Raw genomic sequence first — 57,671 nt, forward strand, 5'->3', positions numbered from 1 at the left:
CCCGGCGATCAAGGAGAAGGGCTCGTACGTCGCCGCCCTCGACTCCCTCGGCATCGCGCACGCCGGTGAGCTCATGAACTTCATCGTGCTGACCTCGGTGCTGTCCTGTCTCAACTCCGGCCTCTACACCGCCTCCCGCATGGCGTTCTCGCTCGGTCTCCGTGGCGACGCGCCCAAGGCGTTCGCGCGGACCACGTCCCGCGGGGTGCCGATGGCGGCGATCCTCTCCTCCGTGCTGTTCGGCTTCGTCGCCGTGTTCTTCAACTACCGGTTCCCGGACTCGGTCTTCCTCTTCCTGGTCAACTCCAGCGGCGCGGTCGCCCTGTTCGTGTGGCTGGTCATCTGCTTCTCGCAGTTGCGGATGCGCCGGATCATCCAGCGCGAGGCGCCGGAGAAGCTGGTCGTGAAGATGTGGCTGTACCCGTATCTGACCTGGGCCACGGCCGCGCTGATCGTGTTCGTCCTCGGTTACATGCTCACCGACACGAAGGGGGAGAGCAGCGGCCGTACGACCGTGCTGCTGTCGCTGCTCGTCGCCGCGGCGGTGATCGCGGTCGCCCTGGTGAAGGAGAAGGTGCGGGGCGGACGTCCGGGCCCGGCGGACGTGGAGCCCGGCGCGCGGGACGAGGTCCCGGTCGGCTGACCGGACACGTCCTTCGGGCGGCCGGACGAGACGGCCGAACGGACGAAGGGGCCCGCCGGGTGAACTCCCGGCGGGCCCCTTCGTCCGTGGACCGCGGTGTCAGCGCCTGCCGACGAGCTTCCACGCCGTCGGCAGCAGACCCATCGCGAGGGCGGCCTTGAGGGCGTCGCCGATCAGGAACGGGGTGAGGCCGGCCGCGATCGCGGCGGAGGCGGAGAGATGGGCGGCGACGGCCAGGTACGGCACGCCGATCGCGTAGACGACCGCCTCGCCGAGCACCATCGTGCCGGCGGTGCGCAGGACGGAGCGGTCGGCACCGCGGCGGGCGAGGGCGCCCACGAGGGCCGAGGCGAGCACCAGGCCGAGGACGTAGCCGAAGGAGGGGGCCGCCGCGCCGGAGGTGCCCTGTGCGAACCACGGCACACCGGCGACGCCCGCGATCGCGTACAGCGCGAGGGAGAGGAAGCCGCGGCGGGCGCCGAGCGCGGTGCCGACGAGCAGCGCGGCGAAGGTCTGGCCGGTCACCGGCACCGGGGAGCCGGGCACGGGGACGGAGAGCTGGGCCGCGAGACCGGTCAGCGCGGCCCCGCCGAGCACGAGGGCGACGTCGCGCACCCGCGAGGCGGGCAGGAGGTCGGCGAGGACATGGCCGGGGCGTACCGCGGCGGCGGTGGCGGTGCTCATGGGGACTCCGCGGGTGAGGGCAGATCGGGACACCGTGACGCTATCCCAGCCGCCCGCGGCCGATCACCGTCAGCGCCCGACAAAGGGGGGAACGGCGGCTTGGTGGGCTCCGTACAAAAGATGCCGTCCACACCCGGGCCGGGGTGACGCCGGTCACTGAGGCGGGGGCGGATGTCTCACATCGGGGCGTGCGGGAGCGGCTGTGGGGTTCCACCAATCGGCCCGCCGGGCGTAAAAAGGGCCCGGCCCCACGAGGTCAAGACTCGCGGGGCCGGGCCTGTCGCGGGGCCGGCTCAGAGGTTGCTGAAGTCCGGGCCCTTGGTGCGGGTGCGCTTGATCTCGTAGAAGCCGGGGACCGAGGCGACGGCGAGGGTGCCGTCCCACAGGCGGGCGGCCTGCTCGCCCTTGGGGGCGGGGGTCACGACCGGGCCGAAGAAGGCGAGCTGTTCGCCGTCGGCGCCGGGCACCGCGATGACCGGGGTGCCGACCTCCTGGCCCACCTTGTCGATGCCCTCCTTGTGGGAGGCGCGCAGCTCGCTCTCGAACTCGAAGTCCTCCTGGTCGGCGTAGTCGATCAGGTCGGCGGGCAGGCCCACGTCCGCGAGGGCGCCGGCGATCGCCTCGACGCTCGGGCCCTCCTCGTTGTTGTGGATGCGGGTGCCGAGCGCGGTGTAGAGCGGGCCGAGGACGTCGGCGCCGTGCTTCTGCCAGGCGGCGGTCACCACGCGCACCGGCTTCCACGCCTTGGTGGCGAGCATGTCCCGGTACTCCTCGGGCAGCTGGTCGATCTTGTCCTCGTTGAGGACGGCCAGGCTCATGATGTGCCAGCGCACCTCGATGTCCCGGACCTTCTCCACTTCCAGCACCCAGCGGGAGGTCATCCACGCCCAGGGACACAGCGGGTCGAACCAGAAGTCGACGGGGGTCTTGCCGGAAGCGGTCGCGGTGGACTCGGACATGGCTCTCCTCGGAACGGGCAGACTTTCCAGCGCCAACGCCGGACCCGGGCGTCCCATTCCCGGCTGACCGCCATCGGGGCCGCGTGGGAGGATCGGTCCTGATCAGCCCTGATCCGCGACCATGAGGGAGTGCCGCCCGTGCCCGGTGAGAATCTGTCCCGCGACGAGGCCCGCGAGCGGGCCGCCCTGCTGTCCGTCGACGGGTACGACGTGTCCCTCGACCTGCGGTCCGCCGTCGGCGACGGGCAGGGCGAGCCGCGCACGTTCCGCTCGGTGACCACCGTCAGGTTCCGCTGCAACGAGCCGGGCGCGGCCAGTTTCGCCGATCTGATCGCGCCGAGCGTCACCGCCGTGTCGCTCAACGGCAAGGACCTCGACCCGGGCGAGGTCTTCGACGGCTCGCGGATCGCGCTGGAGGACCTGGCCGCCGAGAACGAGCTGGTCGTCGACGCCCAGTGCGCCTACTCCCGCACCGGCGAGGGCATGCACCGCTTCGTCGACCCCGAGGACGGCGAGGTCTACCTCTACACCCAGTACGAGCCGGCCGACTCCCGGCGCGTCTTCGCCACCTTCGAGCAGCCCGACCTCAAGGCCCCGTTCCGCTTCGAGGTGCGGGCGCCGGAGGGCTGGACGGTGTGGAGCAACGGGGCCGGTGAACTCGCCGACGGCGTCTGGCGGTTCGCGGAGACCAAGCCGATCTCGACGTACATCACCTGTGTGGTGGCGGGGCCCTACCACTATGTGACGGACACCTACGAGCGGGTCCTGGAGGACGGCACCCGGCTGGAGATCCCGCTCGGCGCGATATGCCGCAAGGGCCTCGCCCCCCACTTCGACCCCGACGACGTCTTCCTGATCACCAAGCAGGGCCTGGACTTCTTCCACGACCACTTCGACTACCCGTACCCGTTCGGGAAGTACGACCAGGCGTTCGTGCCGGAGTACAACCTCGGCGCGATGGAGAACCCGGGCCTGGTGACCTTCCGCGAGGAGTACGTGTTCCGCGGCAAGGTGACCCGCGCCTCGTACGAGGGCCGGGCCAACGTCGTCCTGCACGAGATGGCGCACATGTGGTTCGGCGACCTCGTGACCATGGAGTGGTGGGACGACCTGTGGCTCAAGGAGTCCTTCGCGGACTTCATGGGCGCGTTCGCGCTGGTCGGCGCCACCCGCTTCGAGGACGGCTGGATCACCTTCGCCAACCGCCGCAAGGCGTGGGCCTATCGCGCGGACCAGCTGCCCTCCACCCACCCGATCACGGCCGACATCCGCGACCTCCAGGACGCCAAGCTCAACTTCGACGGCATCACGTACGCCAAGGGCGCCTCGGTGCTCAAGCAGCTCGTCGCGTACGCCGGGCAGGACGCCTTCCTGGAGGGCGCCCGCCGCTACTTCAAGCGCCACGCGTACGGCAACACCCGGCTGGGTGACCTGCTGTCGGTCCTGGAGGAGACCAGCGGGCGGGACATGGCGGCCTGGGCGGGCTCCTGGCTCCAGACGGCCGGGGTGAACTCGCTGACCCCGCAGGTGCTGCTGGACGCCGAGGGCCGGGTGGCCGAGCTGGCCGTGCTCCAGGAGGCACCCGAGTCCCACCCGCGGCTGCGCCCGCACCGGGTGGCGGTCGGTCTGTACCGCCGCGGCGGGTCCGGCGAGCTGACGCGGTACGCCCGTGTGGAGGCCGACGTCGACGGGCCGCGCACCCTGGTGCCCGAGCTGGCCGGCGCCGAGGCGCCCGAACTGGTCCTGGTCAACGACGACGACCTCACGTACTGCAAGACCCGCCTCGACGAGACCTCGCTGGCCACCCTGCGCGAGCACCTGGGCGCGGTGACCGACCCGCTGGCCCGCGCCCTGTGCTGGTCCGCGCTGTGGAACCTGACCCGGGACGCGCTGCTGCCCGCGCGGGACTTCATCGACCTGGTGCTGCGCCACTCGGGCCGCGAGTCGGACATCGGCGTGCTCCAGATGCTGCACGCCTGGGCCGGCTCGGCGCTGGTGCACTACGCGGCCCCCGAGTGGCGGCCGACCGGTGAGCCGCTGCTCGCGCGGGGCGCGCTGGACGAGCTGCGGCGGGCCGAGCCGGGCGGCGAACACCAGCTCGCATGGGCCCGGTTCTTCGCGGTGGTGGCGTCGGACGAGTCCGACTTCCGGCTGCTGAAGGGGCTGCTGGAGGGCACGGAGAAGATCGACGGGCTGGACGTGGACCAGGAGCTGCGCTGGGCGTTCCTGGAGCCGCTGGCCGCGCACGGCATGGCGGACGAGGCGGACCTCGCGGCGGAGCTGGCCCGCGACGACACCGCCTCCGGCCGGCGCCACCAGGTCCGCTGTCTGGCCGCCCGGCCCTCCGCGGCGGTCAAGGCGCAGGCGTGGGCGCAGGTGGTGGAGTCCGACACGCTGTCGAACGCGCTGGTGGAGGCGACCATCGCGGGCTTCGACCAGCCCTCGCAGCGGGAGCTGACGGCGCCGTACACGGAGAAGTACTTCGCGGTGATCGAGCGGGTGTGGGCCGGGCGTTCCATCCAGATCGGCATGGACGTGGTGCGCGGGCTGTTCCCGGTGCACCAGGACAGCCCGGCGACGCTGGACGCGGCGGACGCCTGGCTCACGGCGCACGAGGGGGCCGCACCGGCGCTGCGCCGGCTGGTCCTGGAGGCGCGGGACGATCTGGCGCGGGCGCTGCGGGCGCAGGAGTGCGACGCCACCTCTGGCCAATGATCGGCCGCTCCGCGACCGTTACGGAATACGCGCATTAGGAGCCGTGACCCCTGGTCCGCACCCGAGGGGACCAGGGGTTTTCGCTGCCCGCTCGGCATCCGAACACCCGTCCTTTAGTACCGTCCTGTCCGCATTCGTCGACGAGCGTGTAACAGCGGTTAACGGGCCGATCCGGGGCGGGAATCTGGAGGCCATGAACCACAACACCCCGCTCTCCCCCCGCCCCTCGCACGCCCTCGCCGACGCCTGCCGCCGGGTTCTGACCACGGGCCAGCTGCGCTCCCACGGTGTCTCGACGGCCGAGCTGAACGAACGGTGCCGCCCCGGCGGGCCCTGGCAGCAGATCCTCCCCCACGTGATCCTGCTGCACCCCGGCCCGCCGACCGGCGAGGAGCGGCTGCACGCGGCGCTGCTGTACGCGGTGCGCGAGCCGGGGCCCGCCGTGCCCACCCAGTCACGGCCGCAGGGCCCGCCCCCGCCGGCGTACTCCGAGGCGATGGTCACCGGTCTGGCCGCGCTGGCCCTGCACGGCTTCGCCGCGGCGCCGCCGCTGCCCGCGCTGGACCGGATCGACGTGCTGGTCCCCCGGCCGCGGCGGCTGCGCTCGGCGAGTTCCGTGCGCGTCGTCCGCACCCCGGACCTGCCGGCCCCGCGCCTGATCGCGGGCGTTCCGGTGGCCCCGGTGCCGCGCGCCCTGGCCGACGCGGTGGCGGAGCTGACGGACGCGGTCGCCGTACGCCGGCTGCTGACCGAGGCCGTGCGCGGCGGCCACTGCGAACCGGCCGCCGTGGTACGGGAGTTGACCCAGGCCAAGCTGCTGGCGCGGCCGTACGTGGTGGACGCGGTGGACTCGCTGGTGGCGGAGGGGCGGGCGCGGGCGGAGAACCACCTGTACCGGATGGTGCGCGAGTTCGGTCTGCCCGACCCGGTCTGGAACGTGGACCTGCGGCTGCCGGGCGGCCCGCACCTGGGCGGGCTCGACGCCTACTGGCCCGAGGAGGCGGTGGCGGTGGAGCTGGACACGCGCGCGCCCCGGCAGGACGGGGACCCGCCGTGGTCGGAGCACGCGCGCAGGCGGGAGTACCTGGAGCGGCTGGGCATCACGGTCGTCCACGTCACGCCGAAGAAGCTGCGCGAGTCGATGGAGCAGCAGGCGGCGGTGGTCCGTACGGCCCTGATGGCGTCGGTGGACCGGGAGCCCGCCGCCCATGTGGTGGTGGTGCCCAGGTAGCGGCGGATCAGAGGCCGGGCTCACCCTCTCCCGCGCCGCCCTCGCCGACGCCGAGGAGCGGGCCCCCGTGCGCCGGCCCTGTGTGCGCGGCGTGGACGCGGTCGAGCAGGTCCGCGTACGCGGCGATCATGCGCGTACGGCTGAAGCGTTCGCGGGCGGACTCCAGGGCGGGGGCCAGTTCCGCGCGGCCGGCGATCGCCGCCGACCAGGCCAGGGCGACGGCGCCCGGGTCCGGCGGGGTGACGAAGCCGTGGCCCGTGACGATGGCCGCGCTGTCGCCGACGTCGGTGGTCACCGGGACGGCGCCGCACATCATGCCCTCGATGAGGCACAGGGGCGCGGCCTCCCCGCTGGAGGAGGTGAGCGCGACGACGTCGGAGGCGGCGTAGACGGCCTCCATGTCGCCGCGGACCCCGAGCAGATGGATCCGCCCGGCCAGGTCCGGGTCCCCGTCGAGGGCGATCTCGATGTCCGCCCACAGCGCGGGGTTGGTGTCCGTCATGCCGGCACCGCACATCAGCACGTGCCCGCCGCCCTCGCGGCCGAGCCAGAGGCGTGCCGCCCGCAGGAACAGGGAGACGTTCTTCATCTCGGCGTAGCGGGCCGCGAAGACGATCACGGGGGCCGCGGCCGGGATGCGGAGCGAGGCGCGCAGCGCCGCGCGCGCCGCCGGGTCCGGCCGGAAGCGCAGCAGGTCGACGCCGTTGGGTATGACGTGGAGCAGTTCGCCGGGGATGCCGGCGGCCCGGTAGGCGTCGCGGGTGGACTCGGCGCAGCACACGCAGGCGACGACCCGGCCGTCGGCGACGGCGGCCCTCAGCTCGTCCAGCGCCGGGCCCTGGTTCTCGGGGTCGGAGCGGTGCAGGCCGACGATCACGGGCCGGCGCGGGAGTCCGGCCTGGTTGAGCAGGGCCAGCGGCTGCTCCTTGAGGGAGAGGATCACGTCGGCCGCGGCCATGGCCCGCGCGGTTCCGGCCAGTTCGGGCCCGCTGAAAACCGACGCGGCGACCGAGCCGTCGACCAGACCGGCGCTGCGGCCGAGGGAGGTGACGCCGACCCCGCCCGCGGTGAGCGCGCGGTAGCAGGCGTCGTCCTCCATCCGCTGCCGGGTGGCCTCGCGGCGCACCTCGCCGTGGATGCTGAGCACCTGGTGGGCCTGGCCGCCCTCGACCAGGCCCAGGACGACGTCACTGTGGACGATCCGGGCTCCGCCGGAGAAGAAACCCTCGTAGACCGAGAGCACACGCAGTCCGTGCCTCGTACGCACACGACCACCCGCCTTGCACAACAATCGAGCCATCCCCGTGAACAGCGGGTTAGCCGATATGAGGCGGTACGGACATTACGGGCGCATGAACCCGGTGCTTCGTTCCTGGGTCGGTTCCGTGTCCGGGATCATCGTGCGTCCCTCACCGCTTCCTGAGCACCAGTTCGGTGTTGCGGTCGACGGCTTCTCCCGCCTGCTTCAGGTTGATGCCGGGCGCGTTGCGCGCCAGCTCCCGGTACAGGGAGGCGAGGCCCGTCTGGGAGAGGTCCGCGTAGTCGGTGCGGGCCGGGGCGGCGGACTCGATCAGCGTCGTGAACAGCGACAGCGTGCCGTCCGCGTTGTCGACGAGTTCGATCACCCGGGCGAGCTGGGGGTGGTCGACGTGGGAGGCGGTGGAGACCTCCCAGAAGGAGTGGCCGTCGGGGCCGGTGTGCGGGGTGATGACGTTGCGGTGGACGTGTCCGTTCAGCCAGGCGACGACGTTGGCGTGGCCGCCGAGGACGGCCAGCACGTCGGCGCCCTGGTGCCGCTTCTCGCCGGGCCGGGCGGGGTCGGGCACGCCGTTGGTGATGGTCCTGCTGGTGTGGTGGCTGAAGACGACGGCGTAGGAGTCCGCGTTGTCGCGCAGGGTCCGGTCCAGCCACTTCAGCTGGGCGGTGCCGACGGAGCCCTCGTAGTGGCCGCCGGCGTCGGTGGTGTCCAGGCTGATGCCGATGACGTCGTCGGAGATGCGGAAGGAGTAGTACTGGGTGCCCGCGTCCAGGTTCGCCTCCGAGTAGCCGTGGCCGTCGGGGCCGGGGCCCCGGTGGGCCGGGTCCAGATGGGCCCTGAGGTACTCGGCCGCCGTGTACAGGGCCCGCCCCTCGTCGGGCGTGACGGACCGCATGTCACGGGCGTGCGCCTTGAGCAGGTCGCCGAGGGCCAGGCCCTTGGGGTCCGTGGCGTGCTTGATGGCGTACTGGACCTTCTGCGCCTCGGCCGCGGACAGGCTCATCAGCTTCTTGCCGCCGACGGCGAAGCCGGCGAGCCAGGGGTCCCCGTGGCCGTAGCACCCGATCGGCATGGCGTCGTGGTTGCCGACCGTCGAGTACCAGGGCAGGTCGAGGCCCGGGCTGCGGACCTCGCGGGTCGCGGCGGCCAGGAAGCCCGGCAGCTGCGGGAAGCCGAGCGCCTTGTCGCCGTCGCGGCCGGCGGAGTCGGGCTGCCAGTAGAGCGCGAGCCCGCTGTTCTGGACGCCCTCGTAGTGCCGCGGGTCACCGGAGTTCGGGGTGATGCGGCCCCCGCTCATCACCTTCATGTACCACTCCAGTTCGGAGCGGGCGTTGTTGTCGGTGTTGTCGCCGGTGGTCATGACGAACCGGAGCGGAGCGCCGGTGACGGGGGCGCCCCGCAGCGCGTTGACCCGCTCGACGAGCGAGACGGCACCCTGCACGGTGAGCGCCTCGTGCGGCCGCCAGGAGTGCGCGTCGTTGCAGCGCAGGTACTCGACCCGCAGGGGGTGCTGCACATCGCTCAGGTGCAGGTCGGTGAAGTGCACGAACGCCGCGAGCGCCGTACGGCGGTCGGCGCGGCCCGACCGGGCCGCGGTCAGTTCCTCGCGCACGACGCGCCGCCAGCCGGGGCCGTCGCCGAGCCGACGGTGGCCGGTGGTGTTGCGGGGCGTGGACACCGAGGCGAGGGTCGTGCCCCTGGTGTACGGGCCGAGCGGCTCGGCCGGGGCCGGGCGCGAGGAGGGCACGGGCGGTTCGGCCGCGGCCTGGCTGTCGGTGGGCCGCAGGGCGTAGCCGATGCCCGCGGAGACGGTCACCGCCCCGACGGCGGCGAGGACGGTGCGCCGGTTGACCCCCAGCGCTGAGGTGGCGACAGAGCGTATGCGCGACATGGCGCGGTCTCCCCGGGTGCGAACGCGTCGGCAGTGGCGCGGGGCGATCGCGCCTGCGAACGTCCCGCTCGCTCTGGATCGTTGGCACCGGGGGTGACCTGCGCGTGAATGGGACGGCAACGCGCGGCGCCGATCACCGTACGTGGATCACGCCGTACGCGCCGTGGCCACGGACCGGTTCGCGACCGGCCCGGGGGCGGTCACTCCGCGTTCATCTGCGGGGGTAGGGAACGGGTTCCGGGGTCCGTGCCGAGGTGTCCGTCGGCCGGGCGCTCGCGCCACAGGCGCAGGGCGGTGGCGACGAGGGCGACGTGGTTGAGGGCGGGCACCTCGGCGAGGTCGTGCCAGGCCGCGAGGTCGGTGGAGCCGCCCACCTCGTTGCGCAGTTCGCCGCCGGTGATCCGGGCCTCGTAGACGAGCCGCAGGGCGTGGTGGTCGACGGTGCGGCCGAGGCGGTGCGGGACCGCCGACCGGAAGGAGTCGACGCCGAGCAGGGCGGTCACCTCGACGCGGTAGCCGGTCTCCTCGGCGACCTCGCGGCGGACGGTGTCGTAGGGGTCCTCGCCGTGCTCCATGCCGCCGCCGGGCAGGACCCACTCGGGCGGGCCGCCGGGGACGGGGGAACGAGCGAGCAGGAACCGTCCGTCGCGGACGCACACGGCGTAGGCCGCCACCCTCAACTTCTCGCGCACACCGGGACGTTAGCCCGCCGGGGCGGTCGGCCGGGAGGCGGCACGCACCGGCGTCATGCGGCGACCGTGCGGAGGCGCCCCGGCACTGTACGCGTTCACGTCGCCGAAACATTCGACGGATGATCGGTGAAAGATCACCTTTTGGGCGCCTAAATCCCCGATGGCGCATGGCGGAAGTACGCCATGAATCCATCCCGCCACGGTCAACTCTCCCCAAACAACTTTCCCTTGGGTAAAGCTGAGCGATCGTCCGGCAGCGACATCCGGACTGCCCGTGATCAACGTGCCTTTACCTACAAGGGATGCCGATGACTCACACGCCCGACAGCGGCCCGATACCGGGCGCGAGACGCCTGGTCCGCACCGCCCTGGCCGCCGGCCTCGTGGCCGCGCTCTGCGCGGTCGGACCGATCCCCGTGGCCCTCGCCGCGAGCGGCACCGCCGCCGGCTCCGACGCCGAACCCGGCGTCAAGTCGGCCCACGACAAGCTGGGTTCGCACGACGCCGAGTTGCTCGCCGAGGCGAAGACGGCCGGCGACAAGAACGTCACCATGATGATCGCGACCGCTCCCGGACAGACCGAACAGGTCGCCGGTGAACTGAACGCGGTCGAGGGCGGCTCCGTGGGCCGCTCCTACGACGGACTCGGCTACGTCCGGGCCACCGTCCCGACGGGCAGGGCGGACGCGGCGATCGCCGCCGCCGCGAAGCTGTCCTCGGTGCACGCGATCGACCTGCGCCAGGAGATCGAGCTCGACGACCCGACCCCGGCCGCGGACACCGCCGAGGGCGCCAGGGCCGGTGCGACGGCGAAGACCTACCCCGCGCCGAACAGGAACACCCCTGCCGAGAACCCGTACAACCCGTCCTTCGAGACGGGCGCCGTCGACTTCGTGCGGGAGCATCCGAAGGCCGACGGACGCGGTGTCACCATCGGCATCCTCGACTCCGGCGTGGACCTCGGCCACCCGGCCCTCCAGCGGACCACCACGGGCGAGCGGAAGATCGTCGACTGGGTGACGGCGACCGACCCGATCGTGGACGGCGACGCGACCTGGCGTCCCCAGGTGACCCCCGTCTCCGGGCCGAGCTTCTCCTACAGCGGCCGGACCTGGACGGCGCCCGCGGGCTCGTACCAGGTCAGCCTGTTCCGCGAGTCGTACACCGTCGGCGGTGACGCGGCGGGCGACGCGAACCGGGACGGCGACACCACCGACGTGTGGGGCCTGCTGTACGACCCGGCGGCCGGCACCGTCCGCGTCGACCTGAACAACAACTCCGACTTCACCGACGACACCCCGATGAAGCCGTACAAGGACGGCTTCCAGGTCGGCTACTTCGGCACCGACGACCCGGCGACCGACGTCGTCGAGCGGCAGCCGTTCGTCGTGCAGATCCGCAAGGACGTGCCGATGGACCCGTTCGGCGGGACCTGGGTCGGCAAGAAGGCGGACTTCGTCAACATCGGTGTGATCCAGTCCGAGCACGGCACCCACGTCGCCGGCATCACCTCCGCCAACGGGCTGTTCGGCGGGCGGATGAACGGCGCGGCCCCGGGCGCGAAGATCGTCTCCTCGCGGGCCTGCACCTGGAGCGGCGGCTGCACCAACGTCGCGCTCACCGAAGGCATGATCGACCTGGTCGCGAACCGCGGCGTCGACGTCGTCAACATGTCCATCGGCGGCCTGCCGGCGCTCAACGACGGCAACAACGCGCGCGCCGAGCTGTACACGCGGCTGATCGACACCTACGGCGTCCAGCTGGTGATCTCCGCGGGCAACTCCGGCCCCGGCGCCAACACCATCGGCGACCCGGGCCTGGCCGACAAGGTCATCTCGGTCGGCGCGGGCATCTCCAAGGAGACCTGGGCCGCCGACTACGGCTCCGAGGTGACCACCAAGTACCAGCTCATGCCGTTCTCCTCGCGGGGCCCGCGTGAGGACGGCGGGTTCACGCCGACCCTCGTCGCGCCCGGCGCCGCGATCAACTCCACGCAGACCTGGCTGCCGGGCGCCCCGGTCGCCGAGGCGGGCTACACGCTGCCGGCCGGCTACTCGATGCTCCAGGGCACCTCGATGGCCTCCCCGCAGGCGGCCGGCGCGAGCGCGCTGCTGCTGAGCGCCGCCCGGCAGAAGGGCATCGAGCTCACCCCGGCCACCCTGCGCACGGCCCTCGTCTCGACGGCCGACCACATCAAGGGCGCGCAGGCCTACGAGGAGGGCGCGGGCCGCATCAACGTGGTCGACGCCTGGGAGTCGATCAAGGACGGCGCGACAGCCCACGACTACACGGTGCGGGCGCCGGTCGACACCGCGATCGACTTCGCGCTGGAGACACCCGGCTTCGGCACGGGCCTCTACGACCGCGAGGGCGGTCTGAAGGCCGGTCAGAAGAAGACGTACGACGTCACCGTCACCCGTACCTCGGGACCGGACCGGCCGGTGCGGCACGAGCTGTACCTGGCGAACAACGCCGGTGACACCTTCCGCATCCTCGGCGACGACGTGGTGGCGCTGCCGCTGAACCGGCCGGTGACGGTGAAGGTCCAGGCGGCCCCGCGCTCGGCGGGCCTCAAGAGCGCGATCCTGGAGGTCGACGACCCGCGCACGGTGGGGACCGACAAGCAGATCCTCACCACGGTCGTGGTCTCCTCGCCGGTGGACTTCACCTACTCGGCGACGGGTTCGGTGCAGCGCAACAGCACGACGTCGTACTTCGTGACCGTGCCCGAGGGCGCCACGTCGCTGGAGGTCGCGATCGACGGGCTGCGGGGCGCGAGCCAGACGCGGTTCATCGCGATCCACCCGTACGGCGTTCCCGTCGACAACACGTCGACGCCGTTCTGCTACAACAACTACCTCGACGGCAACGGCTGCCGGCCCGACGTGCGCGCGTACGCCGACCCGCAGCCCGGTGTCTGGGAGGTCGAGGTCGAGGCGCGTCGTACCTCGCCGCTGCTGGACAACCCGTACCGGCTCGGGGTCACCGTGCTGGGCGCCGTCTTCGACCCCGGGACGGTGACCGTGCCCGAGGCGAAGGTCGGCACGCCGACCGAGGCGTCCTGGAAGGTGACCAACACGTTCGCCGCGCTCACCGGGACCCTGGTCGGCGGGCCGCTCGGCTCCTCCGCGTCGGGCCGGCCGGGCATCACCGAGGGCGAGACGCGGACCACGACGGTCACCGTGCCGGCGGGCGCCACGTCGCTCGACGTCGCCATCGGGGGCGTCTCCGACCCGGCTGCGGACCTTGACCTGACGGTGTTCGACGCGAGCGGGGCGCAGGTCGCGCAGTCCGCGGACGGCGACTCCGAGGAGGCGGTGTCCGTCAACAGGCCGGCGGCGGGCACCTACACGATCGAGGTGTTCGGCTACTCGGTGCCTGCGGGCTCCACCGACTACGACTACCGGGACGTGTTCTTCTCCCCCGCGCTCGGCTCGGTCACGGTCGGCGGGAGCGCGCCGGTCGAGCTGGCCACGGGGGCGTCGGCCACGGTGAGCGGGCAGGTCACGGCGGCGGCCGAGGCGCCCGCTGGACGGGAGTTCTTCGGGCAGGTCCAACTGCTGAACGCGCACGGCACGGTGGCGGGCACGGGCAGCGTGAAGATCGAGAAGGTCACGCCGTAGGGATCGTCCACGGCGGTGGGGGCGGGCGTCCGGCACGGGCGCCCGCCCCTTTCCCGTCGGCGGCCCTCACCCCTGTGGGCAGCCCTCACCCCTGTGGGCAGCTCTCCGCCGTCTCCTTCCGTACGGCGGCCCGCCGGGCGGCGATGTCCGCCTCGCCGGTGACCCACAGGTCGGGGGTGCTGCCCCGGCTCGGCAGGGCCAGCAGGACGTGGTCGCCCTCGTGGGGGCGCGGGGCGAGGCTCCGGTCGGTGACGACCGTGACCTGCTCCGCGCCGCGGTCCGGACGGTAGTACCGGGTCACCCGCACGGTCACCCGCTCCCGTCCGTCCCCCGGACCCGCCTCGACCCGCACCACGTCCCCCTCGACCACGAGCCGCGCACACCCGCGGTCCGCCCGTCCGGCGGACTGGGCGGCACTGCTGCTGTCGGCCCGCTGCCCGCCCCCGCTCCCCCGTACGACGAGCCATCCCGTCCCCGCGATCACCGAGACGACCAGGACGGCGACGATCCCCCCGACCACCCGCGGGAACCAGGTCCGCCGGGGCTGGGGACGGAGGAGGGAGCCGGTGGCGGGTGATCGGCCGGACGCCCGAGCGGGGCCAGGAGCCGGTGCGGAGCCGTCGGACGCGGGCGCGGCGGAGTCGTGTTCGGGTGCGACGGCCGGGGCCGGGGCCGGGAGGTCGGCCAGGGTGTCGCCGATCCTGCGCACCTGGTCGCGCAGCAGCGCGAGATCGGCCGCCGCGGCCTCGTACTCGGCGAGGAACACGGGGTCGGTGCGGGCCTCGGGGGGCAGGGGCGCGTCCACGAGCGCGGCAAGGAGGGCGTCCGGGACGGCGGGGCCTCCGGCCCGGGGGGCGGCGCCGACGGTGCCGTCACTGCTGCCGGTGTCACGGACGTTGCCGGCATTGCCGGTGTTCTCGGCGCTGCCGGTATTACCGATGCCAGCAACGTTGCCGACGTTCTCGGCGCTGCCGACGTTGCCAGTGCCAGCAACGTTGCCGGCGTTGCCGGTGTTGTCGGTGTTGTCGTGTTCGGCCGGCATGTCAGACCACCTCGTCCTCGTGCAGGCGGGTGCGCAGGGCGCGGACCGCTGTGTGCAGCCTGCTCTTGACCGTGCCCTCGGGGACGCCGAGCTCCTCGGCGATCGCGCGCACCGGCAGGTCGGCGTAGAAGCGCAGCACGAGCACCTGGCGCTGGGCGTCCGGGAGCCCGTCCAGGCCCCGGGCCACGGCGAGGGACAGCAGGCTGGTGTCCTCCCCCGGGGGATGCTCCGTCTGCCGCAGCGCGGCCAGCCGCTCCCCCAGCCGTTCCTGGCGGCGCTTGGCACGGTGCCAGTCCATCGCGAGCCGGGAGGCGACGACCGCCGCCCACGCCGACACGTCCCGCGGCGCCTCGTGTCCCTTCGCGGCCCGTTCCAGCAGCCGCAGGCGGACCTGCTGCACCCCGTCCGGCAGGTCCGCCTGCGGCACGCCGCCCAGCGCGAGCACCGCCCGCACCCGGCGTTCCTGGTCCGCGTCCAGCGGATCGTCCCCGCCGCGGTCCGGCTCCCCGCCCCGGTCCGCCTCCTGGCCGCGGCGGGCCTTTCTGCGCAGCACAGCCACCCCTCCCCTCGCCGCGTTTCCCCTATGACGCCGCACGGGGTCGAAACGTTCGCCGTCGGCGGTCACCGCGGATGGCGTACGTCACATCCGGCCGGACATCCTCGTACCACCCCGCTGGACAAACCCCGCGACCGGGCCGCCCGTTCGGCACGGTTTGCGGTCCCCGGCGCGTCGCGGGCCGATATCTGCGGATCACCGTGTGCGCCGGGGGTGACGCGTGTCCCATCCCCTGAGCAAAGGATTGGACATGACGGGCCGGGTGAGACGCATGATGGAAAAGCCCCGGTCACGCCGGGGACAGCCGCAGGCCACACCAAAGGAGTCGCAGTGAGGGTCGGAATCGTCGGAGCCACCGGTCAGGTGGGCACGGTCATGCGCGGGATCCTCACGGAACGCGACTTCCCGGTGGACGAGCTGCGGCTGTTCGCCTCGTCCCGCTCGGCGGGCACGGTCCTGGACGGCGTGACGGTGGAGGACGCGGCGACGGCCGACTACACCGGCCTGGACATCGTGCTGTTCTCGGCGGGCGGCGCGACCTCGAAGGCGCTGGCCGAGAAGGTCGCCGCCCAGGGCGCGGTCGTGATCGACAACTCCTCGGCCTGGCGCAGGGACCCGGACGTGCCGCTGGTGGTCTCCGAGGTCAACCCGCACGCGATCGCCGACCGCCCCAAGGGCATCATCGCCAACCCGAACTGCACGACGATGGCCGCGATGCCGGTGCTGCGGCCGCTGCACGCCGAGGCGGGCCTGGAGGCGCTGGTCGTCGCCACCTACCAGGCGGTGTCCGGCTCGGGCCTCGCGGGCGTCGCCGAGCTGCACGGGCAGACGCTGAAGGTCGTCGCCGACGCGGACCGGCTCACCCACGACGGGGCGGCGGTGGACTACCCCGAGCCGCAGGTCTACAAGCGGCCGATCGCCTTCAACGTGGTCCCCTTCGCGGGCAACCTCGTCGACGACGGCCTGAACGAGACCGACGAGGAGCAGAAGCTCCGCAACGAGTCCCGCAAGATCCTGGAGATCCCGGAGCTGAAGGTCTCCGGCACCTGTGTCCGCGTCCCGGTGTTCTCAGGCCACTCCCTCCAGATCAACGCCCGCTTCGCGCGCCCGCTGTCCCCTGAGCGGGCGACGGAGCTGCTGGCCGGCGCGCCGGGTGTCGTCCTCACCGACATCCCCACGCCCCTCCAGGCGGCCGGCCAGGACCCTTCGTACGTGGGCCGCGTCCGCCGCGACGAGACGGTGGACAACGGCCTCGCCCTGTTCGTCTCCAACGACAACCTCCGCAAGGGCGCGGCCCTGAACGCCGTACAGATCGCAGAGCTGGTGGCGACCGAGCTCAACCGGTAGAAAACACCGCGAGGGGCGCCCACCGATCCGGCGGGCGCCCCCGCCCCGTGCTCACCGGCCTCTGCGGACCTCGTACAGGAAGCACCCGTACTCCACCGCCCGCACATGGACGAGCGCCACGTCCGGATCCGCGAACGCCTCCTCGATCGCCGTCCCGACACCGTCCTCGACCAGGCAGCCGCCGAGGATACGGCCGTCCCGCCCATAGCGGCGGACCGTGCGGTGGGCGCCCGTGAACGGATACCCGTCGAGGTCGGGGCCTTCGCACGGGTCCGCGTGGAGGAACACCGGTCCCTGTTCGTCGTAGGCCCCGGGATCCACGCCCGTCTCCCCCGCCCAGCGCCGCAGGGGTGCGTACGAGACCAGGGCGATCCGCTCGCCGGGTGTGCTGCGGCGCAGACAGCAGCGCAGTGGGGCTCCGCCCTCCTCGTCCACGAAGGGGCCCATGGGGCGGCCCGCGTCGTCCGCAGTGCGCAGTTCCTTCAGCGTCGTCGGGTCGATGGGCCGTGCCGTGTACGTCGTCATGGCTCCAGGCTCCCGTCCGTCCGTCCCGTCCGTCGGCGGCGAACGGGCGTCGTGTTGCCCGGTCGGGCCGGGCAGGGGGCGAGCGGGCCCGGTCATCGCTCGGGACGCGGGCGGCATGGAAGGATGGCGCAACCCACACATAACGAGGAGATGACCGCGTGCCTGGCACAAACCTGACTCGCGAAGAGGCACAGCAGCGGGCGAAGCTGCTCACCGTTGACTCGTACGAGATCGATCTCGACCTCTCCGGCGCGCAGGAGGGCGGTACCTACCGGTCCGTGACCACGGTGCGCTTCGACGTCGCGGAGAACGGCGCCGAATCCTTCATCGACCTCGTGGCCCCCGAGGTCCACGAGGTGACGCTCAACGGCGACCCGCTCGACCCCGCCGAGGTCTTCAAGGACTCGCGGATCGCGCTGCCGGGCCTCCTGGAGGGCCGCAACGTCCTGCGCGTGGTCGCGGACGCCGCGTACACCAACACCGGTGAGGGCCTGCACCGCTTCGTCGACCCGGTGGACGAACAGGCGTACCTCTACACCCAGTTCGAGGTGCCGGACGCCCGGCGGGTCTTCGCCTCCTTCGAGCAGCCGGACCTCAAGGCGACGTTCCAGTTCACGGTGAAGGCGCCGACCGGCTGGACGGTCGTGTCCAACTCGCCCACGCCCGAACCCAAGGACGACGTCTGGGTCTTCGAGCCGACCCCGCGGATCTCGTCGTACATCACCGCCCTGATCGTCGGCCCGTACCACTCGGTGCACAGCGTGTACGAGAAGGACGGCCAGTCCGTGCCGCTCGGCATCTACTGCCGGCCCTCGCTCGCCGAGTTCCTCGACTCGGACGCCATCTTCGAGGTGACCCGGCAGGGCTTCGACTGGTTCCAGCAGAAGTTCGACTACGCGTACCCGTTCAAGAAGTACGACCAGCTCTTCGTGCCCGAGTTCAACGCGGGCGCGATGGAGAACGCGGGCGCCGTCACCATCCGCGACCAGTACGTCTTCCGCTCCAAGGTGACGGACGCGGCGTACGAGGTGCGGGCCGAGACGATCCTGCACGAGCTCGCCCACATGTGGTTCGGCGACCTGGTCACCATGGAGTGGTGGAACGACCTGTGGCTGAACGAGTCGTTCGCCACCTTCACCTCCATCGCCTGCCAGGCCTCCGCCCCCGGCTCCCGGTGGCCGCACTCCTGGACCACGTTCGCCAACTCCATGAAGACCTGGGCGTACCGGCAGGACCAGCTGCCCTCCACGCACCCGATCATGGCGGACATCCGCGACCTGGACGACGTGCTCGTCAACTTCGACGGCATCACCTACGCCAAGGGCGCGAGCGTCCTCAAGCAGCTCGTCGCCTACGTCGGCGAGGACGAGTTCTTCCGGGGCGTGCAGGCGTACTTCAAGCGGCACGCCTTCGGCAACACCCGCCTGTCCGACCTGCTGGGCGCCCTGGAGGAGACCTCCGGCCGCGATCTGCGCACCTGGTCGAAGAAGTGGCTGGAGACGGCCGGCATCAACGTGCTGCGCCCGGAGGTCGAGACCGACGCGGACGGCGTCGTCACCTCCTTCGCCGTCCGCCAGGAGGCCCCGGCCCTGCCCGCGGGCGCCAAGGGCGAGCCGGTGCTGCGCCCGCACCGCATCGCGATCGGCCTGTACGACCTGGACGCCACGAGCGGCAAGCTGGTGCGCGGCGAGCGCGTCGAGCTGGACGTCGACGGCGAGCTGACGGCCGTTCCGCAGCTCACCGGCCGGCCCCGCCCGGCCGTGATCCTGCTCAACGACGACGACCTGTCGTACGCCAAGGTCCGCCTGGACGAGGAGTCGCTGAGGGTCGTCACCGAGCACCTGGGCGACTTCGAGGCCTCCCTGCCGCGCGCCCTGTGCTGGGCGTCGGCCTGGGACATGACCCGGGACGCCGAACTGGCCACCCGCGACTACCTGTCCCTGGTGCTGTCCGGCATCGGCAAGGAGTCGGACATCGGCGTCGTGCAGTCCCTGCACCGCCAGGTGAAGCTGGCGGTCGACCTGTACGCCGACCCGACCGCACGCGAGGCCCTGCTCACCCGCTGGACCGACGCCACGCTGGCCCATCTGCGCGCGGCCGGTGCGGGCGGCGACCACCAGCTGGCGTGGGCGCGCGCCTTCGCGGCGACCGCGCGCACCCCGGAGCAGCTGGACCTCCTGGAGGCCCTGCTGGACGGCTCGCAGACGATCGAGGGCCTGGCCGTCGACACGGACCTGCGCTGGACGTTCGTGGAGCGCCTGGCGGCGGTGGGCCGCTTCGACGAGGCGGAGATCGCGGCCGAGTACGAGCGGGACCGGACCGCGGCCGGCGAGCGGCACGCGGCCACCGCGCGGGCGGCCCGGCCGACCGAGGAGGCCAAGGCGGAGGCGTGGGCGTCGGTCGTCGAGTCCGACAAGCTGCCCAACGCCGTGCAGGAGGCGGTGATCTCCGGCTTCGTGCAGACCGACCAGCGTGAGCTGCTGGCGCCGTACACGGAAAAGTACTTCGCGGCGTTGAAGGACGTCTGGGAGTCGCGTTCGCACGAGATGGCCCAGCAGATCGCCGTCGGCCTCTACCCGTCGCTCCAGGTGTCCGAGGGGACCCTCCGCGAGACCGACGCCTGGCTGTCGTCGGCGGAGCCGGGCGCGGCGCTGCGCCGTCTCGTCTCGGAGTCCCGCGCGGGTGTCGAGCGGGCCCTGCGCGCACAGGCCGCGGACGCGACGTCGGCCGCCTGAGCCGGAAGAGCCGGATAAGCCGCGAGGTGTCGTCGTTCGGGTGCGGCACCGTCGTGGCTCGTCGCGCAGTTCCCCGCGCCCCTGCGGGGCGCGTGCGGAGCCGTACGTGAAAGAGGGGCGCCCGGCATCGTGCCGGGTGCCCCTCTTGTGTTCGTGGCGGGTGGGTCAGGCCACGGGCTTGGGCTTGGTGACCCGGTGCTTGGACTTGTCGAGGACCATCACCAGGCCCGCGATGACCCCGAACAGGACCAGCGGGGCCACAACGAAGAGGCCGAGCGTCTCGATGACGCTCAGGCCCGTGCCGGGGTCGTCGCCGTCGTCGCGCGTGAGCGCGAGCGCGGGGGACGACATGAGCAGCATCATCAGCGTCGTACCGGCGGCCAGGGCGCCGGCGCGCAGGGCGTTCTTCTTGTCCACGGTGCCCAACGTATCCAACGCCCCCGAGGGCCGCGCGTCCGGGGTGCCGTCAGGGAGGAATCCGCCCTTCCCGCCCACCCCTCACCCGCCGTCCGCCGGTGGCTCCCCCACCGGCCGCACCACCGCCAGCAGGGCGCGCAGCCGGGGTGACGCGGTCAGCTCCTCCAGGGTCAGGGGGCGGCCGTCGGCGTCGGCGAGGGGCAGCCGCCAGTTCGGGTACTGGTCCCAGGTCCCCGGCAGGTTCTGCGGGCGCCGGTCGCCGACGCCGTCCGGCAGCCAGACGCCGACCAGACGTGCCGGGGTGCGCAGCAGGAAGCGGTGCACGGCCCGGATCTCCGCCTCCTCGGCGCTCACCGGGTCGGTCCCGGCCGGGGTGTCGAGCAGGCCCAGGCTGGTGAGCAGGGCGAGCCACTCCGCGGTGTCCGCGGCGGCGGCCGCGCGCTCCTCCGCGAGCGGGCGGGTCAACAGGCCGAGGCTGTCGCGGAGTTCGACGTGCTCGCCGGTGAGCCGGGCGGCGGTGGGCGGCAGGTCGTGGGTGGTTGCGGTGGCGAGGCAGTCCGCGCGCCAGCGTCCGGGGGGCAGTGGCAGGCCGTCGCCCTCCCAATCCCGTTCGAACCACAGCACGGAGGTGCCGAGCACCCCGCGCTCGTGCAGCGTCTCGCGCACGCCCGGCTCGACGGTGCCCAGGTCCTCGCCGATCACCACGGCCCCGGCGCGGGACGCCTCCAGGGCGAGGAGGGCGAGCATGGCCTCGGCGTCGTAGCGGACGTAGGTGCCCTCGGTGGGCGGGAGTCCCTGGGGCACCCACCACAGCCGGAACAGGCCCATGACGTGGTCGATGCGCAGGGCGCCCGCGTAGCGGAACAGGGCGCGCAGGAGGTGGCGGTAGGGGGCGTGGCCCGAGGCGGCCAGCCGGTCGGGGCGCCAGGGCGGCAGGCCCCAGTCCTGGCCGCGGGCGTTGAAGGCGTCCGGTGGGGCGCCCACCGACATCCCGGCGGCGAAGTACTCCTGCTGCGCCCAGGCGTCGGCGCCGCCCGGGTGCACGCCGACGGCGAGGTCGTGCACGATCCCGACCGGCATGCCCGCCTCGCGCGCGGCGCGCTGGGCGGCGGTGAGCTGGCCGTCGGTGAGCCAGGCGAGCCGGGTGTGGAAGTCGACGCGGTCGCGCAGTTCGGCGCGGGCGCGGGCGGTCGCGGGCGAGCGGGGGTCGCGCAGTTCCACGGGCCAGGCGTGCCAGTCGGGGCCGTGGGTCTCGGCGAGCACGCACCAGGTCGCGTGGTCCTCCAGCGCCTCGCCCTCCTCGGCGCGGAAGGCGTCGTAGGCGGCCTGCCTGCCGGGGCCGAGGGGAACCTCCCGCACGACGAGTTCCAGGGCCTCGCGCTTCAGCTCCCACACGGCGTCGCGGTCGATGAGCGCGCCCTTGTCGAGGACGGCGCCGCGCAGGGTCTCGGCGCGCTCCAGCAGGGCGCCGAGGCGGTCGCGGTCGGCGACGTGGGCGTACTCCGGGACGGCCTCCACCCGCAGATGGACCGGGTCGGGGAAGCGGCGGGAGGAGGGACGGTAGGGGGAGGGGTCGGTGGGGGTGCCGAGCACGGCGGCGTGCAGGGGGTTGACCTGCACGAATCCGGCGCCTGCGGTGCGTCCGGCCCAGCTCGCCAGCTCGGCGAGGTCCCCGAGGTCGCCCATGCCCCAGGAGCGGCGGGACAGCAGGGAGTAGAGCTGGACGAGCAGTCCGTACGAGCGTCCGGCGGCCTCCGGCAGCCGGGCGGGGGCGACGACGAGGCAGGTCTCGGCGGTGCGTCCGTCGGGGGCGGTGGCGATGACGCGGTGGACACCGGTCGGCAGGCCCGCGGTGTCGGTGCGGGAGGCGCCCTGCTCGGTCTCGACGCGCAGCCGGGTGCCGGGCGGCAGTTCGGGCAGGGCGTCGCCGGGGGCGTCCGTCCAGTGGACGACGGTCGGGGGGAGCAGCCGCTCGCGCAGTTCGCGTTCGCGGGCGGCGAGGGCGGTCCGGGTGGCCCCGGGGGTGCTCGCGTCCACGCCGAGCGCGGCCAGGGCCGCGACGACCGCGGTGTGCGACGCCGCGACCGTGCGGTCCGGGGAGGGGCTGTAGGAGGTGGCGACGCCGTGCAGCTCGGCGAGCCGGGACAGGTCCTCGTCGTGAGGCCCGGGCGCCGCCATCTACAGCCCCGGGCCGCGGTCGTCCGCGGGCGCGTCGGACTCGCTGGTCAGCGGGGCGGCGTCGGCCAGGGGCGGCTCGCTGGTCAGGGGCTCGGCGTCGGGCAGCGGCGGCTCGCTGGTGAGCGGCGCCTCGGCGCAGGCGCTCTCCGCGCTGAACACGCACAGCCGCAGATCGGGTTCCCCGGAGGGGCGGGGCACGCGTTTGGACAGGGCGGGCAGCGGGGTCTGGACCGATACGGCCACGGCGGCCTCCTCGTCGTACGGATCGGTATGGCTTCTGCCGGGACACAGGGGGCCTACCCCATCGGGCCATCCGCACTCTCCGCACCCACCGAAGCGGCGAAACCGGAGGAAACCCCTGGGAAGACCCGACACCGAACCGCCGACGAACCGAGGACGTCGGGTCCGTCGATAAAGGGGGTGTGAGACTGTTCCGCCCCGTGGGGGGCCACCGCGAGAAGGACGAACGGGACGAAACGGGTGACGCGGCGCTGCTGCGGGCCGTGGCGGAGGGGGACGCGGCGGCGATGGCCATGCTGTACGACCGGCACGCGGGATGGCTGCACGCGCGGCTGGTCCGGCGGTGCGCGGACCCCGAGGTCGTGCGCGAGGTGGTCCAGGACACGTTCGTGACGGTGTGGCGGTCGGCGGCCGGGCACCGCGGGCAGGAGGCCGGCGGCTGGCTGTGGACCATCGCCGCGCGCCGCCTGGTCGACGCCCGCCGCGCCCAGGAGCGCGCGGCCCGCGCGACCGCGCCGGTGCCCACCGCCCGGGAGGCGCACGAGTCCGCGGAGGACCGGGTGCTGGCCGGGCTGGAGTACGGCGACGTCGGCACCGCCCTCGACCGGATCTCCCCCGAGCTGCGCGAGGTGCTGCGCGCCACGGTCGTCGACGGGCTGAGCACCCGCGAGGCCGCCCGGCTGCTCGGCATACCCGAGGGCACCGTCAAGTCCCGCGCCCTGCGCGCCCGCGCCGAACTGCGCGCGGCCCTGGCCCAGGTGCGCCCGGCCCCGGCGGGAGGCCCGGCATGAGCAGAAACCCGGACGACACCGGCTCCTGGCACGCCCGCGGCGACCTCGTCGCCCGGTACGCGGACGGCACCCTGCCGGACCCGGAGGCATGGTCCCTGGAGGCACATCTGGAGCGCTGCGGGGCGTGCGCGGCCCGGGTGTCGGCGGCCGTGCGGGCGACGGCGGCGGGGCCGGTCCTCGCGGACGTACGGCGGGCGGTCCTGGCCGCGGCCCCGGCGCCGGACCCGCTTCCCCACCCATACGAACACCGCCCGGCACGGCCGCCGTGGGCCGCCCGGCTCGGAGTGCTCGCCGCCCGGCACGGCGCCGGTACCGCGGGTGTGCGCGAGCCGGGGAGGGGGGCGGGGGGCTTCGGCCACCCGCACGCACACCGCCCGGCACGGCTCCCGTGGACCGCGCGGACCGCCGCACCCGGAAGCCGCCCCCTCACCGTCCTCGCGGACATCCGCGAGGCGGGGGCGCGGGGCCTCGGGCGGGTGGGCGGGCGGCGAGTGGCCCGGCTGCTGTGGGCCGCCGGTCCCGCCGTGCGCGGCGGCTGGTTCCCCGCCCTGCTGCTCGTCGCCGCCGGCGCGCTCGCCCTGGCCCACGGGGGCGAGGTCGCCGCCGCGCACACGCTGCTGCTGGCCGTGGCGCCGCTGGTGCCGGTCGCCGGGGTCGCCCTGTCCTACGGGCCGCACGCCGACCCCCTGCACGAGATCGCGGCGGCCACGCCGTCGGGCGGGCTGCGGCTGGCGCTGACCCGGACGGCCGCCGTCCTCGTGGTGAGCCTGCCGCTGCTGACCCTCGCCGGGCTGCTGCTGCCGGTCTCGGGCGCCCCGGGTGCCGCCGCCTGGCTGCTGCCGGGGCTGGCCCTGACCCTGGGCTCGCTGGCGCTGGGCTCGTACGTCGGCTGCCGGACCGGGACCGCCGTGGCCGGGGGCTGCTGGCTGGCCGCCGTCCTCGCGCCGGCCCTCGCCGCGCCGGGCGGCGCGCTCGGCTCCCGGCTGGCCGGGCAGCTGGCCCGCTGGGTGGACGGCGCCCCGGCGCAGGGTGCCTGGGCGGCGGCGGCCGTGCTGTGCGCCGCCGTCGTGGCCGTCCGCCGTACCGCCTACGACCGACCGGAGCCGTGGTGACCGTGTCCGAAGACGACAAGGAGGAGACGACGACCGTGTCCGAGGGGGACGGGGCTGCCGTGCGGGTGAGCGGGCTGCGGGTCCGGCACCGCGGGACGGTCGCGCTGGACGGGGTGGACCTGGCGCTCGGCACGGGTGTGCACGGGCTGCTCGGTCCCAACGGGGCGGGCAAGACCTCGCTGATCCGGGTGCTGGCGACGGTCGCGCGGCCGTCCGGCGGCCGGGTGGAGCTGCTCGGCGGGGACGTGGACGACGCCCGGCACCGCACCGAGGTCCGTCGCCGACTCGGCTATCTGCCACAGGAGTTCGGCCACTATCGAGGGTTCACGGTGCGTGAGTTCGTGGCGTACGTCGCCTGGCTGAAGGAGCTGCCCGCGGCCGATGCGCCGGCCGCGGTCGAGCGGGCCGTGGCGCGGGTCGGGCTCGCCGACCGGATCGACGCGAAGATCCGCACGCTGTCCGGCGGGACGGTCCGCCGGGTCGGCGTCGCCCAGGCGATCGTCAACGAGCCGCGTGTGCTGCTGCTCGACGAGCCGACCACCGGTCTCGACCCCGAGCAGCGCGTGGAGTTCCGGGCGCTGCTGCGCGACCTGGGCACCTCGGCGACGGTGCTGGTCTCCACGCACCTGGTGGAGGACGTGGCCGCCGCCTGCACGGAGGTCACCCTCCTCGACGGGGGCCGTGTCGCCTACCGCGGCACCCCGGCCGGCCTCGGCGCCCTCGGCGCACACCCGGACCTCCCCGGCGACCACCCCGTGGAACGCGGCTACACGGCGGCCCTGAGGGCCCACAGGACCCGCACGAACCCCCAGGAGACGACATGGTGACGACCCCGAGGAACACGGTGACGATCCCGAGCAGCGGCGTCGGTCCGCGACCGGGGTCCGGGCGGCATCCGTTGCGGGCCGAGGTGCTGCGCGGACCGGGGCCCTGGGCCGGGGGCGCCGTACTGGTGGTGGTCGGCGGGGTGCTCGCCGGGTCCCCGGCGAGCTGGCAGGGGGACTGGGCGGAGACCGTCGGGAGGCTGCACTCCGCCCAGTTGGTCGCCCTGCCCCTGGCGGCCGCCGCGGGCTGTTGGCAGGGCGGGCGGGAACGCAGACACCGTACCGAGGAGGTGCTGGCGTCGGCGGTGCGGTCGCCGCTCGCCCGGTTCCTGGCCTCGGCCCTGCCCGTCGCCCTGTGGACGGCGGCCGGCCATCTGGCCGTCGTGGCCCTGGCCCTGCTCGCCACCTGGCCCTGGGCCCCCGGCGGCGGGCCCCGTCTCGCGTCGGTCCCGGCGGACACGGTGGCGCTCGTGGCGGCGGTCCTGGTGGGACATGCGGTGGGACGCGCGGTGCCCTCCCGGCTCGCGGCCCCGCTGGTGGCGATCGCCGGATATCTGGCCCTCAGCCTCCCGATCTACGCGAACGGGGGCCCGGCCGCGGCTCTCGACCCGGCCTTCGCGCCGGGAGGCGGCGACGCCGTGCCGGTGTGGTGGCAGCCGGCGGTCCTGGCCGTGTGGACGGCGGGCCTCGCGGGAGCGGCCGTGCTGGCGTGCGCGGCGCAGCGGCGGGCGACGGCCCTGCTGCCGCTGGCCGCCGCGGCGGCCGCGGGCGCGCTGCTCGTGCAGACCGGTGACGGGCTGTGGCGCACCGATCCGCCTGCCCGCCGTCAGGTGTGCGACACCTCCGTGGCCCCGGCGGTCTGCGTCAACGCCCGTCATCCGGGCCTGCTCCCGCAGGTCGGCGAGGCGCTGTCGGGTGTCACCGGGAAGCTGGAGGGCGTACGGAACCTGCCGGTGCGCTGGGAGGACCGCCTCGGCGAGCCGCGCCGGGACGAGGTCCAGTTGCCCATGCTCACGCCGGTCGGCTGGTCGGTCGTGCGGGGACGGCTCACGGATCCGCGGCGGTACGCGTGGGAGGCGGCCATGGCGCTGACCCGGGGCGCGGAGTGCGACGACCCTCGGCTGCGCGTCGCGGGTGACGCGGTGCTGCACCATCTGGCGCCGCATCCGAAGGAGGCGTACTTCGACGGTCTGGACGCCCGGGGCACGGCCGAGCGGCGGCACGATCTGGAGCGGCGGCTCGCGGCGCGGGCCCGGCTGGAGTCGCTGGGCGAGGAGGAGCGCCGGGACTGGTTGTCGGCGTACTTCGGTGCGGTCGCCCGCTGCGATCCGGCGGGGTTGCCCGTCTTGTGACCCGGCGGCTCCGGCGGGTCGGGCGCGCCGGTGGACCCCGCGGCCGAGGGGCCGCGGGGCGAAACGAAGGCCCGGATCGTCAGGCGGAGATGCCGTCGATCCGGGCCATGGCGTCGTCCGCGCCGTACGGCTGCAAGTAGGGCAGCCAGCGCGGATCCCTATGGCCCGTGCCGATGATGCGCCAGGCCAGACCGGTGGGCGGAGCGGGTTTGTGGCGCAGCCGCCAGCCGATCTCGACGAGGTGGCGGTCGGCCTTCACGTGGTTGCAGCGGCGGCAGGACGCCACCACGTTGTCCCAGACGTGCTTGCCCCCGCGGCTGCGCGGGATGACGTGGTCGACGCTGGTTGCGACGCCACCGCAGTACATGCACCGGCCCCCGTCGCGGGCGAACAGGGCGCGACGGGTCAGAGGAACGGGCCCCCGATAGGGAACCCGGACGAATCGCTTGAGCCGGACCACGCTGGGTGCGGGGACTGTGACGGTTGCGCTGTGCATGAAGGCGCCGGACTCCTCGAGGCAGACTGCCTTGTTCTCGAGGACGAGGACGAGCGCGCGGCGGAGCGGTACGACGCCGAGCGGCTCGTACGACGCGTTGAGGACCAGGACATGCGGCACGGATGCCTCCTTGTACGCCGGCGACGCGTGGCTCGCGCCGGGACGATCCGTAGTCAGTCTCCCCTCATGCCTGGTGGAAGCGCCACCATGTCCCGGTAACGGGCTGGGAGTGTTTTCGACCACACCTGCATTCATCCCCCGGGCGGCCACCTGTTCAAGCCCGCGTGAGCCCGGTCTCTCCTGGGCGCATCGCGCGAAGCGCGCACAATGCCCCGTTAGTGTGGTGGTTCTGCCCGTCCGGTGTCCTTTCCGTGCTCCCGCCCACCCGAGACACTCGTTTCCGTACGACCAGACCGCCGAACCGGTCCCGGGCAGCACGCACCTGGAGGTACCTGCCGTGTCCTTGTCCGCCGTCCTACTGGCCGCCGGTCCGTCACCGTCGCCGTCCGACACGGAGTCGCCGGCACCGACGGTCCCCACGCTCCAGGACGCCCAGGAGGGCGCGACGAACGCCGCCGGCTGGGTCGAGCAGAACTGGTCGACCTGGCTCGCGATCGGCCTGCGGGTCGTGCTGATCCTGGTGATCGCGGCGGTGCTCAGAGTGGTGGTGCGGCGGGCGATCACCAAGCTGATCGACCGGATGAGCCGGACCGTGCAGGCGGTGGACGGCACCGCGCTCGGCGGGCTGCTGGTCAACGCCGAGCGGCGGCGCCAGCGCTCGCAGGCGATCGGCTCGGTGCTGCGCTCGGTGGCGAGCTTCCTGATCCTGGGCACGGCGGCGCTGATGGTGCTGGCCACGTTCCAGATCAACCTGGCGCCGCTGCTGGCCTCCGCCGGTGTGGCCGGCGTCGCGATCGGTTTCGGCGCGCGCAACCTGGTGACGGACTTCCTCTCCGGCGTGTTCATGATCCTGGAGGACCAGTACGGCGTCGGCGACCAGATCGACGCGGGCGTGGCCTCCGGCGAGGTCATCGAGGTCGGCCTGCGCGTGACCAAGCTGCGCGGGGCGGGCGGCGAGATCTGGTACGTCCGCAACGGCGAGGTCAAGCGGATCGGCAACCTCTCCCAGGGCTGGGCGACGGCCGGTGTGGACGTGACCGTCCGGGCCTCCGAGGACCTGGACAAGGTCAAGGCCACGCTCGACGAGGTCGCCGAGAAGATGACCAAGGAAGAGCCCTGGAACGAGTTGCTGTGGGGCCCGATCGAGGTGCTGGGCCTGGACAGCGTGCTGATCGACTCGATGGTGGTGCGGCTCTCGGCGAAGACGATGCCGGGCAAGTCGCTGTCGGTGGAGCGGGAGTTGCGCTGGCGGGTCAAGCGCGCCTTCGACGCGGCCTCCATCCGTATCGTGGGCGGCGAGACGGCCATTCCCGAGGAGGCGGCCGCGGACCCGTCGGCGGCGGTCGGCGCCCCCTCCGCCTTCAACGACGCGGCCTCCCCGCAGTCCCTGGCGGCGACCCCGATCACACAGCAGCGTCCGCCGACGAAGTAGCCGGTCCTGACCACCGCCCGCCACCCGCCCCCGAGGTAACGAACGTGTTGCCGCGGGGGTGACGTGTATTGACGCCCGCTGCGCGCTGGCTTACGTTCCTCCCACCCAATAGGAAACTTTCCTAACAGTGATCACGGGTGGACGTCACGGCCGGGCACTGGGAAGGTGGGCAGCCGGAAAGGCAGGTGTCGACCCGCATGGCAGGATCCGCCGGTACGCCGGGCACCCCACGCGTCCTGCGCGCGATGAACGACCGTGCCGCCCTGGACCTCCTCCTGGAGCACGGCCCCCTGTCACGCACCCGCATCGGCAAGCTCACCGGCCTGTCCAAGCCCACCGCCTCCCAGCTCCTCGCCCGCCTCGAAGCCGCAGGGCTGGTGCTGGCCACCGGCACCAGCGAGGGCCGGCCGGGGCCCAACGCCCAGCTGTACTCCGTCAATCCGGCCGCCGCGTACGCCGCGGGGCTCGACGTCACCCCCGGCCGCATCCGCGCCGCCGTCGCCGACGTCACCGGACGCACGGTCGGCGAGCACGAACTGCCCACCCCCGGCCGACGCCCCGCGCAGCCCGTCGTACGCCAGGTCGCCGACGCCCTCGACGGCGCGGTGAAGGCCGCGGGGCTCTCCCGCGACGACGTCCACCGCCTCGTCATCGGCACCCCCGGCGCCTTCGATCCGAACACCGGGCGGCTGCGCTACGCCTCCCACCTGCCCGGCTGGCACTCCCCCGCGCTGCTCGACGACCTCGCCGCAGCGCTGCCGATGCCCGTCGAGTACGAGAACGACGTCAACCTCGTCGCCCTCGCCGAACAGCGCCTCGGCGCCGCCCGCGGCCACGAGGACTTCGTGCTGCTGTGGAGCCAGGAGGGTCTCGGCGCCGCCCTGGTCCTCGGCGGCCGACTGCACCGCGGCTGGACCGGCGGCGCCGGCGAGGTCGGCTTCCTGCCGGTGCCGGGCGCACCCCTGGTCCGCCAGGTGACCAAGGCCAACAGCGGCGGCTACCAGGAGCTCGCCGGCTCCCAGGCCGTGCCCCGACTGGCCCGGGAACTCGGCATCGAGGACGTGCCGACGGGGCCGTACACCGAGGCCGCCGCCGCGCTCGTGGCCCGCGCCGCCGACCACGCCTCGGGCCCCCACCGCGAGCTGCTGCGCGCCTACGCGACCCGGCTCGCCACCGGTCTCGCCTCGCTCGTCTCCGTCCTCGACCCCGAACTCGTCGTCCTCAGCGGCACCGCCCTCACCTCCGGCGGCGAGGTGCTGCGCGGCCTCGTCCAGGCCGAACTGGAGGAGCTGGCGGCGCCCCGCCCCCGGCTCGTCGTCGGCGACGTACGCGAACACCCGGTGCTGCGCGGCGCGTTGGAGCGCGCCCTGGCCACCACCCGTGACGAGGTCTTCGACACCTCGCGCTGAGCCCCCCGCACGGCCTCATCCCCCTTCCACCGCCCGTCCCAGGGAGACCCCGCCATGCCCGAAGCCATACCCTCAGCCGCCCGAAAGACGGCTTTCGCCCTCACCGCGCTCACCGCCTCGCTGGCCCTGCTGACCGCCTGTACCGGCCAGTCCGACTCCGGCGCCTCGGACGACGCCTCCAAGGACACCACGATCAACTTCTGGCACGCCTGGAGCGCGCCGAACGAGGTGGCGGCGGTCAAGTCGCTGATCGCGGGCTTCGAGAAGGCCCACCCCAACATCCACGTCAACGTGGTCGGCAACATGACCGACGACAAGATGAACCAGGCGCTGCGCACGGGCGGTTCGAAGGCCCCCGACGTCATCTCCTCGTTCACCACGAACAACGTCGGCAAGTTCTGCTCCTCGGGCGCGCTGGTCGACCTCAACCCGTTCTTCCGGAAGGCGGGCGTCGACCCGGAGAAGACCTTCCCGAAGGCGATGAACGAGTACACCCAGTTCGAGGGCGACCGCTGCACGGTGCCGCTGCTCGGCGACGCCTACGGCCTCTACTACAACAAGACGGCGTTCGAGAAGGCGGGCATCACCGCCCCGCCGAAGACCTGGTCCGAGTTCGAGGCCGACGCCAAGAAGCTGACCGTCGACGACGGCGACAGCTACAAGCAGCTCGGTTTCATGCCGAACTACCACGGCTGGGAGACCACGACCGAGCACTACCTCGGGCAGTTCTCGCCGACCTACTTCGGCAAGGACGGAAAGTCGCAACTGGCCACCGACCCCGCCTTCGAGGCCGGGTTCACCCTCCAGAAGAAGCTCGTCGACGAACTCGGCGGCTACAAGAAGCTGGAGACCTACCGCTCCAAGCTCGGTGACGAGTGGGGCCCGAAGCACCCCTTCCACACCGGTCAGGTCGCCATGCAGCTCGACGGCGAATGGCGCCTGGGCATGGCCCTGGACGCCAAGCCGAAGTTCGAGATCGGCGTGGCCCCGCTGCCCGTCCCCGACGACCAGGCCGCCCAGTACGGCAAGGGCTACATCACCGGCACCATCGCCGGCATCGCCGCCACCAGCAAGAAGCAGAACGCGGCCTGGGAGCTGGTGAAGTACATCACCACGGACACCGACGCCGTGGTCGGCTTCTCCAACGCCATCCACAACGTGCCCTCCACGCTGGCCGCGCTCAAGTCCCCGGACCTGAAGTACGACGAGCGCTTCAAGACGTTCCTGGACATCGCCGCGAACCCCGACTCCACCACGTCGCCCGCCTCCGTCAACGGCGGTGTGTACCTCACGACGATCCAGAACTTCGGCTACGACTACGAGAGCGGCAAGGTCACCGATCTGAAGGCCGGCCTGAAGAAGACCGCCGAGCAGATCGACACGGACATCGCGCAGGCCCGCTGATGAGCGGCGTCACCCTCGCGTCCAAGCACCGCCGGGCGGCGCTGCGGACGGCCGCCTTCATGTCGCCGTGGATCGTCGGCTTCGCGGTCTTCTTCGCGTACCCGCTGATCTCGACGGTCTACTTCTCCTTCATGCACTACGACGGCTTCCGGCCGCCGACCTGGAACGGCACGAAGAACTGGGCGTACGTCTTCGAGCACTACCCCTACTTCTGGCCCGCCCTGCGCAACACCCTGTGGCTGGTGCTGGTCATGGTGAGCCTGCGGGTGGTGTTCGGACTCGGCGTCGGTCTGCTCATCACGAAGATCAAGACCGGCACGGGCGTCTTCCGCACCCTGTTCTACCTGCCCTACCTGGCTCCGCCGGTCGCCGCGACCATGGCCTTCGCCTTCCTGCTCAACCCCGGTACGGGCCCGGTCAACTCGATCCTGGAGAAGGCCGGCATCTCCGCGCCGGGCTGGTTCAACGACCCCTCCTGGTCCAAGCCGGCCCTGACCCTGCTGGCCCTGTGGGGCATCGGCGACCTCATGGTCATCTTCATGGCCGCGCTGCTCGACGTCCCCACGGAGCAGTACGAGGCGGCGAAACTGGACGGCGCCTCGTCCTGGCAGCGCTTCCGGTACGTCACCCTGCCGAACATCTCGCCCATCGTGATGTTCGCCGTGGTCACCGGCGTGATCCAGACGATGCAGTACTACACGCAGCCGCTCATCGCCGGGAAGGTCGCCTCGGGCGTGATCCAGGGCGCCGGCACCCAGTTCGAGCCCGGCTATCCGGAGAAGTCCACGCTCACCCTCCCCCAACTCGTCTACAACCTCGGCTTCCAGCGCTTCGACTACGGCTCGGCGTGTGTCGTCGCCCTCGTCCTGTTCGCCCTGTCCATGGCGTTCACCGCGCTGCTGATGCGGCGCCGGGGCGGTCTCGTCGGGACAGGTGACTGATCATGACCCAAGTGCTCGACACACCCCTGGAACCGGTCACCCCGGTGTCCCGCGCCGCGCGCACCGCCCGCCGCAGGGCCCTGCTGGAGTGGGTGGCGGTCCACGCCCTCGGGGTGGCCGCCGCGCTGTTCTTCGTCCTGCCGTTCGTCTTCGTCCTCCTGACCTCCCTGATGAGCGACACCCAGGCGCTCAGCCGGGACCTGATCCCGCACACCTGGGAGTGGGGCAACTATAAGTCCGTGCTCAATGCCCCTGGCTTCCTCACCTGGTGGCGCAACACGCTGGTGTACGCCGGCCTCGGCACCGTCCTGACCGTGGTGTCGTCGATCCCGGTGGCGTACGCGCTCGCCAAGTTCCGCTTCCGGGGCCGGAACCTGTCACTCATGCTGGTGATCTCGATGATGATGCTGCCGCCGCAGGTGGTCATCATTCCGATGTACCTGTTCTGGGCGAAGCAGCTGGACCTCTCGGGCACCCTGTGGCCGCTGATCATCCCGATGGCGTTCGGCGACGCGTTCTCCATCTTCCTGCTGCGCCAGTTCCTGATGACCATTCCCGACGAGTACCTGGACGCGGCGAAGGTGGACGGCTGCGGCGACCTGCGCGTCCTGCTCAGGGTGGTGCTGCCGATGGCCCGGCCCGGCATCGCGGCCGTCGCGCTCTTCCAGTTCTTCTACGCCTGGAACGACTACTTCGGTCCGCAGATCTACGCGTCCGAGAACCCCGGCGCCTGGACGCTCAGTTACGGCCTGGAGTCCTTCAAGGGCGCCCACCACACCGACTGGAACCTCACCATGGCCGCGACCGTACTGGTCATGGCCCCCGTGATCCTCGTGTTCTTCTTCGCCCAGAAGGCGTTCGTCGAGGGCGTCACGCTCACCGGAGTGAAGGGTTGACCAAAGTGAAACTGACCGTGGTCGGCGGAGGCTCGACCTACACGCCCGAACTCGTCGACGGCTTCGCCAGGTTGCGGGACACCCTGCCCGTCGAGGAACTCGTCCTCGTGGACCCGGCCGCCGACCGCCTGGAGCTGGTGGGGGGCCTGGCCCGCCGCATCTTCGCCAAGCAGGGCCACGGCGGCCGGATCACCACCACCTCCGACCTGGACGCGGGCGTCGAGGGCGCCGACGCGGTGCTGCTCCAGCTCCGCGTCGGCGGTCAGGCCGCCCGGCAGCAGGACGAGACCTGGCCGCTGGAGTGCGGCTGCATCGGTCAGGAGACCACCGGCGCGGGCGGCCTCGCCAAGGCCCTGCGCACGGTCCCGGTCGTCCTCGACATCGCCGAACGGGTGCGCCGCACCAACCCCGACGCCTGGATCATCGACTTCACCAACCCCGTCGGCATCGTCACCCGCGCCCTCCTCCAGGCCGGGCACCGGGCCGTCGGGCTGTGCAACGTGGCGATCGGCTTCCAGCGCAGGTTCGCCGCCCTGCTCGGCACCACCCCGCACGACGTCCACCTCGACCACGTGGGCCTCAACCACCTCACCTGGGAGACCGGGGTGCGCCTCGGCGGCCCCGGGGGCGAGGACGTCCTGCCGCGCCTGCTCGCGGAGCACGGCGACGCCATCGCCGGCGACCTGCGGCTGCCCCGCCCCCTCCTGGACCGGCTCGGCGTGGTCCCCTCGTACTACCTGCGCTACTTCTACGCGCACGACGAGGTCGTGGCGGAACTGCGCACCAAGCCGTCCCGGGCCGCCGAGGTGGCGCGGATGGAGGCGCAACTGCTGGAGATGTACGGCGACCCGGCGCTCGACGAGAAGCCCGCGCTGCTCGCCAAGCGGGGCGGCGCCTACTACTCGGAGGCGGCCGTCGACCTCGCGGCGGCCCTGCTCGGCGGTGGCGGCACCCCCCACCAGGTGGTCAACACCCACAACCGGGGCACGCTGCCCTTCCTGCCCGACGACGCGGTGATCGAGGTGCAGGCCGCGGTCGGCCCCAAGGGCGCGGCCCCGCTGCCCGTCGCCGAGGTCGACCCGCTGTTCGCGGGACTGGTGGCGAACGTGACGGCGTACGAGGACCTGGCCCTGGAGGCGGCGCTGCGCGGCGGCCGGGACCGGGTGTTCCGGGCACTGCTCGCCCACCCGCTGATCGGCCAGTACGCGTACGCCGACACCCTCACCGACCGACTGATCGCGCACAACCGGGAGCACCTCGCGTGGGCCTGACCGCAAGTGTCCTCGCCATCGACGCGGGCAACAGCAAGACCGACGTCGCCGTGCTGACCCGGGAGGGCACGGTCCTCGCCACCGCGCGCGGGGGCGGCTTCCGCCCGCCCGCGGTGGGCGTGACGGAGGCGGTCGACGCCCTGGCCGACGCCGTCACGCGCGCCTACGCCGCCGCCGGCGTCACCTCCGTCGCCCATGTCTCGGCGTGCCTGGCCAACGCCGACCTGCCGGTCGAGGAGGAACAACTGGCCGCCGCGCTGCACGCCCGCGCGTGGGGCGGCTCGGTGGAGGTCCGCAACGACACCTTCGCGATCCTGCGCGCCGGAGTCGCCGAGCCCCGCGGGGTCGCCGTGGTGTGCGGGGCCGGCATCAACTGCGTCGGCATGCGCCCCGACGGCCGCACCGCCCGCTTCCCCGCGATCGGCCGCATCTCCGGGGACTGGGGCGGCGGCTGGGGGCTGGCCGAGGAGGCGCTGTGGCACGCCGCCCGCGCGGAGGACGGGCGCGGGGAACCGACCGCGCTGACACGGACGCTGCCCGGCCACTTCGGCCTGGACACCATGTACGCCCTCATCGAGGCGCTGCACCTGGAGCGGCTGCCGACCGCCCGCCGGCACGAACTGACACCGGTGCTGTTCGCGACGGCCGCGGACGGCGACCCGGTGGCCCGCGCGCTGGTCGACCGGCTGGCCGAGGAGGTGGTGACCATGGCCGTCGTCGCCCTGACCCGGCTGGACCTGCTGGACGAGGAGACCCCGGTGCTCCTGGGCGGCGGAGTGCTGACCGCCGGGCACCCCCGGCTCGACGACGGCGTACGGAACCTGCTGGCGGCCCGCGCCCCCAAGGCGGTGGCCCGGATCGTGACGGCCCCGCCGGTCCTCGGCGCGGCCCTGCTGGGGCTGGACCGGGTGGCCGCGGGAACGGCCGCGCAGGAGCGGGCGCGGGCCCACTGGGAGTCCTGAGGCCGGCCGCGCGGGCACCGGGGAACCGAAACGATTTCCGCAGCGTATTCATGGACAGAGGGTGTGCCGCGGCAACGGTTCGCCACGTGCCGATCAAGAAGCGGTGAAGGCCGGTGCGGATGTCGGTGCCGGCGGTGATACTTGGCGGCGACGGATGACCCCGGGGGAGGTCGAAGTGGCACATCCGCCCAAGAGCAGTGCGGCGCCGCCGGAAGCGGAGCCGGCGTCCGCCGCGCCCTCGGTGCCGGCGCGGCCGGCACCGTCCGCACGGGTGCCCGGCGCGGTGGTACCGCGCCCGCCCGCGCCCGCCCGCCGTACGGCGTTCGCCGAGGGCGCCGACCGGCTGCGCGCCGCCGCGACCACCGAGCCGGGCCGGCTGCGCGTCATCGGGGCCCTGCTGGCCCTGCTGGTGGTCGCGTTCGGCGCGGTCGCCGCCTGGCAGGCCACCGAACGCACGGCGGCAGCCGACGACGTACTGCACAGCAGCCAGCCGCTCAGCTCGGACGCGGCCGACATCTACCGCTCCCTCGCCGACGCCAACACGGCCGCCTCCAGCGGTTTCCTCGCGGGCGGCCAGGAGAGCGCCCAGACCCGCGACCGGTACGAGAAGGACATCCGCACGGCGGCGGCCAAGCTGGTCACGGCGGCCGCCAGTTCGGAGCCCGACTCGCCCTCGGCGGCGGCCATCTCACGCATCAACACGCTGCTGCCGCAGTACAAGGGCCTGGTCGAGCGCGCCCGCACCTACAACCGGCAGGGCTACCCGGTCGGCGGCGCGTACCTGCGCTACGCGAACAACGTGATGCAGAAGCAGATGCTCCCGGCCGCCGAGGACCTGTACAAGAAGGAGAACCAGCGGCTGCGCGCCGACTACGGCGACGCGACGCCCTACCCGTGGGCCGCCATCGCCCTCGGCGTCCTCGCGCTCGGCGCGCTCGCATGGGCCCAGCACCGCAGCTACCGCCGCACCAACCGGGTCCTCAACCACGGTCTCGTCGCCGCGACGGCCACCGCGACGGTGGTCCTGCTGTGGCTGGTCGTCGGGCACACCGTGGCCCGCGCGGACCTCAACGGCTCGTACGACAACAGCGTCCGCTCGCTCAACGTGCTGCACGACGCCCGCATCGCCTCCCTGAAGGCGCGCGGCAACGAGAACCTGAGCCTGGTGGCCCGCGGCGCCGACACGATCAAGGTGGGCGACGAGACGTACGACGCCTACTACTACGACTTCGACAAGGACATGGACACCCTCGGCAAGGGCCTCGCCGAGGCCCGGCGGCTCGCCGACGACACGGCGGGCAGCGGGCCGGTGACGGCCGCGCAGGGCAACATGACGGTGTGGAAGCAGCGCCACTCCTCCGCCCGCGCCGAGGACGAGAACGGCAACTACCAGCAGGCCCTGGACAAGGTCATCGGCGCCAAGGACGCGACCGGCGAGTGCTTCGACAGCGTGGACGCCAACCTGGCGCGCGCGCTGACGCACGAGGAGAACGAGTTCAGGCGCTCGGCCGGCGACGGCCTGGGCGCGATGACCGGACTGCCCGTCGGCGCCGCCGTCCTCGCCGTCCTCGGCGCGGCCGGCGCGGTGCTCGGCATAGGCCGCCGGCTTTCGGAGTACCGGTGAGAGGGGACACGGCGATGTTCGCTCGCGGTGACGACGACCGCCCCGGGGACGCGGCCCCGCGGCCCGGCAGGCTGCGGGCCTCCCTGCGGGGCTGGGGCGGCGTGGGCGCGATGGCGGTGGTGTGCGCCCTGGCGCTGGCGTGCGCGCTGCTGCTGCCGCTCACCCAGGCGCACCGGCACGGGGCGCCGCGCACCGGCGGCCCCGGCCTCGCCACGGGCAGCCAGGCGCGCGCCGACGCGTGCGAGGACCCGGAGAAGCAGACGCTCGCCCCGTCCGGCGCGGACGGCCCCACGATCGACGCGATCAAGTCCCGTACGGGCGCCAAGCGCAAGCTGATCGTCGGCGTCGACCAGAACAGCTACCGCTGGGGCTACCGCAACCCGAACAACAAGAACGCGCAGCTGGAGGGCTTCGACATCGACCTCGTGCACCGGATCGCCCAGGACATCCTCGGCGACCCGGACGCGGTCCAGTTCAAGGCGATCCCCACCAGCCAGCGCATCACGGCGATCCAGGAGGGCCGGGTCGACATGGTGGTGCGCACCATGACGATCACCTGCGACCGCGTCGGCCAGGTCGCGTTCTCCGCCCCGTACTTCAAGACGGGTCAGCAGGTGCTCGCGCCCAAGTCGTCGCCGGTCACCGGGTACAACGACTCGCTCGCCCGGCAGCGGATCTGCACGGCGGCCGGCTCGACGGCGTACGCCAAGCTCGCCGAGGACAAGAAGACGGGCCGGCTGCCGGCCTCCACCGACATCACCCTCACCGTCCCCAACCAGCTCGACTGCCTGGTCAGGCTCCAGCTCGGCGAGGCCGACGCGGTGGTCACCGACGGCGCGCTCGCCGCGAGCCAGGCCGCCCAGGACCCGACGGTCGAGCTCAAGGGCGACGCGTTCACCACCGAGTACTACGGCGTGGCGATGAAGCGGGACGCGGACGACCTGGTGCGCCGGGTCAACCGCATCCTGGTCGACTACCGCGCGGACGGCTGGCAGGCGTCGTACGACCGCTGGCTGTCGGCGACACTGGGCGAGGACGCGAAGGCGTCGGAGCCCCCCGCGCCGCAGTACCTGCGCACGGGCTGACGCGCGTCGGGCGGGCGATCTTCGGGCAGTACTCCAGACGAACGGACCGACAAGGACCCATACAGCAGCGAGAGGTGATCGATGGGCGGCACGGACCCCGCCGGGCCGGTGCTGGACCGGGACGATGTGGACCGTGCGCTGGCGCGGCTCGGCGCGGAGCACGAGGCGATCGAGACCTCGCTCCTCGCCCTTCAGGACCACGCCGGCCGCCGACTCCTCGAAGGAGCCGAACTGACCGGCACGACCAAGGAGCGCTGGGCGGCGACCGAGGCGTCGATCACGCTGCTGTGGGCGTACTTCGACGCGTACACCGACGCCTTGCGCCACGCCCGTGAGATCCGCGCCCGGCGCCGCTGGTCCAGCCGCGAGGACCTGGTGGAGCTGACGGAGCTGCTGCACGGCGAGTCGGTCACCGTCGCGGACAGCGCCCTGGCCGCCGCGCACGCGCCCGGACTGCTCCAGGCCGGGGGGCGGCTGAGCGAACGGTTCACGCTGGCGGGCCTGGTGGACCGGATGAACGACCTGTACGCGAGCTCGCTGGACACGGTCGTCACCGCCGACGCGGTGTGGTCGGCACTGCCCGCGCGGATCGATTTACTGGCCGCGGAGCTCCAGCGCACCCGCAGGCTCGCGCACTCGGTGGGCGTGCGCCCCGGCGAACACCCGGCGGGGGACGACCTGGAGCGCATCACGCGCACGCTGACGAGGCTGCGCGAGGACGTCATCTCCGACCCGCTGGCCTTCTGGGTGCCGGCGCGGGGCAGTTCGGCCCCGGGCGGCGGCCGTCCGGACACCGGGGTGTACGACCGGGAGGCGCGCGCCCTGGAGGACGTGCGCCGGGAGATCGACGCGGTGCTGACGGTCCGCCAGGACGCGGAGGCGCGGCTGATCAGGCTGCGGGACGTGCTCTCGCGCGCGGACCGTACGCTGGCCGAGGCCCGCACCGCGCGCGGCGAGGTCCTGGCGAAGATCGCGGCGACGGAGGTGCCGGTGGTCAGCGGCCCGCCCACGGTGCTCCAGGAACAGCTGGCGGCGGCCGCCGAGTACCGCAGGTCGGCCCAGTGGCACCGGCTGTCCCCGCTCCTGGAGTCCCTGGAGGAGAAGGCGGAGGACGAACTGCTGCGCGCCCGCGAGTCGTTGACGGCGGTCACCGCGCCGCTCGCGGTCCGCGCGGAACTGCGCGGCAGGCTCGACGCGTACAAGGCGAAGGTGGCCCGGCACGGGCTCGCCGAGGATCCGCTGCTGATCGAGCGGTACGACGCCGCGCGCCGCATGCTGTGGAGCGCGCCCTGCGACCTGCGGGTCGCGGAGGAGGCCGTGCTGCGCTACCAGCGGGCGGCGGCCGAGCAGTTCGGCGGGGAGCGGGTGCCGCAGCAGGGCGGGCCGCAGGACCGAGGGGGGAGTGATCGGCCATGAGCGGGCCGGGGCAGCCGTGCCAGCGGCCGGGCTGCGAGGGGTCGTACGAGGACGTCGGCGGCGGTGAGCTGTACTGCGACACCTGCGGGCTCGCGCCGGTGGTGTCCCCGACGGGCTCGGTGGGCTCGCCGCCGACCGGGGTCGCCGGGGGCGGCGGGGACTCGTCGGGCAGCGGGAGTTCGCGCTCCAGCGGGCGCAGCGCGCGTACGTCGTCGCAGTCGTCGCGCTCGTCGCGGTCGCGGCGCTCGGTGTCGGGGCGGCTGTCGCGGTCGGTGTCGGGGACGTCGACCGGACGTTCGGTGTCGGTGCGCAGCTCCGGCTCCTCGGCCGGGTCGTCGGGGCGCGGCCGGCTGGGCGCCGGCCTGGTCGCGGTGCCGCAGGTGCCGCGTCCGGACCCGCGCGCGATGGTGCTGGAGAACCCGGAGGTCCCGGAGCGCAAGCGGTTCTGCTCGCGCTCCGACTGCGGTGCGCCGGTGGGGCGTTCGCGCGGGGACCGGCCGGGGCGCACGGAGGGCTTCTGCACCAAGTGCGGGCACCCCTACTCGTTCGTGCCCAAGCTGAAGGCCGGGGACGTCGTGCACGGCCAGTACGAGGTGGTGGGCTGTCTGGCCCACGGCGGGCTGGGCTGGATCTACCTGGCCGTGGACCGCGCGGTCTCCGACCGGTGGGTGGTCCTCAAGGGTCTGCTGGACACCGGGGACCAGGACGCGATGGCCGCGGCGATCTCGGAGCGCCGGTTCCTCGCGGAGATCGAGCACGCCAACATCGTGCGGATCTACAACTTCGTGGAGCACCTCGACCAGCGCACGGGCTCGCTCGACGGCTACATCGTCATGGAGTACGTCGGCGGGAAGTCGCTCAAGGAGATCGCCAACGCGCGCCGCACGCCGGAGGGCAGGCGGGAGCCGCTGCCGGTGGAGCAGGCGTGCGCGTACGGCATCGAGGCGCTGGAGGCGCTGGACCACCTGCACAGCCGCAACCTGCTGTACTGCGACTTCAAGGTCGACAACGCGATCCAGACCGAGGACCAGCTGAAGCTGATCGACATGGGCGCGGTGCGGCGGATGGACGACGACGAGTCGGCGATCTACGGCACGATCGGCTACCAGGCGCCGGAGGTCGCGGAGGTCGGTCCCTCGGTGGCCTCGGACCTGTACACAGTGGGCCGTACGCTGGCCGTGCTGACGTTCGACTTCCAGGGCTACACGAACGTGTTCGTGGACTCGCTGCCCGACCCGGACGGCATCGAGGTGTTCCGGCGGTACGAGTCGTTCTACCGGCTCCTCGTGCGGGCCACCGATCCGGACCCGGCCCGCCGGTTCGGCTCCGCGCAGGAGATGGCGGAGCAGCTGACGGGTGTCCTGCGCGAGGTGGTCTCCCTCCAGACGTCCCGCCCCCGCCCGGCCCTCTCGACCCTGTTCGGCCCCGAGCTGAGGGTCACGGACACGGAGTTGTTCCCCCGTCTGGAGGGCGACGTGTCCCGGCTGGGGGCCCGGCCGTCCCGGCTCGGCCGGCTGCGCCGCAAGCCGCTCGCGGCGGCGGGCACGGCGCCGCGGGGGCTCGGCTCCCCCTCGGCTCCCGGGGGTTCACCGAAGCCGGTGGCCGGCACCGCCCCGGTGCCCGGCTCCCCCCTCACCACGGCCGCGACCCATGTGGCGGGCCGGGGAGGTACGGCAGCGGGCGGCGTCCTCGCGGCCGGGGCCGCGTCCGGCGGCGCCTCCGGGGCCCTCGTCCCGGCACCCGCGCGGGGCGGAACCGCGCACGGAGCCGTGTCCGCCGGCTCCTCCCACGAGGCAACGGCACCCGACGGTGCGCTCGCTCCCGTCGCACCCGCGCGGGACGGCACCGCGCACGGTGGTGTGTCCTCGGTGGCCGGTGCCCCCGCCCACGGCGACACGCCCGGCGGGCACGCCCCCGGCGATCTCACATCCGGCGCTCCCGAGACCCCCGGACTGGTCAAGCCGGTCGCCGCGGCGCCCGCCGCCCTCGCGCTGCCCGTCCCCCTGGTCGACCCGACGGACCCCAACGCCGGGTTCCTGGCGGGGCTGATGGCCTCCGCGCCCGGTGAGCTGATCGCCGCCCTCGCGGCCGCGCCGGCACAGACCGTCGAGACCCGGCTCCGGCAGGTCCGCGCCCTGCTGGAGAACGGCGACGCCGACGCCGCGCTGGTGTCACTGGCCGAACTGGAGGACGAACGGCCCGACGACTGGCGGGTGGTGTGGCACCGGGGCGTGGCCGCGCTGGTCACCGGGGACCACGAGGTCGCCGCGCTCGCCTTCGACGCCGTCTACGACGCGTTCCCGGGCGAGACCGCGCCCAAGCTGGCGCTCGGCCTGTGCGCGGAGGTGCTGGGCCAGTTGGACAACGCGGCCGAGTACTACCGGCTGGTGTGGTCGACCGACCCGGGCTTCGTGAGCTCGGCGTTCGGCCTCGCCCGCGTACAACTCGCCGCGGGCGACCGCCGTGCCGCCGTGCGGACCCTGGAGTCGGTGCCCGAGTCGTCCGTCCACTGCACCGCCGCCCGCGTGGCCACCGTTCGGGCGCGCCTCAGACAGCGTACGGCGACCGCCGTCGACGTACCGTTCCTGGACGACCTGACCGCCGCCGCGGGCCAGGTGGAGGCCCTGGAGGCGTACGGTCTCGACCCGGCGCGACGCGAGCAGTTGTCGGCGGAGGTCCTCGGCAGCGCCCTCGACTGGATACTCTCCGGGGGCCAGGGCGCACAGCAGGCCGTCGGCGGACGGGTGCTCCTCGGCAGCGGACTGGACGAGCGGGGACTCCGCTTCGGTCTGGAACGCTCGTACCGCACGCTGGCCCGGCTCGCGACCGGCGGCGAGGAGAGGATCGACCTGGTGGAACGGGCCAACCGTTACCGCCCTCGGACGTGGGTGTAGTTGATGTCGCAGATGCCCCAGCAGGCCGCACTGTCGAAGTGCCCGAGCTGCGCGGAGCCGCTCGAGTCGGGTGACCGTTTCTGCGGTGCGTGCGGGTACGACCTTTCGGTGGTGCCCGCCCCGCCCCAGGACCACCCGACGCTCACCATGAGCGGCTTCGGCGCCCCGGACCGCGGCGTGGACTGGCCGATGGCCTCCACGCCCGACGGCTCCGACACGCCGGGGGCGGTGCATCTGCCGACCGATCTGCCGGGCACCGACTCGGGCGGCGCCCCCCTGTCCGCGCCGTCGATCCCGCCGCTGCCGTCGATCCCGCCGCTGCCCTCGGTCCCGCCGCTGCCGTCGGTCCCGCCCCAGGCGGCGGGACCGGGTGTACGGTTCGACCGGCCGCCCGAGCCGGACGACTACCCGCTCCAGGCACCCGATCCCCGGGTGACCGCCACTCCTTCGAAGGAGACCAAGATGTGCGTGGCCTGCCGCGCGGGCCGCGTCGACGACGACGGCTACTGCGAGAACTGCGGGCACGCGCAGCCCCGCGAACGCGACCACATGGAGCAGGAGTCGGGCCCGGTCGCCGCGGTCAGCGACCGCGGGCTGCGCCACCACCGCAACGAGGACGCCTTCGCCGTGGCGCACACCGCGCTGCCCGACGGCGCGCCGGCCGCGCTGGCCGTCGTCTGCGACGGCGTGTCCTCGGCGACCCGCCCGGACGAGGCGTCGCTCGCCGCGTCCCGGGCCGCCGCCGCCGCGTTGCAGGCCGCCCTGCCGCGCGGCACACATCCGCAGCAGGCCCTGCACGAGGCGATCGTCGCCGCGTCGCAGGCGGTGAACGCGCTGGTGGCGGAGCCGGCCGAGGCCCGTGAGCACACCCCGCACCAGAACGCCCCGGCGTGCACGATCGTCGGCGCGGTGGTCACCGCCGGGCTGCTGGTCGTCGGCTGGGTCGGCGACAGCCGGGTCTACTGGGTGCCGGTGGACCGCGCGGCGCCCGCGGCCCGGCTCACCGAGGACGACTCGTGGGCCGCGCAGATGGTCGCCGCCGGCCTGATGAGCGAGGCGGAGGCGTACGCCGACGAGCGCGCCCACGCGATCACCGGCTGGCTGGGCGCGGACGCCTACGAACTGGAGCCGCACACCGCGTCGTTCAAGCCGGACCGGCCCGGCGCGGTCGTGGTCTGCACGGACGGCCTGTGGAACTACGCGGAGACGGCCGAGGAGATGGCCGAGGCCGTGCCGCTCGACGCCGCCGCGCGCCCGCTGCACGCGGCCCGCGTGCTGGTCGGCCACGCGCTGGACGGCGGGGGCCACGACAACGTAACAGTGGCCGTGCTGCCGTTCCCGGCCCCGTCGGCCGGGGCAGGATCGGGCTGAGGCCACCCATAACGGCCGCACGGGGCACAGAGGACACAGAGGGACACGCTAGCCGCACACGGGGTGGCCCGCGCGAGGCCGGAGGGGACCGGCCCGCGCACGGAGGTCGCCCACGGTCCGTGGAACGCAGAGGGGGAGCAGAACAGCCATGGCCAATTTCTCGAAGTCGAACGTGCCGCAGTTCTCGGTGGACGTGTACCAGAACGAGTACCTGCCGGAGGGCGGCCGTGAGGTCAACGCGATCGTCACCGTGACGTCCACCGGCGGGGGGACGGTCGGGAGCGCGGTCACGGCGCCCCACCTCTACGCGCCGGGCGACGGCCCCTCCGCCGCGGTGGCGATCATGGTCGACTGCTCGGGCTCGATGGACTACCCGCCGACGAAGATGCGCAACGCGCGCGACGCCACGGCCGCCGCGCTCGACACGCTGCGCGACGGCGTGCACTTCGCGGTGATCGGGGGCACGCACCTCGCCAAGGAGGTCTACCCCGGCGGCGGGCGGCTCGCGGTCGCCGACGCCACCACCCGCGAGCAGGCCAGACAGGCGCTGCGCCGGCTGAGCGCGGGTGGCGGCACGGCCATCGGCACCTGGCTGGGCCTCGCCGACCGGCTGCTGTCCACGGCGGACGTCGCCATCCGGCACGGCATCCTGCTCACCGACGGGCGCAACGAGCACGAGACGTCCGAGAGCCTGCGCGCCGCCCTCGACGCCTGCGCCGGACGCTTCACGTGCGACGCGCGCGGCGTGGGCACCGACTGGGAGGTGAAAGAGGTCACAGGGATCGCCTCCGCCCTGCTCGGCACCGCCGACATCGTGGCCGATCCGGCGGGCCTGGCCGACGACTTCACCCGGATGATGGAGACGGCGATGGGCAAGGAGGTCGCCGACGTCGCCCTGCGGGTGTGGACCCCGGTGGGCACGACCATCCGGTACGTCAAGCAAGTGGCACCGACGGTCGAGGAGTTGACCGGCCGCCGCACCGAGGCGGGCCCGCGCGCCGGGGACTACCCCATCGGTTCCTGGGGCGACGAGTCCCGCGACTACCACCTGTGCGTCGAGGTGCCCGCCGCCGGGATCGGCCAGGAGATGCTGGCCGCGCGGATCTCGCTGGTCGTGCCGCAACCCGACGGCAGCACGCAGAACCTGGGCGCGCAGGGTCTCGTACGGGCCGTGTGGACCGACGACATGGCCGCCTCGACCTCGATCAATCCCCAAGTCGCCCACTACACCGGGCAGGCCGAACTCGCCCAGGTCATCCAGCAGGGGCTCGACCTTCGCAAAGCGGGCGATATGGATGGAGCAACGGCCAAACTGGGCCGGGCCGTTCAGCTCGCCGGCGCCTCCGGCAACGCGGATACTGCGAAACTGCTTGCGAAGGTGGTGGACGTGGTCGACGCCGCGACGGGTACTGTGCGACTGAAGGCGAGGGTCGAGGAAGCCGACGAGATGACTCTCGAGACGCGGTCCACCAAGACCGTCCGCGTGAAGAAGTGACGACGGTCGACTCAGGAAGACCCTGACAGAGAGAGGGACGCCCCGACATGCCGACCTGCCCGAACGGACACCAGTCGGGTTCCGACGACTGGTGCGAGGTCTGCGGTCACCGCATGGCCGGTGCCGTACCCCCGCCTCCCCCGCCACCGCCCCCCGGCGGTTACGGCTTCCCGCCGCCCGGCCCCGCCGGCGGTCAGGGCCGCCCGCACCTGACCGCCGTGCCGGACCCCGAGCTGTGCCCGCAGTGCCGTACGCCCCGTGAGGGCGGTGCGCCGTTCTGCGAGGAGTGCCGGTGGAACTTCCTGACGAACACGGCGACCTCGTACACCCCGGCCGCGCCGCCGCGCCAGCCCGCGCCCAACCAGCGCTTCACCCCGCCCGGCCCGTCCTACGGCGGCGGTGACTCCTACGAGTACCAGGGCTCGCGGCCCTCGCAGGTCAACCGGCCGGCCGAGCCGATCCCGCCCTTCGGTGGCGACCCGTCGGGTCCGCCGCCGTTCGGCGACGACCGCGGCAACGGGCGCGCGGGCGGGCCTGGCAGTCCCGGCGGGCCCCAGGGCTTCGGCGGCCAGGGTGGGCCCGGCGGTCCTCCCGGCTTCGGCGGCGGTCCTGGCCCCGGTGGTCCCAGTGGTCCTGGTGGTCCCGGCGGCTTCGGTGAGTACCCGGGCGCGGGTGGCCCCCCGGGGTTCGGCGGACAGGGTCCCACCGCGCCTCCCGGCCCGCCCGGCCCCGGCCGTCCGGGAGCGCCCGGTGCGCCCGGCGCCTTCGGTGGCGACCCGTCGCGCCCTGGGCAGCCCGGTCCCGGCGGCACGGCCGGCGGCGCCCCGCAGGGGTACCAGCAGCCCGCGCCGCCCGCGTTCCCGCAGGAGACCGGCCGCCCGCCCGGGGGCCCGTCCTTCGGCGGCGGTGACGACTGGGTGATCTCCCCGCCGTCCTCCGCGGGCCCCGCCGGCCCGGCCGGTGGCCACGGCGGCTACGGCTATCCGCAGCCCGGCGGCACCCAGGCGCCGCCGAGTCCCGTCTTCCCTCAGGCCCCGCAGGGCCCGGCGACCTGGACGGCTACGATCGGCCCGGACCGCGACTACTTCATGGCGATGATGCAGCGCTCCGGCCCGGAGGCGGCGGGGCTCAACCTGCCCGCCTACTCGCCCGAGCAGCGGCGCACGCTCACCGGCAACCAGGTCACCATCGGCCGCCGCCGCCACTCCACCGGCGACACCCCCGACATCGACCTGTCCGTGCCGCCGGAGGACCCGGGCGTCTCGCACCAGCACGCGGTGCTGGTCCAGCAGCCGGACGGCAGCTGGGCGGTCGTCGACCAGAACTCGACGAACGGCACGACGGTCAACGGCGGCGAGGAGCCCATCCAGCCCTTCGTCCCCGTGCCGCTCCAGGACGGCGACCGGGTGCACGTGGGCGCCTGGACGACCATCACGGTCCGCCGCGGCTGAGCCACCGGGCGAGGAGGGCACCAGGGGCCGCGGGGTTCACGGCTCGGGCAGCGGCCAGGCGTCGGGCCCCCGCGGGTCGTCGAGCCACGCACGCTCGCCCTCGTCGTCGACCGTGACGCCGTACCGCCGCCGCTCGGGCCTGCCCGCTCGCTCCCACAGCGTGTAGGCCTCGGCGGGGGCGAGCGCGCCGCGGCAGAGCGCCAGCAGGAAGCGGAACAGCTCGTGGCCGCGGACCCGGCGCGGCACCCCGGCCGGTTCCGCGTCCTCGGCGGGCGCCTCCCCCGGGTGTGCCGTACCGCCGCCGCGCAGCGGCACGAAGTAGGCCGGGGTGGACAGGAAGCGGCCCTCGGCGTGCCCGGCGTCCCGCACGGTCAGCACAAGCAGCCCGCCCGCCATCGGGGCCAGGACGCGGGCACCGGGGCGGCACTGGGCGAGCCAGGCGCGCGGGACGGCCGACAGGGCGCAGGTGGCGATGATCCGGTCGTAAGGGGCGCGTTCGGGCACTCCGCGCGCGCCGTCGCCGGTGACGACGACCGGGTGGTGTCCGGCCGCCGCGAGGTGGCGCCGGGCCGACTCGGTGATCTCCGGGTCCAGGTCGACCGTGGTGACGAGGTCGTCGTCGCCGAGCCGGTGGGCGAGCAGGGCCGCGTTGTAGCCCGTGCCGGTGCCGACCTCCAGGACCCGGTCGCCGTCGGCCACCTCCAGTTCGGCGAGCATCACCGCCATCAGCGAGGGCTGGCTGCTGGAGGAGAGCAGTTCGCCGTCGCGCACCAGGGTGGCCAGCGGGACGTCGGCGTAGGCACCGCGCAGCCAGTTCTCCCGGGCCCGCGGATCGGGGTCCCCGCCCCAGCGGCACTCCTGGCCGCCGAGCCCGCCGAGCCCTCCGGTGAAGTAGTACGGCACGAACAGGTGCCGGGGCACGGCGGCGAACGCCTCCCGCCAGACGGGGTCGCGGTCCCAGGCCCCGCTCGCCCCGATCACCCGCACCAGCTCGTCCCGCGCGGCCCCGGCGATCCCCCGGCCGTCCCGGTCCGGAGCGTGTACGCCCATGTGTCCACTGTGCGGCGCCGGGCGCCCCCTGTCACGGGCCCCCTCACGGCCCCTGCCCCGGCCTCCCTGTCGACGCCCCCGTCACGGCCGCCCGTCACGGCCCCGCCGGATCGGTCCTAGGCCTTGAGTCCTGGGCCACCTCGTCTGAGACGATGGAGGGGTGAGAGAGATTCGGCGCGGCACTCTTCAGGAGAAGACCTTCTACGAGCAGGTCGGCGGGGAGGAGACCTTCCGTCGGCTCGTGCACCGTTTCTACGAGGGGGTCGCCGAGGACCCGGTCCTGCGGCCGATGTACCCCGAGGAGGACCTCGGTCCGGCCGAGGAGCGGATGACCCTGTTCCTCATGCAGTACTGGGGCGGCCCCACGACGTACAGCGAGCAGCGCGGCCACCCCCGGCTGCGCATGCGGCACGCCCCGTTCACCGTCGACCGGACCGCGCACGACGCCTGGCTCGCGCGCATGCGGACCGCGGTCGAGGAGCTGGGCCTGTCGGAGGAGCACGAGCGCACGCTCTGGGACTATCTGACGTACGCCGCCGCCTCGATGATCAACACCCCGGACTGAGCCGCGCCGAGCCCCCTCCGAACCGGACCCCGGGAGGTCCGGAGTCCGGGCAGCGGCGCCGGGTGACCGGCGCCGCTCAGTGGGCGTTGACGGTGACGCCCAGGGAGCCGAGGCCCGCCCGGCGGACGGCGATCGAGCCGTAGGGCGTGCGCAGCCGCAGCCATGCTCCCGACGAGAACAGCCCGGGGCGCTCGGCGGAGCCGGGCCGCAGGAACCCGAGGGACTGCGCGGCGTGCACGGCCCGTACGGGAAGGCCGGTCTCCCCCACCGTCCGGGACCAGATGTCGCGCCCGATGCGGTCGAGTTCCGTCCGGGTGCGCCACTCCTCGGGCAACTCGCCCGTACGGGAACGGAATTCGGCGACGACCGCGCCGACCAGGGCGCGCAGCGCGTCCGGTGCGGGCAGTCCGGGCTCGGGACGCCAGCCGCCGCGCGGCGGCAGCACACCGGCCCACGGCGGCCCGGTCACCGCCCCCGGAACGCCGGCCGTGGCGGCCGACTCGTCCACGGACTCCAGGAGTTCACCCGCGGACACCGTCACGTCGAGCGTGGCGTCCAGCCCCTTCTCGTACGGCTTCGCCAGCCGCACCGCACGCACGGCGAGCACCTCGAAGGAGGGCGGTCGCCCGAACACGGCGAGCACGGTGCCCGCGGCCTGGAGGCGCACGGCGGCGCCGCGGTCGTAGTGCAGCAGCCGGGAGAGGAAGGCGGCGAGATCCGCCGCCTCCCCCTCGTCGGCCAGTTGGAGCACCGTCATGCGGCGACGGCCTCCTCCTCGTCCCTGTACTCCGCGAGGAAGTCGCGTTCCTCCGCGGTGATCCGGCGCGGGCGCTGGGCCTCGAAGTCGAAGGGCACGATCACCGTCGAGGCCCGGACGTAGACCGTGTCGCCGTCCTTCACCTCGTAGGTGAGGGTGAAGGACGCCGCCCTGATCTCCGTGACCCACAGCTCGATGTCCACTGGCGCGTGCCGGTGGACGAGCTGCCGCTTGTAGTCGATCTCGTGGCGTGCCACCACCGACCCCTGCCGGAAGTCCTTGTCCGGACGGAACAGGAAGTCGATACGGGCTTCCTCCAGGTAGCGGAGGAAGACCACGTTGTTGACGTGGCCGTACGCGTCCATGTCCGCCCAGCGCAACGGGCAGCGGTAGATGTGCCGCAAGATCAGCCCCGGGTCAGCTTCTTGTAGGTGGCACGGTGCGGACGCGCCGCGTCCGGGCCGAGCCGCTCGACCTTGTTCTTCTCGTACGACTCGAAGTTGCCCTCGAACCAGAACCACCGCGACTCACCCTCGTAGGCGAGGATGTGCGTGGCGACCCGGTCCAGGAACCACCGGTCGTGGGAGACCACGACGGCGCAGCCGGGGAACTCGAGCAGCGCGTTCTCCAGGCTGGAGAGCGTCTCGACGTCGAGGTCGTTGGTCGGCTCGTCGAGGAGCAGCAGGTTGCCGCCCTGCTTGAGGGTGAGCGCGAGGTTGAGGCGGTTGCGCTCGCCGCCGGAGAGCACTCCGGCCGGCTTCTGCTGGTCGGGGCCCTTGAAGCCGAACGCGGAGACGTACGCCCGCGAGGGCATCTCGACCTGGCCGACGTTGATGTAGTCCAGCTCGTCGGAGACGACGGCCCACAGCGTCTTCTTGGGGTCGATGTTCTCGCGGCTCTGGTCGACGTACGAGATCTTGACGGTCTCGCCGACCTTGATGCTGCCGCCGTCCGGCGTCTCCAGACCCTGGATCATCTTGAACAGGGTGGTCTTGCCGGCGCCGTTCGGGCCGATGACGCCGACGATGCCGTTGCGCGGGAGGGTGAAGCTCAGGTCGTCGATGAGGACCTTCTCGCCGAACGCCTTGCTGAGGTTGTTCACCTCGACGACGACGCTGCCCAGCCGGGGGCCCGGCGGGATCTGGATCTCCTCGAAGTCCAGCTTCCGCATCTTGTCGGCCTCGGCGGCCATCTCCTCGTACCGCGCGAGACGGGCCTTGGACTTGGCCTGGCGCCCCTTGGCGTTGGAGCGGACCCACTCCAGCTCTTCCTTGAGCCGCTTCTGCCGCTTGGCGTCCTTCTGGCCCTCGACCTTGAGGCGGGTGGCCTTGGTCTCCAGGTACTTGGAGTAGTTGCCCTCGTAGCCGTGCAGCCGGCCGCGGTCGACCTCGCAGATCCAGCCCGCGACGTTGTCGAGGAAGTAGCGGTCGTGGGTGACGGCGACGACGGTGCCGTCGTACTTGGCGAGGTGCTGCTCCAGCCAGTTCACCGACTCGGCGTCGAGGTGGTTGGTGGGCTCGTCGAGGAGCAGCAGGTCGGGCGCCTCCAGGAGCAGCTTGCAGAGCGCGACGCGGCGCTTCTCACCACCGGAGAGGTTGGCCACGGGCCAGTCGCCGGGCGGGCAGCCCAGTGCGTCCATGGCCTGCTCCAGCTGAGCGTCGAGGTCCCACGCGTTCGCGTGGTCGAGCTCCTCCTGGAGCTTGCCCATCTCGTCGAGCAGCGCGTCGGAGTAGTCGGTCGCCATCAGCTCGGCGATCTCGTTGAACCGGTCGAGCTTGCCCTTGACCTCGGCGACGCCCTCCTGGACGTTCTCCAGGACCGTCTTCTCCTCGTTGAGCGGGGGCTCCTGGAGGAGGATGCCGACGGTGTAGCCGGGCGACAGGAACGCGTCGCCGTTGGAGGGCTGCTCCAGCCCCGCCATGATCTTCAGCACGGTCGACTTGCCGGCACCGTTCGGACCGACGACGCCGATCTTGGCACCCGGGAGGAAGCTCAGGGTGACGTCGTCGAGAATCACCTTGTCGCCGTGCGCCTTGCGCGCCTTGCGCATGGTGTAAATGAACTCAGCCAAGAGAAACCGTCCGGCAGCTTGAAATCAGGCAGTGGGCAGATACACCCCATCTTGCCTGACCGCCACCCCTGGATGGAAACCCGTATGGTCGAGCGCCCCTGACCTGCGGCTTCACCGGTGGCTCCTGCGAGCCGGCCCCGGCGTGGAGGTCATCGGTGACCGGAGGGTGATGATCGACGCCCCTTCCGGGCTTCCGGAACACCTGGTGGCGGCGAGCGTCGACCGACGGCCGGTGCTGCACACCATGCATGATCCGGCTGCGAGGAGTGCGGCACGCGCCGGCCGTCGTGCTCGACCTGACCGCGTGCGCGGTGGCGGACCGACAGCGCACCCCCCGCCATGGCGACCTGGCGCGACCTCGCGGTCGGCGCCCTGCGACTGAACGGCGCGAAGAACATCGCCTCCGGCCGTCGCCGCAATGCGCGTGACGCCCACCGACCCCTCACGCTCCTCGGCCTCGCCCGAGCACGAAGTGGACGTCACTCGACTACGCCGAAGCCCTGAGGCTGTCGCTGAATAACTTCAGGCTTTGATCTCGGTCAGGCGGACTGCCTCACGAGGCCATCGAGCGGAACGGAAGGCGCATGCGTTCCCGGCGTTCCCTCAGGCCGAGACCGAGAGGTAACGCCGCCTCAGATGGTCGGGGTGTCGTCAACAACCGGCCGGTGAATCTCAACGACCGGCTTCCACCCCGCCGAGAACTCGATGAAGTCCGCACGGGTGGGGTAGGTGTCGATCGCGCGACGGTCACGCTTGGGACTGTCGCCCCCCTTGCGCCCCCGGAGAATCTGCTCCTCGAAGATGTCGACCTTCACGTCGGGAACCTCCTTGAGGCCCTGGCGCCAGATCTGCACGATGTCGGCGCCGAACGCCTGCCGGGCCGCGGCGTAAAGGGCCGTGAGGGCCCCCTTGTCCCCACCAGGGACGAAAAGTGCCAGGTCCAGCACGACACCGGCGGACTGGAGGACCTCGATGGTCACCGAGCCGTTCTCGTCGGCCAAGTAGATTCCGGCTTCATTCTCGTCGTCGGGAAGACAGGAGACCTCTTCCTGGAACACGGTCCTCACCGTGATCGAGCCGCCCTCGAAATCCTCACCGGACTTGGTCAGAAAAGCAGGGACATAGCAGTCGGGAAGCTTGAGTTCTGCCGCGTCGGCAGAAACGAAGATCCTGTCCTTCACGCCGAGCTTCGTCACCTCTTCCAGCGAAAGGCGGCGAGCGGCGATCTTCTCCGTGTTCACGATTTCCCTTTCAGGTTGCACTGTCCCTGCGAACAAGGACGCTACCACGAAACCCCGAGGTCAACTGCCCAGTAATCTTAGGGTGAATGGCCTCCGCCGACCTGCACGGGAGGACACCGAAGCGAGTGCCACTCGGCCGGGAACACGCATCCGCCAGACAGTGTCCCTCGCCATGGTGTTGGGGATCAACTGGCGGTTGCATTTGGGTGCGTTGGGTAGCACGGAGGAACCAAAAGAGAGTTTACGGCAGATATCACCCATATCCCCTTCGGGGAGGACTTCGGCGTGGTCATGCCGGGTGCGAGACCGGGAAGATCAGCCTCAAGGCCGTCTACGCGGTCACCAGCCTCACCGCCGAACGGGCCGGCCCGACTCGGCTCGCCCGACTGATCCGAGGGCGCTGGACCGTCGAGGCCCTGCACCGAAGCCCTGAGTGATGGTGCCGTGTGGTTCAAGCCCGAGTTCTTCGACTGGCGCCGGGCGCCCGGAACGCGACCTTCGCAGAATTAACCTGAGAAACCTGTAGGTCCAGTCGTTTTCCATTGTTGACGCATTCTCGCGACTCTCACTTCTGCGGCATTTCCAAGCGCAAGTCCGCGGCAGGTTCACTGTGTAGTGCTGGTGACTGTTCGTGGGGAGCGCGGGGTGCCAATATAGATACATGTCGAAGCAGGAGCTTGTGGTGGTGGGGCAGGGGTCGGACGTCGGGGGCTGTTGTCCTGAGGGTGCGGAGCCGACCCTCGGGGAGGAGCGGGCCTTCGACCTCTCCCAGCCGACGATCTCCCATCACCTCAAGCTGCTGCGCAAGGCCGGCCTGGACGACTGCGAGCGCCGTGGCACCTGGGTCTACTACTGGGTCCTGCCCGACACCCTCGACCGCCTCACCGCCTTCCTGACCTCCCCAGGACTGACCGCCCCGGCGGACAGCAGGAAATAGACCGTCCCCTTTCGGACTCCGTCCCGCTCCGTCCCCCGGTCTCCGCTCACTCCCCTGATCCCGTCCTCCCGTAATCCCGTCCTCCCGAAAGACCGCTCCCCATGACCTCCCCCTCCGGAAGACCCTCCGTCCTCTTCGTCTGTGTGCACAACGCCGGCCGGTCCCAGATGGCCGCCGCCTTCCTCAGCCGTCTCGCGGGCGACCGCGTGGACGTGCGGTCCGCCGGGTCCGCGCCCGTCTCCTCGGTCAACCCGACCGTCGTCGCGGTCATGTCCGAGGTGGGCATCAACCTCTCCACCAAGGTACCCAAGGTGCTCACCACCGAGGACGTCCAGATGTCCGACGTGGTAATCACCATGGGCTGCGGGAACGCATGCCCCGTCCTGCCCGGCCGGCGCTACCTCGACTGGGACCTCCCGGACCCCGCGGGCCGCCGGATCGACGCCGTCCGCCCCATCCGCGACGAGATCGAGAAGCTCGTCCGCGGCCTCCTCGACGAGATCACCGAGAACGACGCGAGCAACGGGAGCGCCGAGATCACCGGGCGCGCCGGCAGTACCGAGAGCGTTGAGGGCGGTCCGTCCGGGTCGGCGGTCCCGCCGGGTCGGTAGTTCCGCCGGTAGTTCCGCCGGTGGTTCGGGCGGCGGGGTTCCGGGCCGCGCCCGCGGGCCGGACGTCCCCCGCCCCCGCCGCTCAGTCCTCCGACTGGGTCTCGGTCTCGCGCTTGCGGAGCAGGACCAGGGCCGCTCCGCCGATGACCACCAGGCCGATGGCCACGCCCGCGATCATCGGAGTGGCGGTGCCGCCACCCGTGGCGGCGAGGTTGGTACCGCCGGTCGGTACACCGCCGCCGCCCACCGTCGCCGGGCTCGGTTCGCTGAGGGTCTGGGCCGACAGGGCGCTCTCGCCGCTCTGGGTCCGGCAGTCGAGCAGGCCGGTGAAGCGCTGGGCGAAGCCGTTGGGACCGGTGATCGTGAAGTCGTATGCCTGGTCCTCCTGGAGCGGGATCGTCACGGTCTGCGAACCGCCCGCGGGGATGGAGTGCTGGAAGCCCAGGAGCTCGAAGGTGAACGGCTTGTCGCCCGAGTTGGACGCGGTGATGTCCACCCCGCCCTTGGCGCAGTTCTTGTGCGCCGCCAGCGCGGGGATCGCACCCCGGTCGGCCCAGGTCGCGGTCGCGGAGGCCGAGACCGTGGACTCGCTGGAGCCCGCCAGGATCTGCGTCTGGCTGCGGCTGTCGGAGGCGAAGGCCCGGCCGACCGGCACCGTGGTCGACGCCTGCACGGTCAGCGCGGCCGAGCCGTCCGTGGCGTCCTCGGGTATGTCGAAGAACAGCTCGCTGCCGTTCTGCGCGGACGTGAGGACCTTGCCGGTCTTGTCGACGATCCGCACCCCGCTGGTCGCCGCGTCGGCCGGCGGCGTCACGGTGACCGTGCCCGCGTCGGTGTGCACGGTCACCGGACCGAGCAGCCCTCCGGGGTGCCCCGAGACGGCGGCCGGGTCCAGGGTCAGCGACGACTTGGGCTCCGGCAGGTCGCGGGCGCTCTTCTCCAGGTAGTCGGCGAGCTTCTCGGCCTTCGGGTCGGCGGCGTCGACGTCCGCGCCGTCCGAGTACCGCCAGATGGCCACCTGGGTGCCGGCCGCCGCGTCCTGCTCGGTCAGCGAGCCGACGCCCGCGTGCCGGGCGAGGGCCGCGAGGTCGTTGACCTGCGGGTAGGAGTTCTGAAGGATCCAGCGGATCTTGCCGGCGTCCTTGTTGGTGCCGAGCGAGGTGCCGCTCCAGGGCGTCTCCTGGTAACGGGCGTCCTTCTGCGTGGGGTTGTGGATGTCGATGCAGTACGTCTGGAGGGTGCCCCCGCCCTCCACGGACATCTCGAACAGGCCCGCGGACACCCGCTGGTCACCGTCTTCCCCGTGGACGACGGCCTCGCCGTACGTCTTGAGACCGCCGATGGTCGCGACCGCTCCGCCCTGGCCGCGCGGAGCGGAGCCGTCGTCGGCGGCGGCAGCCGTCCCGGCCCCCGTCAGTACACCGGCCGCCGCGAGCCCGGACGCCAGCACACCGGCGGTGAGACGGGCCGCACCCCACCCGCGAGCGGACCGCCCGGTGGTGACCGAGTGTCCAGAGAACCCAGAGAACGCGAAAGACACAGAATTCCCCTTCGAGCAGGACCCGTTGGCGTGGGGGGCCAGGTCCCACCAGCTGAACCAGCGGCTCCGAAAGCCGTGTTCGGCATCCTAGGGACCGGCCGAGGCGCACTTTCCCGGTCGTGAGGTCGGTGACCGATCCGACTCGGAATCGTTATCGCCCCGACCGGCCTTGAGCAGGGCTTATCGACAAATCCACCGGTTCGTTCGCAGGTGGATCCGTCGATGAGTCCCGGTCCGGCCGGCCGGTCGCCCGATGCCTGGTCGGTTCGGTCTCTCGACCTGTGACGTCATGTCACCACGGCGGGTTCCCCGAGCGGTTGTCCGGAAGCCTCCGCATGCTCGGCCGGTGTCTCCCAGTCGGGCTCCGGACCTCGCGGCGAGGCGACCGCCGGCTCCGAATGCTGCGAGAGCGCCGTCTCCGGTTTCGCCGCGCGCCGGAAGGCCGACGTGCCCCGCGCCAGGTCGTGGCCGATCGCCACCGCGTCGATGTCCGCGGAGACCCAGCCCTGCTGGCCCTGCGGGCCCTCCCGGTTCTCCGTGCGCACCTTCAGCCTGCCCTGCACGACCACCGGATCGCCCACGTTCAGCGAGGCCGCCGTGTTGGTGGCGAGCTGGCGGTTGGCCCAGACCGTGAAGAAGTTGGTGTGACCGTCCGTCCAGGCGTTCTTCTCCCGGTCCCAGTAGCGCGAGGTCACCGCCAGCCGGAACCTGGCCGACGGGCCCGCCGCCAGTTCCCGGAACACCGGGCGCGTCGCCACGTTGCCCACCGCGCACACCATCGTCTCGTTCATCGTGCGTCCCTCCCTCGCCCGGGCACCGGCCACGGGCGGATACACGTACGGGCCCGTCCCGTACGGCTGCGTCGGCTGTCACGACCGCGTTCGCCGCATTCGCCGCGACCGCCGCACAGCCAGACTGCCTCCGTCGGGCCGGGCCCGCCGAGCGCTGTGGACCACCGGCCCACCTGTGGAAAAACCCGCCACTCACACGGGTGAACGAGGTCCCCTCCCCCGTCGGCTCATCCCACGCCCACCCCGGTGCCGCACACCTTCCCGTACTGCTCCCGCACCTCCCGGTACCGCAGCAGTTCCGAGGCCAGGGGATCGAGCACCCGGGCCCGCCCGCACCCCGCGGCCGCCTCGCGCAATCGGCGCTCCGCCTCCAGGCCGTACCGGCGTGCCGGCCCCCGCGCCGCCATCCGGCAGCTCCACTCCACCACCGGCCCCCCGACGATCCCGGCCACCATCAGCAGCACCGGAACACCCAGGTTGGGCGCCATGACCCCGACGATCTGGCCCACCAGCCACAGCCCGCCCACGACCTGGAGCAGCGTCATGCACGCCTGCGCCAGCACTGCCGCCGGCCACCAGCCAGGACGCGGTGGACGCCCCGGCAGCACGGCACGCGTCGCCAGTCCGTCCAGCGCCTCGGACAGACCCTGCGATCCGCGTACCGCCGCCTCGCGCACGGCCTGCGCCCAGGGCCCCGGCAGTCCGGCCGAGGCGTGCTCGGACACCGTACGGACCGCCTGTTCCACGCGCTGGCGCGCGGTCGCCTCCTCGTCCACCTGGCCCAGGGCGGGAAAACGCCCCGACGGGGTGTCGAGCCGGTCCTGGTACCAGCGCCACAGCCGCAACCAGGGCGTGCCGCAGGCGCGGTTGGCGTTGCGCAGCCAGGCGCGTTCCGCGGCGTCGCCCGCGGCCGTCGCGCCCACCGCGTCGGCGAGCCGGGCGGAGAACTCGTCGCGCGCCTCCTCGCTGAGCCCGGTGCGCCGTCCGGTGGCGTACACGGGCCACAGCCCGGCGGCGGCCGCGTCG

47 protein-coding genes (2 of these 47 cut by a window edge) are annotated in these 57,671 nt (G+C 73.0%); 27 read left to right on the forward strand and 20 right to left on the reverse strand.

Annotated elements, in window-relative coordinates; genetic code table 11:
• A protein-coding gene (locus AB0F77_RS14455; RefSeq protein ID WP_361946906.1) for an amino acid permease crosses the window boundary here: on the forward strand, window positions 1-643 show its 3' end. 788 nt of this gene lie to the left of the window's left edge; 643 of the gene's 1,431 nt are visible here — the last part of the coding sequence; the start codon falls outside the window, past its left edge; the stop codon is at window positions 641-643.
• Window positions 644-742: 99 nt separating this feature from the next.
• Here AB0F77_RS14455 and AB0F77_RS14460 read toward each other — a convergent pair whose 3' ends face one another.
• A complete protein-coding gene (locus tag AB0F77_RS14460) occupies window positions 743-1,327 on the reverse strand; it encodes a biotin transporter BioY (protein WP_361946909.1) in 585 nt (194 codons plus the stop codon).
• Between the two features lie 293 nt (window positions 1,328-1,620).
• Window positions 1,621-2,286 (reverse strand): DsbA family protein, encoded by a 666-nt coding sequence (locus tag AB0F77_RS14465; protein WP_361946912.1) that lies wholly within the window; start codon window positions 2,284-2,286, stop codon window positions 1,621-1,623.
• A gap of 138 nt (window positions 2,287-2,424) precedes the next feature.
• Here AB0F77_RS14465 and pepN (AB0F77_RS14470) point away from each other — a divergent pair, with 138 nt between their 5' ends.
• The gene (pepN, locus tag AB0F77_RS14470) at window positions 2,425-5,001 is read left to right on the forward strand and encodes an aminopeptidase N (RefSeq protein WP_361946915.1); all 2,577 of its coding nucleotides are present in this window, start codon (window positions 2,425-2,427) and stop codon (window positions 4,999-5,001) included.
• A gap of 193 nt (window positions 5,002-5,194) precedes the next feature.
• Complete coding sequence (locus tag AB0F77_RS14475) at window positions 5,195-6,232, forward strand: hypothetical protein (protein WP_361946918.1); 1,038 nt, start codon at window positions 5,195-5,197, stop codon at window positions 6,230-6,232.
• A 7-nt stretch (window positions 6,233-6,239) separates the two neighbouring features.
• Here AB0F77_RS14475 and AB0F77_RS14480 read toward each other — a convergent pair whose 3' ends face one another.
• The 3 genes from AB0F77_RS14480 to AB0F77_RS14490 all read right to left on the reverse strand — a co-directional run bounded on the left by AB0F77_RS14480 (window position 6,240) and on the right by AB0F77_RS14490 (window position 10,073).
• Window positions 6,240-7,475 (reverse strand): glycosyltransferase, encoded by a 1,236-nt coding sequence (locus AB0F77_RS14480; RefSeq protein WP_361947113.1) that lies wholly within the window; start codon window positions 7,473-7,475, stop codon window positions 6,240-6,242.
• Window positions 7,476-7,641: 166 nt separating this feature from the next.
• The gene (locus AB0F77_RS14485; RefSeq protein ID WP_361946921.1) at window positions 7,642-9,381 is read right to left on the reverse strand and encodes a TIGR03767 family metallophosphoesterase; all 1,740 of its coding nucleotides are present in this window, start codon (window positions 9,379-9,381) and stop codon (window positions 7,642-7,644) included.
• 200 nt (window positions 9,382-9,581) lie between these two features.
• Window positions 9,582-10,073, reverse strand: coding sequence for an NUDIX hydrolase (locus AB0F77_RS14490; RefSeq protein ID WP_361946924.1), 492 nt, complete (start codon window positions 10,071-10,073; stop codon window positions 9,582-9,584).
• Between the two features lie 308 nt (window positions 10,074-10,381).
• Between AB0F77_RS14490 and AB0F77_RS14495 the strand changes: the two genes are divergently transcribed.
• Window positions 10,382-13,696 carry a S8 family serine peptidase gene (locus AB0F77_RS14495; protein WP_361946927.1) on the forward strand — a complete coding sequence of 1,105 codons (3,315 nt, stop codon included), beginning with the start codon at window positions 10,382-10,384 and terminating at the stop codon, window positions 13,694-13,696.
• Window positions 13,697-13,781: 85 nt separating this feature from the next.
• On the opposite strand, the gene AB0F77_RS14500 is transcribed toward AB0F77_RS14495, so the two are convergent.
• Window positions 13,782-14,738, reverse strand: coding sequence for a hypothetical protein (locus tag AB0F77_RS14500; protein WP_361946930.1), 957 nt, complete (start codon window positions 14,736-14,738; stop codon window positions 13,782-13,784).
• A gap of 1 nt (window position 14,739) precedes the next feature.
• Window positions 14,740-15,291 (reverse strand): sigma-70 family RNA polymerase sigma factor, encoded by a 552-nt coding sequence (locus AB0F77_RS14505; protein ID WP_361946933.1) that lies wholly within the window; start codon window positions 15,289-15,291, stop codon window positions 14,740-14,742.
• Window positions 15,292-15,624: 333 nt separating this feature from the next.
• On the opposite strand from AB0F77_RS14505, the gene AB0F77_RS14510 reads away from it, so the two are divergent.
• Window positions 15,625-16,641 carry an aspartate-semialdehyde dehydrogenase gene (locus AB0F77_RS14510; protein WP_361946936.1) on the forward strand — a complete coding sequence of 339 codons (1,017 nt, stop codon included), beginning with the start codon at window positions 15,625-15,627 and terminating at the stop codon, window positions 16,639-16,641.
• Between the two features lie 51 nt (window positions 16,642-16,692).
• Here the strand turns inward: AB0F77_RS14510 and AB0F77_RS14515 are convergent, their stop codons facing one another.
• Window positions 16,693-17,166: a DUF1203 domain-containing protein gene (locus tag AB0F77_RS14515; RefSeq protein WP_361946939.1), complete on the reverse strand. Its 474-nt coding sequence runs from the start codon at window positions 17,164-17,166 to the stop codon at window positions 16,693-16,695.
• 158 nt (window positions 17,167-17,324) lie between these two features.
• Here AB0F77_RS14515 and pepN (AB0F77_RS14520) point away from each other — a divergent pair, with 158 nt between their 5' ends.
• On the forward strand, window positions 17,325-19,901 hold the full coding sequence (pepN, locus tag AB0F77_RS14520; RefSeq protein WP_361946942.1) for an aminopeptidase N: 2,577 nt from the start codon (window positions 17,325-17,327) through the stop codon (window positions 19,899-19,901).
• Between the two features lie 165 nt (window positions 19,902-20,066).
• On the opposite strand, the gene AB0F77_RS14525 is transcribed toward pepN (AB0F77_RS14520), so the two are convergent.
• From AB0F77_RS14525 to AB0F77_RS14535, 3 genes are all read right to left on the reverse strand, one after another.
• A complete protein-coding gene (locus AB0F77_RS14525; RefSeq protein WP_361946945.1) occupies window positions 20,067-20,318 on the reverse strand; it encodes a hypothetical protein in 252 nt (83 codons plus the stop codon).
• A gap of 81 nt (window positions 20,319-20,399) precedes the next feature.
• On the reverse strand, window positions 20,400-22,496 hold the full coding sequence (gene malQ, locus AB0F77_RS14530; RefSeq protein WP_361946948.1) for a 4-alpha-glucanotransferase: 2,097 nt from the start codon (window positions 22,494-22,496) through the stop codon (window positions 20,400-20,402).
• Window positions 22,497-22,706, reverse strand: a complete 210-nt coding sequence (locus AB0F77_RS14535) for a hypothetical protein (protein WP_361947116.1) — start codon at window positions 22,704-22,706, stop codon at window positions 22,497-22,499.
• 212 nt (window positions 22,707-22,918) lie between these two features.
• Here AB0F77_RS14535 and AB0F77_RS14540 point away from each other — a divergent pair, with 212 nt between their 5' ends.
• From AB0F77_RS14540 to AB0F77_RS14555, 4 genes are all read left to right on the forward strand, one after another.
• Window positions 22,919-23,527 (forward strand): RNA polymerase sigma factor, encoded by a 609-nt coding sequence (locus AB0F77_RS14540; protein WP_361946951.1) that lies wholly within the window; start codon window positions 22,919-22,921, stop codon window positions 23,525-23,527.
• Window positions 23,524-24,639, forward strand: coding sequence for a zf-HC2 domain-containing protein (locus AB0F77_RS14545; protein WP_361946954.1), 1,116 nt, complete (start codon window positions 23,524-23,526; stop codon window positions 24,637-24,639). The genes AB0F77_RS14540 and AB0F77_RS14545 overlap by 4 nt, the downstream gene beginning before the upstream one ends.
• Window positions 24,640-24,704: 65 nt before the next feature.
• Complete coding sequence (locus tag AB0F77_RS14550; RefSeq protein ID WP_361947119.1) at window positions 24,705-25,466, forward strand: ABC transporter ATP-binding protein; 762 nt, start codon at window positions 24,705-24,707, stop codon at window positions 25,464-25,466.
• On the forward strand, window positions 25,460-26,815 hold the full coding sequence (locus AB0F77_RS14555) for a hypothetical protein (RefSeq protein WP_361946957.1): 1,356 nt from the start codon (window positions 25,460-25,462) through the stop codon (window positions 26,813-26,815). The genes AB0F77_RS14550 and AB0F77_RS14555 overlap by 7 nt, the downstream gene beginning before the upstream one ends.
• A gap of 79 nt (window positions 26,816-26,894) precedes the next feature.
• On the opposite strand, the gene AB0F77_RS14560 is transcribed toward AB0F77_RS14555, so the two are convergent.
• On the reverse strand, window positions 26,895-27,431 hold the full coding sequence (locus AB0F77_RS14560) for an HNH endonuclease (protein ID WP_361946960.1): 537 nt from the start codon (window positions 27,429-27,431) through the stop codon (window positions 26,895-26,897).
• 337 nt (window positions 27,432-27,768) lie between these two features.
• On the opposite strand from AB0F77_RS14560, the gene AB0F77_RS14565 reads away from it, so the two are divergent.
• From AB0F77_RS14565 to AB0F77_RS14630, 14 genes are all read left to right on the forward strand, one after another.
• Window positions 27,769-28,863, forward strand: a complete 1,095-nt coding sequence (locus AB0F77_RS14565; RefSeq protein WP_361946963.1) for a mechanosensitive ion channel family protein — start codon at window positions 27,769-27,771, stop codon at window positions 28,861-28,863.
• Between the two features lie 197 nt (window positions 28,864-29,060).
• On the forward strand, window positions 29,061-30,272 hold the full coding sequence (locus tag AB0F77_RS14570; RefSeq protein ID WP_361946966.1) for an ROK family transcriptional regulator: 1,212 nt from the start codon (window positions 29,061-29,063) through the stop codon (window positions 30,270-30,272).
• A 54-nt stretch (window positions 30,273-30,326) separates the two neighbouring features.
• A complete protein-coding gene (locus AB0F77_RS14575) occupies window positions 30,327-31,676 on the forward strand; it encodes an ABC transporter substrate-binding protein (RefSeq protein ID WP_361946969.1) in 1,350 nt (449 codons plus the stop codon).
• Complete coding sequence (locus tag AB0F77_RS14580; RefSeq protein WP_361946972.1) at window positions 31,676-32,617, forward strand: sugar ABC transporter permease; 942 nt, start codon at window positions 31,676-31,678, stop codon at window positions 32,615-32,617. The genes AB0F77_RS14575 and AB0F77_RS14580 overlap by 1 nt, the downstream gene beginning before the upstream one ends.
• Before the next feature lie 2 nt (window positions 32,618-32,619).
• Window positions 32,620-33,513, forward strand: coding sequence for a carbohydrate ABC transporter permease (locus tag AB0F77_RS14585; RefSeq protein WP_361946975.1), 894 nt, complete (start codon window positions 32,620-32,622; stop codon window positions 33,511-33,513).
• A gap of 5 nt (window positions 33,514-33,518) precedes the next feature.
• A complete protein-coding gene (locus AB0F77_RS14590) occupies window positions 33,519-34,784 on the forward strand; it encodes a 6-phospho-beta-glucosidase (RefSeq protein WP_361947122.1) in 1,266 nt (421 codons plus the stop codon).
• A complete protein-coding gene (locus AB0F77_RS14595) occupies window positions 34,775-35,746 on the forward strand; it encodes a BadF/BadG/BcrA/BcrD ATPase family protein (protein WP_361946978.1) in 972 nt (323 codons plus the stop codon). Before AB0F77_RS14590 ends, AB0F77_RS14595 begins: the two co-directional genes overlap by 10 nt.
• A 175-nt stretch (window positions 35,747-35,921) precedes the next feature.
• Window positions 35,922-37,370 (forward strand): hypothetical protein, encoded by a 1,449-nt coding sequence (locus AB0F77_RS14600; protein WP_361946981.1) that lies wholly within the window; start codon window positions 35,922-35,924, stop codon window positions 37,368-37,370.
• A 110-nt stretch (window positions 37,371-37,480) separates the two neighbouring features.
• Complete coding sequence (locus tag AB0F77_RS14605) at window positions 37,481-38,455, forward strand: glutamate ABC transporter substrate-binding protein (protein ID WP_361947125.1); 975 nt, start codon at window positions 37,481-37,483, stop codon at window positions 38,453-38,455.
• Between the two features lie 81 nt (window positions 38,456-38,536).
• Entirely contained in the window at window positions 38,537-39,871 is a 1,335-nt protein-coding gene (locus AB0F77_RS14610) for a hypothetical protein (RefSeq protein WP_361946984.1), read from the forward strand.
• Complete coding sequence (locus AB0F77_RS14615) at window positions 39,868-42,765, forward strand: tetratricopeptide repeat protein (RefSeq protein WP_361946987.1); 2,898 nt, start codon at window positions 39,868-39,870, stop codon at window positions 42,763-42,765. Before AB0F77_RS14610 ends, AB0F77_RS14615 begins: the two co-directional genes overlap by 4 nt.
• Window positions 42,766-42,768: 3 nt before the next feature.
• Window positions 42,769-44,136, forward strand: coding sequence for a PP2C family serine/threonine-protein phosphatase (locus tag AB0F77_RS14620; RefSeq protein WP_361946990.1), 1,368 nt, complete (start codon window positions 42,769-42,771; stop codon window positions 44,134-44,136).
• A gap of 148 nt (window positions 44,137-44,284) precedes the next feature.
• Window positions 44,285-45,631, forward strand: a complete 1,347-nt coding sequence (locus AB0F77_RS14625; protein ID WP_361946993.1) for a VWA domain-containing protein — start codon at window positions 44,285-44,287, stop codon at window positions 45,629-45,631.
• A gap of 47 nt (window positions 45,632-45,678) precedes the next feature.
• A complete protein-coding gene (locus AB0F77_RS14630) occupies window positions 45,679-47,082 on the forward strand; it encodes an FHA domain-containing protein (RefSeq protein WP_361946996.1) in 1,404 nt (467 codons plus the stop codon).
• 36 nt (window positions 47,083-47,118) lie between these two features.
• Here the strand turns inward: AB0F77_RS14630 and AB0F77_RS14635 are convergent, their stop codons facing one another.
• The gene (locus AB0F77_RS14635) at window positions 47,119-48,132 is read right to left on the reverse strand and encodes a methyltransferase domain-containing protein (RefSeq protein ID WP_361946998.1); all 1,014 of its coding nucleotides are present in this window, start codon (window positions 48,130-48,132) and stop codon (window positions 47,119-47,121) included.
• A 160-nt stretch (window positions 48,133-48,292) separates the two neighbouring features.
• On the opposite strand from AB0F77_RS14635, the gene AB0F77_RS14640 reads away from it, so the two are divergent.
• The gene (locus tag AB0F77_RS14640) at window positions 48,293-48,697 is read left to right on the forward strand and encodes a globin (RefSeq protein WP_361947001.1); all 405 of its coding nucleotides are present in this window, start codon (window positions 48,293-48,295) and stop codon (window positions 48,695-48,697) included.
• A gap of 76 nt (window positions 48,698-48,773) precedes the next feature.
• On the opposite strand, the gene AB0F77_RS14645 is transcribed toward AB0F77_RS14640, so the two are convergent.
• The 4 genes from AB0F77_RS14645 to AB0F77_RS14660 form a co-directional block, all read right to left on the reverse strand.
• Window positions 48,774-49,454 carry a hypothetical protein gene (locus AB0F77_RS14645; RefSeq protein WP_361947004.1) on the reverse strand — a complete coding sequence of 227 codons (681 nt, stop codon included), beginning with the start codon at window positions 49,452-49,454 and terminating at the stop codon, window positions 48,774-48,776.
• The gene (locus AB0F77_RS14650; protein ID WP_361947007.1) at window positions 49,451-49,858 is read right to left on the reverse strand and encodes a thioesterase family protein; all 408 of its coding nucleotides are present in this window, start codon (window positions 49,856-49,858) and stop codon (window positions 49,451-49,453) included. The genes AB0F77_RS14645 and AB0F77_RS14650 overlap by 4 nt, the downstream gene beginning before the upstream one ends.
• A 2-nt stretch (window positions 49,859-49,860) precedes the next feature.
• Complete coding sequence (ettA, locus tag AB0F77_RS14655) at window positions 49,861-51,525, reverse strand: energy-dependent translational throttle protein EttA (RefSeq protein WP_361947010.1); 1,665 nt, start codon at window positions 51,523-51,525, stop codon at window positions 49,861-49,863.
• Between the two features lie 632 nt (window positions 51,526-52,157).
• A complete protein-coding gene (locus AB0F77_RS14660; protein ID WP_361947013.1) occupies window positions 52,158-52,766 on the reverse strand; it encodes a hypothetical protein in 609 nt (202 codons plus the stop codon).
• Window positions 52,767-53,427: 661 nt separating this feature from the next.
• On the opposite strand from AB0F77_RS14660, the gene AB0F77_RS14665 reads away from it, so the two are divergent.
• Window positions 53,428-53,703, forward strand: a complete 276-nt coding sequence (locus AB0F77_RS14665; RefSeq protein ID WP_361947016.1) for a metalloregulator ArsR/SmtB family transcription factor — start codon at window positions 53,428-53,430, stop codon at window positions 53,701-53,703.
• Between the two features lie 101 nt (window positions 53,704-53,804).
• Window positions 53,805-54,314 carry an arsenate reductase ArsC gene (locus AB0F77_RS14670; RefSeq protein WP_361947019.1) on the forward strand — a complete coding sequence of 170 codons (510 nt, stop codon included), beginning with the start codon at window positions 53,805-53,807 and terminating at the stop codon, window positions 54,312-54,314.
• Between the two features lie 82 nt (window positions 54,315-54,396).
• Here the strand turns inward: AB0F77_RS14670 and AB0F77_RS14675 are convergent, their stop codons facing one another.
• The 3 genes from AB0F77_RS14675 to AB0F77_RS14685 all read right to left on the reverse strand — a co-directional run.
• On the reverse strand, window positions 54,397-55,761 hold the full coding sequence (locus AB0F77_RS14675; RefSeq protein ID WP_361947128.1) for a Cys-Gln thioester bond-forming surface protein: 1,365 nt from the start codon (window positions 55,759-55,761) through the stop codon (window positions 54,397-54,399).
• 380 nt (window positions 55,762-56,141) lie between these two features.
• Entirely contained in the window at window positions 56,142-56,645 is a 504-nt protein-coding gene (locus tag AB0F77_RS14680; RefSeq protein WP_361947022.1) for a single-stranded DNA-binding protein, read from the reverse strand.
• A 227-nt stretch (window positions 56,646-56,872) separates the two neighbouring features.
• On the reverse strand, window positions 56,873-57,671 hold the final stretch of the coding sequence (locus AB0F77_RS14685; RefSeq protein WP_361947131.1) for a YfjP family GTPase. The gene runs 1,292 nt beyond the window's last position; only the last 799 of its 2,091 coding nucleotides appear in the window; its start codon lies beyond the right edge, outside the window — the gene reads right to left on this strand; the stop codon is at window positions 56,873-56,875.

It is taken from the genome of Streptomyces sp. NPDC026672 (genome assembly GCF_040638185.1).
Taxonomy (GTDB): domain Bacteria; phylum Actinomycetota; class Actinomycetes; order Streptomycetales; family Streptomycetaceae; genus Streptomyces.

Coding starts and splice junctions, on each gene's coding strand:
- AB0F77_RS14460 (WP_361946909.1), bottom strand. CDS start 1,327: ATGAGCACCGCCACCGCCGCCGCGGTACGCCCCGGCCATGTCCTCGCC.
- AB0F77_RS14465 (WP_361946912.1), bottom strand. CDS start 2,286: ATGTCCGAGTCCACCGCGACCGCTTCCGGCAAGACCCCCGTCGACTTC.
- AB0F77_RS14475 (WP_361946918.1), top strand. CDS start 5,195: ATGAACCACAACACCCCGCTCTCCCCCCGCCCCTCGCACGCCCTCGCC.
- AB0F77_RS14485 (WP_361946921.1), bottom strand. CDS start 9,381: ATGTCGCGCATACGCTCTGTCGCCACCTCAGCGCTGGGGGTCAACCGG.
- AB0F77_RS14495 (WP_361946927.1), top strand. CDS start 10,382: ATGACTCACACGCCCGACAGCGGCCCGATACCGGGCGCGAGACGCCTG.
- AB0F77_RS14500 (WP_361946930.1), bottom strand. CDS start 14,738: ATGCCGGCCGAACACGACAACACCGACAACACCGGCAACGCCGGCAAC.
- AB0F77_RS14515 (WP_361946939.1), bottom strand. CDS start 17,166: ATGACGACGTACACGGCACGGCCCATCGACCCGACGACGCTGAAGGAA.
- malQ (WP_361946948.1), bottom strand. CDS start 22,496: ATGGCGGCGCCCGGGCCTCACGACGAGGACCTGTCCCGGCTCGCCGAG.
- AB0F77_RS14545 (WP_361946954.1), top strand. CDS start 23,524: ATGAGCAGAAACCCGGACGACACCGGCTCCTGGCACGCCCGCGGCGAC.
- AB0F77_RS14555 (WP_361946957.1), top strand. CDS start 25,460: ATGGTGACGACCCCGAGGAACACGGTGACGATCCCGAGCAGCGGCGTC.
- AB0F77_RS14570 (WP_361946966.1), top strand. CDS start 29,061: ATGGCAGGATCCGCCGGTACGCCGGGCACCCCACGCGTCCTGCGCGCG.
- AB0F77_RS14575 (WP_361946969.1), top strand. CDS start 30,327: ATGCCCGAAGCCATACCCTCAGCCGCCCGAAAGACGGCTTTCGCCCTC.
- AB0F77_RS14580 (WP_361946972.1), top strand. CDS start 31,676: ATGAGCGGCGTCACCCTCGCGTCCAAGCACCGCCGGGCGGCGCTGCGG.
- AB0F77_RS14585 (WP_361946975.1), top strand. CDS start 32,620: ATGACCCAAGTGCTCGACACACCCCTGGAACCGGTCACCCCGGTGTCC.
- AB0F77_RS14605 (WP_361947125.1), top strand. CDS start 37,481: ATGGCGGTGGTGTGCGCCCTGGCGCTGGCGTGCGCGCTGCTGCTGCCG.
- AB0F77_RS14610 (WP_361946984.1), top strand. CDS start 38,537: ATGGGCGGCACGGACCCCGCCGGGCCGGTGCTGGACCGGGACGATGTG.
- AB0F77_RS14615 (WP_361946987.1), top strand. CDS start 39,868: ATGAGCGGGCCGGGGCAGCCGTGCCAGCGGCCGGGCTGCGAGGGGTCG.
- AB0F77_RS14620 (WP_361946990.1), top strand. CDS start 42,769: ATGTCGCAGATGCCCCAGCAGGCCGCACTGTCGAAGTGCCCGAGCTGC.
- AB0F77_RS14625 (WP_361946993.1), top strand. CDS start 44,285: ATGGCCAATTTCTCGAAGTCGAACGTGCCGCAGTTCTCGGTGGACGTG.
- AB0F77_RS14630 (WP_361946996.1), top strand. CDS start 45,679: ATGCCGACCTGCCCGAACGGACACCAGTCGGGTTCCGACGACTGGTGC.
- AB0F77_RS14635 (WP_361946998.1), bottom strand. CDS start 48,132: ATGGGCGTACACGCTCCGGACCGGGACGGCCGGGGGATCGCCGGGGCC.
- AB0F77_RS14645 (WP_361947004.1), bottom strand. CDS start 49,454: ATGACGGTGCTCCAACTGGCCGACGAGGGGGAGGCGGCGGATCTCGCC.
- AB0F77_RS14665 (WP_361947016.1), top strand. CDS start 53,428: ATGTCGAAGCAGGAGCTTGTGGTGGTGGGGCAGGGGTCGGACGTCGGG.
- AB0F77_RS14670 (WP_361947019.1), top strand. CDS start 53,805: ATGACCTCCCCCTCCGGAAGACCCTCCGTCCTCTTCGTCTGTGTGCAC.
- AB0F77_RS14680 (WP_361947022.1), bottom strand. CDS start 56,645: ATGAACGAGACGATGGTGTGCGCGGTGGGCAACGTGGCGACGCGCCCG.